We start from the raw sequence: 57671 nt of genomic DNA on the forward strand, positions 1-57671 counted from the left end.
TTGCAGGGTTGGATCAGCAAGTTCAAGACATTAAACAGAGGCTAAGAGAAAGCCTAAAAAATATAAAGGCAAATAGTGTTTTATCTCTTGATCAAATCAAAGAGGAACTTTCAGCACTTAATCAAGATGTAGGCGAATTGCCAAGAAATGAAAGAGAGCTATTGTCAATCAAAAGAGAATTTGAACTCAATAATGAACTTTATACTTTTCTGTTAAAAAAGAAATCTGAATCTGAGATTACCAAAGCTGCAACCCAGCCAAATATCAGAGTACTAAATAAGGCCAGAGCTCTACAGGCTGTTCTTATTGGCCCAATGTCCATTAAAATATATTTGATGGCTATTGCAGCCTCATTTTTAATTGTATTAGCAGGGCTGGCAATTAAGTTTTTCTTCAATAATACTATTTCAGATATAAGTCAGGTAAGAACGCCAGGGGAGAGTACTGTTTTGGCTAGTATACCTCACATGACAAGTAGAGATAAAGGGAAAGTTTCAGTTCTTAAGTCGCCAAAAAGCCCATTGGCTGAGGCGTTCAGAAGTATTAAGCTTAATTTGGATTTTCTAATCCCTAATACACAGGGAGTTAAGGTGGTGGGGATTACATCTGCGGTTAGTGGTGAAGGTAAAACCTTCTGTGCCGTGAATCTTGCTCAGGTTTTGGCTTTATCTAATAAGAAAACTTTACTTATTGGCTTAGACTTACGAAAACCTCGATTGCAAGAAGAGCTTGGGCTTGCGAATATTTCAGGACTGAGTAATTATCTGATTGGTTCTGAAAACTTAGAAGATATTATTCAGAAAGGAGAATTGGATAGTCTTGATGTAATCACTAGCGGGCCCGTTCCTCCGAATCCTGCAGAACTTATAACCAATGGCCGATTGTCAGAAATGATGGAACTGCTAAAGGAGAGGTATGAGTATATTATTATAGATGGGCCTCCAATTGGCCTAGTTACAGATTACGTTTCTTCGTTGCCGTTAATTCATACTACCTTATTTGTAGTTAGAATGAACTATTCTCAGGTAAATTCTACTGATATTTTGAATTATTACCAATCCTTGGGTAATCTAAATAGATGTCATATACTGGTGAATGACTCAAATAATGGAGTGAGTGGCAGGTATGGTTATGGTTACGGAAAAGGTTATGGTTATTATGATCAGGAAGAGAAAGATTCATTCTGGTCAAGAATATTCAAGAGAAAGAAATAAGAACTGTCTAGAAAATTGATACTCAGTAAACGGGACTGAGCGGGCGAAGCTGTACATTTTCTTCAAACATCTTTTGACTTTTTTATATCTAATAATTGAGCTTTGAAACATCATGTCGTTAACTAAAAAGGCAGGAAAAGCTAGTATTTTACTTTTGCTTAGAAGGGTCTGGGGAGGTATTGTAAGCTTTATTGTCATGGCTTACTTAGCTCGTGAGCTCGATGTTAAAGACTTTGGCGTTTTGGCTATTTCATCGGTTTTTATAGATCTTAGTAGGTCTTTAATCGTGAGTGGAATTTCTGAATTTGCCCTTTTTCAGAAAGATGCTAATCAGAAGGATTTATTTAATGCGGTATTTTGGTTTAGTGCACTAGCCTGTTTACTGCTTTGTATTATTGTTATACCTATAGCTCCATTCTGGGCTTCGTATTATGACAATGATAAGATTCAGGGCATCATTTACCTTCTTTTAGTTTCGTCAGTATTGCAAATTATGGGGGAAGTTCCTTCAGCAATTTTTAAGAAGGAAATTAATTTTGCGCCATTAATTAAAACCCAAATGATAATGAATACCATTGCTAATGTTGGTAAGGTGGTATTTGCGTATTTAGGTTTTGGAGTTTATAGTTTGGCTTTGCCTAGTGCTATAGTAGCGCCAATAACCACTTTTTTACTCTTTTATCAGGCTCACTTTATTCCGAGGCGAGTACTTGGTTTAGAGTATTGGAAACGGATTTTCAATTTTACTAGGTATGTAGTTGGCCAAAGAATACTTGGAGCCTTAGTTTATAAAGGAGATCAATTCATTTTAGGTTCTATTTGGGGAATGGAATTATTGGGCGTATACAGTTTAGCGTCTCAATTTGCTCAGTTAATTCCAACTTATCTTACCCCAGTTGTACAAAGTGTTACAGATCCTATTTTGGCTAAAGAAAACGATGACTTAGATAAGCTAAAGGAATACTTTCATAAGGTGATTAGGATGATTTCATTCATCATTATTCCTATGTTGTTCTTAATTCTAATAAATACTGAGTTTTTAATCACGTCTATTTATGGCCAGAAATGGGAAGCCGCGGTAATTCCTGCTCAGTTCATTATGCTCCACCTTTTGGTAAGAACAGTAAGTTCTCCTACTTCTGGATTGTATACCATCGTTAATAAACCTAAAATAGGGTATTATTATAATTTGATATATTCTCCAGTTTTTCTTGCTCTGCTTTTTGTATTGGCTTCTAACCTGGAATTTACTATTGCAATTTTAGCCATTTGTATGGTGAAAATTTTGGGCTCAATGGCGCACTTTTTCATTATACCTCATTATTCTCATGAGAGTAGAACATCAATTCTTAAAGTAGTTTCTCCAATCTATTTTTCTTCACTTATTGCATTGCTATTCGTGATTCCAATTTTTTATTATGAGGGCCTATTATTTATGATACTCAAGAGCTTAATCTTTATTGGAGTATTGATTGGGAGTATGAGGCTATTAAATAAAAAGAATACGGAATTATTTCTGAAAAGTATTAAACCGCTTATTCCAACCAAGTTTCAACGATTTATATGAGTAACCCAGAAAAGTTAACATCAAGAGAGTATTGGGAAGAGTATTACGGAGCAAAAAAGGCTCACAAAGAAAGCATTTCTCGAATGTGCTCATATTATGACAAGTTTTGGGATATGCTTTTTTCCAAAAATGCTAATCCCTTACCTGAATCGCTCATTGAAATTGGTGGATACCCTGGGAGGTACTTGGCATATTTGGCGGATAAGTACAAAGTGAAGCCTACCAATTTGGATTATAATTCTGATGCAGAATTGATTAAAGAAAATATGAAGGCCTTTGAAGTAGAGGACTACGAAATTATCCAAACTGACTTTTTTAAATATGAACCGAAACGACAATGGGATGTGGTGATTTCCAATGGATTTATCGAACATTTCGATGATTTCGGGCAAGTTATGGATCTTCACCTGCCATATGTAAAGCCAGGGGGAACTTTGCTCATTATGATCCCAAACAAGCGGAACTACATTCAATTATATAAGACCATAACCGATAAGGCTAATCTCGATGTGCATAATCTTAATTGTATGAAAATTGAGATTTTTGAAAAGTTTGCAGAAAAGCACGGCCTAAATACACTTCACCTTGATTATTACGGAGGCTTTCCTTATAAAACTCACCAGAGCCTAAATCTATTTCAAAAGATGATTTATCACCCTCATAGGTATGTTTTTAAAAACTATTTGAACAAATGGGTTGAGTTTAACCCTAATAAAAATTTATCATCACTTATTGTAGGTGTTTTCCAGCGACCCTTAAATGGTTAAAATCAATCATTTTAAAAAAGAATTAAAGTGAGAAGAACAAGAGTTGGAATATTAAGTGGCTCAATACCTTCAACCGTTTTTATTGAGCGGCTGATTGAAGGCTTGAGCGCAAATGAGAATATTTCGATTTACGTTTTTGGTAGGGTTAACGCACAATTACCTAAGTACTATAAAAACGCAAAAGCACTTGGCTTTACTTCCAACATTAATCTAATATTGGTCGGATTAAAGTTTCGTTTACTTTTTCTGTTTAAACCCCAGCTTTGGGCTCAACTCAATGGCGTTTGGAAAGCCCAAGGAGGCTTAAAGGCAAAGCTGAAATTATGGGGAAGAACTTTGCCAATTGTTTATAGCGAGATTGATATACTACATATTCAGTGGGTAAAGGATGTTAGAAAGTTTATTTTTTTGGAAGAACTTGGAGTAAAGGTTATTGCGAGTTTAAGAGGAGGGCAAGTGAACTACGAACCATTGGCAAATCCTGCTCTTGCAATGGATTTTTCAAGGCTATTTAAAAAATGTTCTGCATTTCACGGTGTTTCACAAGCCATTGTTGATGAAGCCTGCAAGTATGCCTCTATTGCAGATAGGTCAAAGGTGGTTTATTCAGGTTTGTCATTAGTGAACTATCCTTTTAAAGAGAAAAAACCTTCGTTCAATAGTCCTCTTAAGTTAATTTCTGTAGGTCGGCCTCATTGGAAAAAAGGATATCAGTTTTCCATAGATGCGTGTAAAGTGCTTGCCGAAAACCAAGTTAACTTTGAGTATGTAATTGTTGGAGGAGTTTCCGAAGAATTTCAATTTCAAATTTATGATCTAGGCCTAGAAAGTCAGGTTAAACTGGTAGGCCATAAAACGCATGACGAGGTTAAATCCTTAATGGCAAATAGCGATATCCTTATTTTACCTTCTGTGGAAGAAGGAATTGCCAATGTAGTGCTTGAAGCAATGGCCTTAGGAACAATTGTATTGAGTACAACTTGTGGAGGTATGAAAGAGGTTTTACGCGATGAATATAACGGGTTTCTTGTTCCTACACGATCGAGTGAATCCATTGCTCTGAAAATAAATGACATCTTAAAATTTTCTCCTACTGCAATTGAAAAAATTCGAATCAATGCAAGGAGTACTATTGAGGTTCAGTTTTCAGATGTTAAAATGGTAGAAGATATGTTGGCGCTTTATCAATCTGTTGAGGCTTAAACTCATGAAGAAGAAAGTAATAGGCATTGTAATCCCAGGTACAATTACGTATTCCGAAACCTTTTTTACTAACAAGATTGACGGACTGATAACCAATGGTTTTGAGGTGCTGATTTTTGCCACTTCATCAAAGAGCACCAAAGAAACCAAGAAATATAATTATCGCTTTCAATGGAGATTGTCTGGTTCAAACAAAGTTAGGCTTGTTCAAGTCATGGTGGGAATACTCTACCTGGCACTACGGTCTCCCAACAAAACCTTAAAGTATATTAATTTGGAAAGGCAATCAGGCTCTTCCCTGATTAACTCTTTAAAGGCTGGTTATATTAACGCTCATATTCTGTTAGAAAAAAGAGTAGACCATTTGCATTTTGGTTATGCCACCATGGGGGTTGGGAAGGAACTGTTGGGAAAAACATTGAATTGCAATACCTCTTGTAGCTTTAGAGGTTATGATATAGACTTATATCCACTTACTCAAAAGGAAAATCCTTATTTAAAGCTCTGGAAACACATCTCAAAAGTTCACTCTATTTCAGAATACCTTCTTAGAAAGGCACAGAATGAATATCAGTTACCAAAGAATGTTCCTTCAGCCATTATATCTCCGGCTATTTCAAGCCAAATGTTTAATCAAGGAGAAAGAAGTGGTTTTTTTAAAAGCGGGAAAGTTAGGATTCTTATGGTTGGGAGGCTGACTTGGAAAAAAGGTCACGAATATGCTTTTTTAGCAATCAAGGAATTAAGAGATTTGAATATTGATGTTGAGCTAACCATTGTTGGAAAAGGAGACGATTGGGAAAGGCTTAATTTTGCGAAACATCAGCTCAACTTAGAATCAGCTATTAATTTTGAAGGGGCTTTGGGGCATCATGAGATCATTGAGTTAATGAATTCTCATGACATATTTTTACACCCATCAGTTCAAGAAGGGTTTGGAAACGCGGTACTTGAGGCTCAGGCTTCGGGACTGCTTTGTGTTGTTGGAAATGCTGGCGGGCTAGCTGAAAATGTGATGAATGAAGAAACAGGATGGGTGGTTCCATCCCGTGATCCCAATCTTCTAGCAGAAAAAATAATAGAGATTACTAAGACTCCAATGGATATCTTGATGGAAACTTCTCGAAGAGCTCAAGTTAGGGTTAGAGATAGTTTCGACTTAGGCATTCAGGAAGAAAAATTCAAGAATTTTTTTGAGTGTTGAGTTTCTCTTTTTAAAGGTTTCCTGATTTTTCTAACAGTATTTTCAATGATGAAAACAACATAATGTCAAAGCTGAAATCCCGGTTAACAAGAAAGTTATCGACCCTAATTAGATTCTATTTAGAAGAGAAGGCGAAATGGAAGGCCTCCAATTCCGTTAACAATGTTAGTGATTTAAAGGAGGAGGACGTGTTTTTTTTAACGGGTTTTGATAAATCAGGTACGACATGGCTTAGAGACATGCTGAACGATTGTGATAAAATCGTTTGTAGAGGTTCAGGCCAGTTTTTTAATTTTCATGCTCCAGAAACCCACTTTTTAAATAGTCAGTCTGTTGTTGAAGGACTTTTTGAAAGAATTCAATCGTCAGATGAATTTAACACTCCTAGCTCTAAGGTTTGGCTGAACGAATCTCTACTACATCAGGGGTTTAAAACGTTTTTTCTGACCGCATTTTTAGCTCATAAAAATTCTGGGATTGAAAAAGTGGGAGATAAGAGTACCGTTCAAGGATTGAATGAGATAAATCAATTCTTTCCTAAAAGTAAAAAAGTGGTAATTCTCAGAGACGGTCGTGACATCACCGTTTCTTTTGCTCATCATTTTACAAGAAGAGGTCAAGGAAGCAGGTTCGATGAATCAGGCGATATTAAGTCAGATCATATTGATAGATGTGCTAAAGCTTATTTTGAGTACTATAATCATCTTCTACAATTCAAAAATGATCCGAATGTGTATTTTTTGAAATATGAAAACTTGCTCTCTAATACAGAAGAAGAGTTAGCCAAGGTGGTTGAATTTTTGGGCGTTACAGAATCTGCAGAAAGTGTCGCACGTAGCTCTAAAAAGAACAACTTCCAAAATGTAACTGGAGGTAGAAAGTTGGGAGAAGAAGATGCGAGTTCATTTTTCAGAAAGGGAATTACAGGTGATTACCGAAATTATTTCTCGGCAGAACAACACGATCAATTTATTAACATTGCGGGCAATGCCCTATTAAACTGGGGATATAGCATTGATTTTTAATTTTATTAAATACGTAAATCCTACTTGGTACTTTAATTTAGAACCAAAAGGACCATATAAGTACTTTGTAAATGATGAGTATTTAGAAGGCAATAGGCAAATATTGTTAGATAAAAAATATGAATCTAAAGAAGCTCAAGTAAGGGATTTAGCATATCAAGCTTTTCAGTCAGGGTATATTAAAGCAGGTGACTCACCACATGAGGCTTTGAATATCTGGGTAAAGTCCCATTTGCCTGTTTGTGACGAGTATCGCTTTCTAGCCAAATATTATGGTAGATTATGGATGGTTTATGCCCTTTGTTTGAGAGTGTTTTCGTTTAAAAATCCATTTCGAGAGATCAAAGGCTTTCTAAAGAATGCTAAAGTTAAGAAGGTTAAATTACAACTTGATTATAATGGAGAATCACTCGACCGGTTTGAAAGTGAATTGGTAAAAGAAGAGCCACTTATTTCAGTAATTATTCCAACCTTAAATAGGTATGAATATCTCAAGGACGTTTTTCGAGATTTAGAACTCCAAGATTATAAGAATTTCGAAGTCCTTGTGGTTGATCAGACTGACGACTTTGATGAAAGTGTTTATCAAGGGTGGAAGTTGAATATGAAATATTGGAAGCAAAGTGAGAAGGCTCTTTGGCAAGCTCGAAATGAAGCCATTCGAAGAGCTAAAGGCAAGCTGATTTTGCTGTATGATGATGATTCTTTAGTTGATCCAGATTGGATTAGCCAGCATTTGAAAGCGTTAGATTTTTTTAACTGTGATATCTCGTCTGGTGTTTCTTTGAGCACAAAAGGAGGTGAAATTCCTGCACACTATTCGATTTATAGGTGGAGTGATCAATTGGATACTGGTAATGTACTCATTAAAAGAGAGGTGTTTGAGCAAATTGGGTTGTTCGATCTCCAATTTGAGAAACAAAGAATGGGCGATGGAGAATATGGTTTGAGGGCTTATTTGTCGGGCTTCAGTAATATTTCAAACCCTAAAGCCAAAAGAATACACCTAAAAGCAGGTAAAGGAGGTTTAAGGCAAATGGGTAGTTGGGATGCTTTCAGACCTAAATCTTTTTTTTCGCCAAGACCTATTCCTAGTGTGCTTTATTTATACCGGAAATATCATGGAAACCATCTCGCGATACTGGCTTTATTTAAGAACTTGCCACCTAGTTTGGTTCCTTATAAATTTAAGAAGAACAAAATCTTGTTAGCAATTGGCTCGCTATTTACCCTAATTTTGCTACCCTTTATTTTGGGTCAAGTGATTTGGTCATGGAGAATTTCTACTCAAAAAATGAAATCACCTATGATTGAAAAACTTTCATAATTACAGAGTTAATGCCACGCGTTTTAGTCATATCTTCAGAATTCCCTCCTGGGCCAGGCGGAATAGGCCAGCATACGGCAAGTATGGTTCTAACCCTAAAGTCGCAATTTGATATTGATGTTTTGTGTAATCAAGATTACGCTGACAAATCCGAAATAGACCAATTTAACGATGCCTTGCCGACCAGCGTCAGGGTCATTAATTTTATTGGAAGAGATAAGAGCTTTCATACTTTAAGAAGAATTTTTCAGGCAGTGAGATTGTCTAATGGAGAGTATGGACGGATTATTCTTTCAGGCAGATTGCCATTATGGATTGGCTTTTTCATTAAGCTTTTTTTGAAAAGAGAAACACATGCTTTCATTCATGGATTTGAAGTGAATCAGAGTTCTTTTTTGATTTCAAGATTTACGGAGTTGTCTTATAGGGCGGCTGATTATTTGTATCCGGTTTCCTCCTTTACTGGCACTTTTTTAAACCCTAGTAAAAAGCAAGAAGTGAAAGTAATCCCAAATGGGTTGGATAAGTCCTTTTTTGATTTATGTCAAGAAGTAAAAGGCATCAAGGTAGATGGACTAAAGGGCTACCCATCTATATTAACCGTGGGCAATGTTACAAGAAGAAAGGGCCAACATAGAGTAATCAAGGCTTTGCCTGCTATTCTGGAAAAATTCCCAGAAGCCCATTATCATATCGTGGGTTTGCCAACTCAAAAAGAGGAATTTGTAGGTATAGCAAACGAGTTGGGCGTTTTGGATTCAATTACCTTTCATGGGAGAGTGCCTTCCAAATTGGATCTTATACAAAAATATAAAGGTGCCGATATTTTCATCATGTTATCTGAAAATCAGTCTAACGGAGATGTTGAGGGTTTTGGTATAGCAATTTTGGAAGCTAATGCAGTTGGGGTACCAGCAATTGGTGCCCTTGGTTGCGGAATTGAGGATGCCGTTGGTGATAATAACGGTTTGCTGGTAGATGGTGATAATGCAGGTGAAATAAGTGAGGCAGTTGAGGCAATACTATCCCAAAAAGAAAGATATAGAAAGGGGGCCGTGGCTTGGGCACAAAAGCATAAGTGGCAAGAGCTAGTAAAGGAAATGTTATGAGAATTCTAATTATCTCGCATACTGAACATTATTCTTCCAGTAATGGAGAGATTAGAGGATGGGGTCCCACTATCAGAGAAGTGGACTATTTGGCAGAAAAATATGGAAAGGTTGTCCATGTAGCTTGTCTAAAGAAAAATGAAGCTCCTCCCATGAGCGCGGCAAGCTACTCCTCAAAAAACGTTGAGTTTATCAGCATACCAGATTTTGGAGGAGCGGGAGTTGTTAATAAACTTAAAATTTTTCTTTCCTCTCCACGGATCATTTCCACAGTGTTTAAAGAGCTTAGAAAAGCAGATGTTTTTCAATTTCGTGCTCCTACCTCTATGGGTATGTATTTAATCCCGTTGCTAACATGGTTTACAAAGAAGCCAGGTTGGTTCAAGTATGCTGGTAACTGGAATCAACAAAATATGCCATTTTCATACAGGTTCCAGAAAGTTTTTCTGTCAGATTATCAGAAAAGGCCAGTTACGGTAAATGGTAAGTGGGATTATCAAAAAGATCATATTCATACTTTTGAAAACCCATCTATTTCGGAAGAGGAATTAGAAGTGGGAGCAAAGGCAATTTCTGCCAAGAATTATGCAGCTCCCTTTGTTGGTTGTTTTGTTGGGCGTTTAGAGTTTGCAAAGGGTGTAGATAGGATTTTGGAAAATCTATCTCTATTTAGTCAAAAGGGTATTAAGACAATTCACTTCGTAGGGGAAGGCGTTAATATCGAGAATTATAAACAAACTGCGCAGAACAGTGATGTAGAATGCATTTTTTATGGAGGTTTAGACAAAAAGGATATTTCAGCCATATATGCACAATCTCATTTTCTATTGTTACCCTCTACTGCTTCGGAAGGTTTTCCAAAGGTAATCTCGGAAGGCGCAAACTTTGGTTGTATTCCTATTGTCTCTAATATTTCTAGCATTCCCCATTACATAAACCCTTCAAATGGCTTCCTTTGGGATGTTGAAACCGAATCTTTTTCTGATTTTGTGTCGAAAGTAAAGTTTTCAGGTGATTTAAAAGCGCAAGCTTTAGAAGCATCAAAAATTGCCCCTTTATTTACGTTTCGTTCTTATGCCGATAAGCTGGATGTTACTGTTTTTGATAAAGCGGATTTGTTGAATAAATAGAATAGATAACTTTTGAAATTAAGAGATATACTTCACGTCATAATATTAATAGCCTTGGTTCTCATTGGGAAATTGGCTGTTATTTTATGGTTCTATTTAGCTGTAGGTTATCATTTGTTCAAAAGCCTAAAAGCCGAAGATTTCTCTTATCATGTTGCTGCCATTTTACTCTATTTAATTCCTATTGAACTTCTTGCTCGTGTATTAGGGGCTTCGCCTTTCATTCCTTATGAAGCGGGTAAATATCTTACCTTCCTTATTCTTATGTATGTGGCCTTAAGGGTTAAACTCCGTAAAGGGCAATGGGCGTCTGCTATCATGATTTTACTTTTGCCTGGGTTGCTGATGTCTACAGGATTTAAGGGCATAGTTTTCAATTTGATGGGGATGGTAAATATGGCATTGGGAGCCATCGTTTTTTCTAACATCTATATCGATTCTCGGCAAGTAAAAGGCCTGTTGATCAATTCCATATATCCTGTTTTAGTGTTGTTATTCTATTTGGTTCTTGTCAGTCCAGATTTAGATTCTGTTGACTTTAACTTGGGAGCTGTCAATGATACAACTGGTGATTTTGGATCTAATCAAGCATCTACCGTTTTAGGATATGGAATACTCTTATTTGGCTTTTTGTTTTTGAGAAGATGGAAGTTTTCTCCCTATAAGCTCGTGGATGCAGGGTTCTTACTCATCACCATTTTGTGGTGCTTACTTAGCTTTTCTAGAGGGGGTATGTTAGGTGCGGTTTTGTCGATTGGCTCAATTGTAGCGCTAAATATGTTGGAAAAAAGGAGGGCTAATCAGAGGAAAATAAAGTTTTCCTCGGTAATCATGGTAATAGTGGCTTTAATATTCAGCTTCATTATTGCAAACGAGATTACTGGCGGAAATTTACTTTTAAGATACCAAGGAGAAACTAGGGGGACATTGTTAGGGTCGAAGGACAAAAGTTTGGATCAATTGACCACAGGCCGATTGTCTATTTTCTTAAGGGATATAGATATTTTTCTAGATCATCCAGTGTTTGGTGTTGGGGCAGGTCAGGCGGCAGTCGTGGGAGCTCAAGAATATGGGAATGATAAAATTGCTCACGTAGAACTTTCAAGACTGTTATCAGAACATGGTATTTTGGGTGCTATTATTATTTTTTTAGTCTTTGTTTACCCCTTTCTAATTGCCCTAAAGGAAAAAGGGAGCCTAAAACGGAGTTGGATGATGGCCTTTTTAGTCCTAAGCCTCTTCTCTACAATGCATGCTGCTACCCGAACTATGATCAGTCCTATACTTTTTGGTCTTGCATTTATAAATATCAATGAAGAAAAGTAAGGCCCTTTACATTGGGAATATGCTAGCTATTCATGGGGCAAATCCAACTTCTGTAGATTTGCTTGGAGAGCGTTTGTCGAGTGATTTTAACGTAGTAAGAGCCTCTTCTAAAAGGAATCAATTGGTAAGGCTATTTCATATTTGGTGGGTAATATTCACTAACCGTAAATGTGATTTTCTTCTTATCGATACCTACAGTACCTCGGCTTTTGTGTTCGCATGGACATCAGCTCGTTTAGCCGAGGTTTTGAGAATCAAGTATATTCCTATTTTGCATGGAGGAGATTTGCCAAAAAGAATCGAAACATCGCCTGACAAATTGGAAAGGCTTTTAACCAAAGCGTATAAAGTTGTTTCGCCTTCCTCATACCTTAAATCTGCGATGCAGGGTTTTGTAGAAAGAGAATATGAAGTAATTCCTAATTTTATAGATATAGCGAACTACCCTTTCAAACCAGAAAGAACGGATTTAAGCGATCAGTTTAAAATATTATGGGTGCGATCTTTTCACTCGATTTACAATCCACAACTTGCCGTTCGGCTTTTGAAAAAAATGATTGATTTGGGATTTTATAATACCGAATTATGCATGGTTGGCCCTGATAAAGATGGTTCCTTGAATGAAGTTAAAGGTCTAGCCCGGCAGTTGAAAGTGGAAAATAATCTGAAGATTACAGGAGGGCTTTCAAAGACCGATTGGATTGTGCTTTCAGCGAATTATAATCTTTTCATCAATACAACAAATGTTGATAATGCTCCCGTAAGTGTAGTGGAGGCGGCAGCTTTGGGTATGCCCATCATTACAACGAATGTGGGTGGGCTACCTTTTATAATTACGGATCGGGTAAACGGTATATTGGTGCCGCCCAATGATGAAATCGCATTTTGTAATGCCATCCAAGAACTTGTTGAAAGTGCTGAATTAAGGAGTCAAATTGTTCAAGGTGGAAGAAATTTGGCTTTGACTTGGGATTGGCAAGCTGTAAGAAAACAATGGGTTGAATTATTAAAAAAAATCGACTGAACAATGAAAGCATTAGGAGTTAACATTTGGTATTGGCTCTGTAAATATGTTTTAATCGTATTTCCAGCTTCAACTTTTTCTAAAGTAGCCTTTTATGTCAATTGTAAAAGGTTATCATGCCAATGGTACAAGTTCAATTTGAACCCACCTTCTACCTTCAATGAGAAGCTCAACTATATCAAATTACATGACCGAAATCCGCTTTCTCCCGTTGTGGCAGATAAAGTTAGGGTAAGGGACTATGTTAAAGACACCGTTGGTGAATCTTATTTAATTCCGTGTTTAGGAGTTTACGAAAGAGGAAAGGAGGTTAATGAAAATGAACTTCCACAAAAGTTTGTAATTAAAACCAATCATGGAAGTGGATGGAATTTACTTGTGAACGATAAAGCTCAACATAACTGGCCCAACGAGAAAAGGAAGCTTGATATTTGGTTGGGCAAGAATTCATATTTTCTCAATAGAGAATGGCAATACAAACAAATTAAGCCTCTTTTGATTTGTGAAGAGATGCTGGAATTCGAAATAAAGGATTATAAATTTTTTTGCAGCAATGGAGAGGCAAAGTATGTTCAAGTAGATGCTGACCGATTTTCCAACCACAAAAGAAGTATTTACACAGCCGATACCTGGGAAGATTCTGATATGCAGATTCGATATTCAAAAACGGATGCTCCTATTCCTAGGCCAACCACTTTGGATGAGATGCGAGAAGTGGCCTCAAAGCTTTCCCAACCTTTCGTTTTTTGTAGAGTAGATTTGTACGAACATGCCGGACGAGTTTATTTTGGGGAAATCACGATTCACCCTGGAGGTGGTATTGAACCTTTTACTGACAAACAAATGGACTTGAAGATGGGTGAATTGATTGACCTGTCTCTAATGAAGGAATCCTACCTATAAACGATTTATTAAAGTGAGAATCATATTTTTTTATCAATACTTCGGAACACCTAAAGGCTCATGGAGTACTAGAGTTTATGAATTAACGAGAAGGTGGGTTCAAGCAGGGCATGAAGTTACCGTGGTGACTACGCCATATGACAAGTCGGATATTAAGGCAAAAGGATTTATATCTAGACAAGAAATAGAAGGCATTAAGCTCATTGTTATCAATTCAGGAGATTCCAATCGTCTTTCAGTTCCGGTTAGGGCTTTTCGAGCTCTGCGTTTTGCTTTAGTTTCTATTTATTATGCATTAAGTCAACCATACGATGTCTTAATTTCATCTTCTGGACCAATAACTATTGGTTTACCTCTGATTTTCGCTAAAAAAATCCGTAGGAAAAGGACTGTTTTTGAAGTTCGCGACCTTTGGCCTTCAGGAGGTATTGAGCTTGGATTAATCAAGGCAGGCTGGCAGAAGAAACTTGCACTTTGGTTTGAATCACTATGTTATAGGAATTCAAATTTGGTTGTTCCCTGTAGCCCGGGAATGAATCAGTCGATTATAGATAGATTTCCGAAAACAGAAACCTTGGTTATACCTAATGCTTGTGACCCTGAATTGTTCTCTGGAGTTTTTGAAAAGCCCAAGCTTTTTGTGGACAAACTAAGTGAAACGAAAGTATTCATTTATGCAGGTTCACTTGGCCTAATGGACGATTGTGTTCAAATCGTTAGAGCTATGTCTCTCTTAAAAGCTGAGCCGATTAGCTTAGTATTTATAGGTGACGGAGCTGAGAGAAAAATGCTAGAATCTGAGGCCGAAAAGTCGAACCCAGAAAATATTCATTTCTTGGGCTTAGTGCCTAAGACTGAGGTTGTAAAGTGGTTTTCAGTGGCTACAGCGAGTTTTGTTACATTTAAAGATTACCCGGTACTACACACGAGCTCTCCAAACAAGATGTTCGATTCTTTTGCTGCTGGTGTTCCTATAATTCAGTCAACCAAAGGGTGGATTAAAGAATTGGTAGAGAAGGAACGTTGTGGTTTGAATGTCCCTTCCGATGAACCTTCTCAATTTGCAGAGGCTATAAAAGCCCTGGCATACAATCCTAAATTAAGAGATGAAATGGCTCAAAATGCATTTCAATTGGCAAATTCAGATTTCAGCCGAAATGTGCTAGCCAAGAAATACATTGAAAAGATGCTACAGATTCAATAGTATTGTTTTTCCTCTCCCTAATCAATTGTAAATTTTTCGTTAAGTCTTCATTTTCTTTAGTACAAAAATCTGCGTTCATTGGCTTTAATCGTAGCAAATACAAAAGATTGTGTGCTAACTTTATTCTTTTAGGGGCAAACACCTGATAAGATTTAAAAATCTTAATAAATTTGTTCTGTATGACAGATGTAAATGTCATGCAAACTTGAACCGAACTCTTTTTAAACGGTTAGTTTTTATAATAAGAATAGGTTTGGTTTACCTCAATCGCAACGACATGTCGAAGACTTTTTTAATTACAGGTGGTCATGGCTTCTTGGGAGCAGAGCTTACAAGAGTTTTATCCGAGCGTTTTTCTACTCATACGCTTGGTCGATCTAAGTCAAATGACATTGTTGTCGATTTAGCTAATTCAATCCCTTCTTTTTCTTCTTCATTCGATATTGTTGTTCATAATGCGGGTAAGGCTCATGTGATTCCCCAATCAACAGAGGAAATCAATGACTTTTACAAGGTAAATCATCAGGGTACATTAAATTTATTGAGGGGATTAGAACTGTGCGAGTTTTTACCAAAAGCCCTAGTTTTAATCAGTTCTGTTGCTGTTTATGGCCTGGAATATGGTTCCTTACTTGATGAGGAGACTCCATTACAAGCAAAAGACCCATATGGTGAAAGTAAGATATTCGCAGAAAAATCTGTTTTAGAATGGGGAAAGAAGAATAATGTCCTTGTAAGTATTCTTCGTCTGCCAATCGTGGTTGGCAGTCAGCCGCTTGGCAACCTTCAGGCTATGATTAAGGCTGTTAGAAAAGGATATTATTTTCAAATAGGGAAAGATGATGTGAATAGATCAATGGTTCTTTCTCACGATGTCGCCAAGATTATTCCGGTTGTAGCTGAAAATGGAGGAGTATTTAATCTTACTGATGGTACGCATCCAACTTTTAGGGAGTTAGGGTTGGTTTTAGCTGAAAAGTTTGAGTTGCCAAACCCTAAAAAATTACCCTTATGGTTAGGTAAGTCTTTGGCAAAGACTGGAGATTTGGGTAGTAAGATATCGAATAAGGAAATGCCTTTTAATTCTAGGAAATTACAGAAAATGACGAGTTCACTTACTTTTTCCGATAACAAGGCAAGAAAAGTTCTAGGATGGAATCCAGGTTCTGTGTTAGGGTATTTAACGAATGTTTCTAAAACCGAGCTTGTCAATGTTTGATCAATATTTTTTTATTTTCAATCTGTCTTTCCTGATCCTGTTTGTGGTTCTTCTTTTACTCTATTTTAGAGTGGCTAGGCAGTATAAAATTATAGATAAGCCAAACTCTAGAAGCAGTCATGAGACACCAACTATTCGTGGAGGGGGGGTTGTTTTTGTGTTTTCCCTTCTTGTCTACGGTTTCTATTCAGGGTTCGACTTCGCTCTTTTTCTCATCGGGTTTATCGGGATATCAATCGTTAGTTTCTTAGATGACATTCATGATCTTAAGAAAAGAATTAGACTCGGGGTTCAGATTGTATCGAGTTTACTTCTAATTTATCAGGTGAGCGAAGGTAATTTGCTTTGGTGGCAATGGGTACCTTTGTTGGTTGTGGTTTTAGCTATGATCAATGCTTATAATTTCATGGATGGCATAAACGGAATTACAGGCTTTTATAGTCTAGTTTTCTTTTTGTCGGCTCTATGGCTTGTTTCTGAGAATGAATTTTTGAGTATACCTGTTGAACTCATCCTGTTGCCAATGATGGCTACTTTAGCGTTTTTGTTTTTTAATGCTAGAAAGAAGGCGAAATGTTTTGCTGGAGATGTAGGTAGTGTCTCTTTGGCTTTTTTAATTATTTTTCTCGTTGGTACTTTGTGTTGGCAGTCTGAGAATCCAATGTATTTATGGCTTTTAGGTGTTTACGGACTTGATACTGGTATGACCATTCTTCAGCGGCTTTGGTTGAGAGAGAATATTCTTCAAGGGCATAGAATGCATCTTTATCAGAAAATTGCTAATGAAGGTCAGGTTTCCCATGTGTTGGTTTCTTTGGTTTATGCTGTGTTTCAGCTTACCCTCAACGTGATTTTGGTTTTTTATATTCTGCCTTCTAAAGTAAACCCATGGTTGGCCAGTTTGGCTATAACAGTTTGTCTGGTTGTCATCTACGTTCCTTTGAAGTATGTGTTTAGCAGAACTAGAGAAGAAGAATTAGATGAAAAAAAAACCTATAAAAATGCTTTAGGGTTTAAATAGCATCAAATTTACTCAAAACTGACTATGTCGATCTAGTTAGTTTACATCACAATTTCTTTCGGACTTTTAAAATCTGTGGTATAGGCTAGAGCTAAATAGTGTGCAATTATGTTTTAAAAGTGCACTTCAGTTTTTGGATAAAAACAACAGCGATTCTGCTTCTCCTTTTACAAGGGTGAAAATAGAAAAAGCCACTCATTTGAGTGGCTTTTGATGTGTAGTCCGTAGGGGAATCGAACCCCTGTTACCAGGATGAAAACCTGGCGTCCTAACCCCTAGACGAACGGACCAAATAGTTGCAGAGGAGGAGGGATTCGAACCCCCGGATCCGTGAAGATCAACGGTTTTCAAGACCGCCGCATTCGACCACTCTGCCACTCCTCTGTGTGTGATCTCCCAATTGGGACTGCAAAGATAGAGGTTAATTTTTTAATACAAACAACTCAATGGAAATTTTTTAATCAAAATTTGATTCACGAATGTCCATTCTTGCTTTATCGATTGCGGCATTCATTTCGAAGCCTACCAGAAGAATGAGCGAAATGATAAAAAGCCAGAGCATAAGCACCAAAATGGCTCCAATTGATCCATATAGCTTATTGTATGTGCCAAAGTTGTTTATGTAGAAGGAGAAGCCAAAAGAAGCAATAAGCACTGCTAATGTTGAAAATATAGAGCCTAAACTAAAAAAGTGCCATTTTTCATGGATAGCTGGTGCAAAATAATAGATAGAGGAAATAGCCACCTGAAAGATGATGTAGAGAAGAACAAATCTCAAGATAATTAGGAGGTCGACTGATATAATATCACTCACTAGGGATCTTATTTCAGAGTCACTTAGCATTTGCTGGCCTACGATTAGTAAAGCAACGGCTATTATGAAAGAAAGAGAAAGAATCAAGATTAATCCTGTGGCTGTTATTCTAACGGAAAGAAATCCCCTAGTTTCTTTTGTTTTGTAGCATGCATTGAAAGCGCCCATCAAAGAGGCCATTCCGTTTGTTGAAAGAATTAAGGTCATGATGAAGCCCAATGAAAGCAGGCCACCTCTTTGCTTGCTGATAATATCGTGAATGGTGGTTTCTGCGGCTTCATAGAGATTGTAAGGCATAATGTCTCTCAAAAAGCCGATAATTTCTTCATTGTTTAAGGCGGGGAAGAAATATTGAATGTATGGGGTGAGCGTAAACAGAAAGATGATGGCGGGAAATATTGCCATGGTAAAACTGAATGCTACACCATTCGCTCGATCGAGAATTTCGTCATTTGCCATTTTTCGCATAAAAATGACAATGGCATCGTAAAGACCGATCTTGTCTTTGCCGAGCTTTATTCTTTGCAGAAAAGCTACCAGCCTTAAATAGTGCTTGTTTTCGAAAATAAGATCCAGAATCTTATTTTTCATCGAAATGGGGCTTTAACGTTTCAATAAGTTCTTTTGGAGCTCTGGTAGGGCGGTTGGTTTCCATGTCAATAAAAACTAAAGTGGTATAGCCTTCATTGAGGGTTTTTCCTTCTTCATTATTGATTTTGTATTCAAACCTCATTCTTACACTTGGTATTTCTGGAATAACTACCTGAACCGTGAGTAGTTCGTCATATTTCGCTGGTGCATTGTACTTGCTGTAGTTTTCATACACAGGCATCATTACGCCCTTTTTTTCAAGTTCGCTATAGCTGAAGCCTATTTGCCTTAGGGCTTCCACCCTTCCTACTTCGTAATAAGTAGCATAATTGCCATAATATACATAAGCCATTTGGTCGGTTTCGGCATATCGAACACGAATTTGGGTGGAAGCAGAATACATGCTATCTAAAAATTTTTCTTTTGTTTAATGCTTGTTGAAAGAGACTTGCATTTCTGTTGTGTTCGGCAAGTGTTTTTGCGAACCGGTGATACCCAGAAAAGTCTTCTTTAGCACACATATAAAGATAGTTATGCTTTTCGTAATTCAATACCGCATCTATTGAACGGATAGTCGGTAAGTTGATTGGTCCTGGAGGCAGGCCTCGATTTAAGTAAGTATTGTATGGGCTTTGAACTCTTTTGTGTTCGTTTAAAACCCTTTGAATCGTGAAGTCGCCTAAGGCATAAACCAAGGTTGGGTCTGCCTGAAGAGCAATATTTTTATTTAAGCGATTAAGGTATAGGCCTGCAATTGTGGGACTTTCGTCAGACATAATGCTTTCTGCTTGAACAATTGAGGCTAGAATGGAAACTTCCGTAGGTGTTAAGTTCAATGCTTTTGCTTTCGCAAGCCGGCTTTCGCTCCAGAATTTTTCATGTTCTTTAGCCATTTTATCGAAAAGCTCATCTGCAGAGATTGTCCAGTAAACTTCATAAGTATTGGGGATGAATAGCGTCATTACGTTATCTGAATTCACCCCATACTTTTCTAAGAAGCTGTCATTATTCAATAGCGAGAGAAATTCAGAAGATTGTACTCCCGTGTTCTGAGTTATTTTTTCAGCCAGTTCATTTTTGAGTTGAACATTGTTGAACGTAACGTGGACAGGTTGTTGGTTGCCGGCTCTTAACATTCTAACGGCTTCCAAATTCGACATGCCTGATTTCATTGCATAAACTCCCGGTTTAACCAAGTCTTGGTAACCCAAAACTTTGGCCACAAAGGAGAATGACACAACATCGTTTATGATTTTGGCATCATAAAACTGATTTCTCACCGAATCAAAATCATCATCATGATCGATTAATACAGTTTGATCGGCTTGGTCTATCAAAATGTTCGCTCCGTAAAACACTTGATAGAAATAAAATGAAAATGAGGTCAGCAGCACGGAAAAGACCACCATGGACAGGATGAAAATCTTTCTTTTCTTCATAAGGCCACAAAAATAAGCTTTTTGTCCTAACTTCGATTTGATAAAATAACGGCAATGAAAGCAGAATTGATTAGGCTTTATCCCGAAAATCCAGAACAAGACAAAATTGACCACATCGTATCTGTTTTAAGAGATGGTGGAGTGATAATTTATCCGACTGATACGGTTTATGGCATTGGCTGTGATTTCTCGAATACCCGAGCCGTGGAGCGAATTTGCCAGATTAAAGGAGTAAAACCACAGAACCTTTCATTCATTTGCTACGATTTAAGTGAGATTTCAGAGTATGTGCGTCAGTTGAATACTCCGATTTTTAAGGTGATGAAGAAAGCTTTGCCTGGGCCGTTTACTTTTATTCTGAATTCCAGTAGCAAAGTTCCTAAAGTCCTTAATGCTAAAAAGAAGACCGTGGGTATTCGCGTGCCTGACAACGATATTCCTCGTATGATTGTGAAAGAACTTGGCAATCCAATTATTACCACTTCAATTAGGGATGAAGATGAGGTGATCGAATATTCTACCGACCCTAGTTTGATCTATGAGAAGTTTGAGAATTTGGTAGATATTGTCATCGATGGTGGTTATGGCGGTAATATTCCTTCTACAGTGATTGATTGCTCTAATGATGATTTAGAGGTGATTAGAGAGGGCTTAGGACAAATTGAAGATTACATTTAATGCGTCAACTTCTAATCGATTTACATTACTTTCCTTCTATCGCGTATTTTACTGCACTTTATTATGCCGATGAAGTTTTGATAGACTGCAGCGAAAAGTTTGGTAAGCGCTCATATAGAAATCGCTGTTCCATCATTTCTGCCAATAAACCCCTTGATTTATCGGTTCCCGTTCATGGTGCCAATCGAAAGTTACCAGTTGAACGAATGGAAATCGATTATCATGAAAAATGGGTTAATAATCATTGGCGAGCCATTCAATCGGCCTATGGAAAGGCGCCATTTTTCGATTTTTATTCAGAAATATTTAAAGAAGAGTTGTATGCCGAACCAGCGCGATTGGTCGATTTAAACCGAAGTTTACTGTCAATCTGTCTTAAGTTTTTAAAAATCGGAACAAAGGTCAGTTTTATCCATTCAAAATCTGATTTGCCTCAAGATGGCCTCTGGGACCTCCGGGAGCAAATTCACCCTCGAAACCCTATTGAAAAACTAGACTGGTTTGTGTCAATTCCTTATCAGCAAATCTTTGGCAAAAACTTTGTTCCTAACATGAGCATTCTAGATCTCTTGTTTTGTTGCGGGCCAGAAGCAATAATGGTTTTGAAGCAATCGGGCACTAACCTGGCGAACAATTAGTTTATTGATTACGTTTTGTGTTAGATGGTTTAAGGAAACTTACTATATTGATCTAACTAACACATGTTTAAGAACAAGCCATTCAGAAAGGAATAAATGGAAGCTAAATTTTCAAACAGGGTAAAAGAGGTGATCTCCCTAAGCCGTGAAGAAGCGCTCCGCTTGGGGCACGACTACATCGGCACCGAACATCTCTTGCTCGGCATGATCAGAGAAGGGGAGGGCGTGGCTGTGAATATCCTTAAAAAATTGGGTACTTCATTAGAAGAGTTGCGTGAAGCAGTTGAGCGGGCTACCAAAGGCACCGCTAATCATAATGTTAAAAACCTAGCCAACATACCTCTGACTAGACAGTCGGAGAAAGTGTTGAAAATAACATATCTAGAGGCAAAAATCTTCAAAAGTCAACTTATCGGTACAGAGCATTTGTTGCTTTCTATTTTAAGAGACGAAGACAATATTGCCACTCAGATTTTGGAAAAATTCGATGTTAACTATGAGGTTGTAAAAGAAATGCTCGAATATCAAACTGACAATGATACCCCAATGGCATCTTCAGATACTGATGATCCAGATGATGAGTCTTCAAGAATGTTTGGAGGTTCATCAGGTTCGTCCTCTGACAAGCCAGGGAATAAAGGTGCGGAAAAATCTAGAACTCCTGTTTTAGATAACTTTGGCCGTGACCTAACCAAATATGCCGAAGATGGCAAACTTGATCCTATTGTGGGAAGAGAAAAAGAAATTGAAAGGGTTGCTCAAATTTTGAGTAGAAGAAAGAAAAACAACCCTATTCTTATTGGTGAGCCGGGTGTTGGTAAGTCAGCAATTGCTGAAGGCTTAGCGCTAAGAATTATTCAGAAGAAGGTGTCACGTGTTCTCTTTAATAAAAGAGTGGTAACCCTTGATTTAGCTTCGCTTGTGGCTGGTACAAAATACCGTGGTCAATTCGAAGAAAGAATGAAGGCCGTGATGAATGAGCTTGAAAAATCTCCTGAGGTTATTCTTTTCATCGATGAACTTCACACCATTGTTGGTGCTGGTGGAGCTTCTGGGTCTTTGGATGCTTCCAACATGTTCAAGCCTGCTTTGGCTCGTGGCGAAATTCAATGTATTGGTGCAACAACGCTTGACGAATACAGGCAATATATTGAGAAGGATGGCGCTTTAGCCAGACGTTTCCAACAAGTAATGGTAGATCCTACAACCGTAGAAGAAACCATTCAGATTTTGGAAAATGTGAAGGAGAAGTACGAAGAGCATCACCACGTGAACTATACGCCTGAGGCAATCAATGCATGTGTAGCTCTTTCCGATAGATATATTTCTGACAGATTTTTGCCAGATAAGGCTATTGATGTTTTGGATGAAGCTGGTGCTCGCGTCCACATCAATAATATTCATGTGCCAGACGATATCGTAAAATTGGAGGAATCCATTGAGGATATTAAGAAGGAGAAGAATAGAGTTGTTAAAAGCCAGAAATATGAAGAGGCAGCACAACTTAGAGATAAAGAGAAAAAATTAATCGATCAGCTGGATAGAGCAAAAGCCAAGTGGGAAGAAGAAAGCAAGGCAAAACGCTATAAAGTTGACGAAGAAAATGTGGCTGAAGTAATTGCCATGATGACGGGTATTCCAACCAAGAGAATTGCTCAAAAGGAGCAGTCTAAATTGGTGGGAATGGGCGCTGAGCTTAAAAAACGCGTTATCGGTCAAGATGAAGCCATCGATAAACTTACAAAGGCCATTCAAAGAACAAGAGTTGGCTTAAAAGATCCTTCAAAACCAATCGGAACCTTTGTTTTCCTAGGCCCAACTGGGGTGGGTAAAACTGAGATGGCCAAAGTGCTTTCTACATATTTATTCGATAAGGAAGATTCTTTGGTGAGAATAGATATGAGTGAATATATGGAGAAATTCTCCGTATCAAGACTTGTAGGAGCGCCTCCGGGTTATGTAGGTTACGAAGAAGGTGGTCAGCTCACAGAAAAAGTAAGAAGAAAGCCTTATTCAGTAGTACTGCTTGATGAAATAGAGAAAGCTCACCCAGATGTATTCAACATCCTTCTTCAGGTATTGGACGATGGTATTTTAACTGATGGTTTGGGCAGAAGAGTTGATTTCAGAAACACAATCATAATCATGACATCTAATATCGGTGTTAGGGATTTGAAGGATTTTGGAACTGGAATTGGTTTCAGTACTCAGGCCAGAAAGGAAAGTGAAGATTCTGCTATTAAGGATACGATCCAGAGAGCGTTGAAGAAAACCTTCAGCCCAGAATTCTTGAATAGATTGGATGACGTGATTATTTTCAATTCCCTTGGAAGAGAGGATATTCATAAAATCATCGACATCACTTTGCGAAAATTGTTATCTCGTATTGAAGAAATGGGATACAAAGTGGAACTTACCGAAAAAGGCAAAGACTTTCTTGCAGAGAAGGGATTTGATCCGCAATATGGTGCTCGTCCGTTGAACAGGGCTATTCAAAAGTATTTGGAAGACCAAATCGCAGAGGAAATCTTGAAAGGTACGGTGAACGAAGGCGATACTTTATTGGCCGATCATGATGGCTCTTCGGATCACTTAACTTTAAAAGTGAAGAAAAAGAGAACCAAGAAAAAAGAAGAAGATTCTAAAGAGTAATCTTGATTAATAATAATGGAAGCTCCAACTGAAAAGTTGGAGCTTTTTTCGTTTTTAGACTTCGAGATTTAACCTATTTATAATCCACCAAAATTTATAGCCCGCTATTTTTTCATTTGTTTTGGTTGTCGCATTATCCTAAAAATGAAAGGCAATCTTAACCAATTATCGAACGAGGAACTTGTGCTAGCTTTAACCAAAGGGAATAGGCACGCCTTCAACGAAATCTACAATCGATACTGGAAAAGGATGTTTGTTTATGCCTTCAAAATATTTGAAGATGAACATGTGTGTGAAGACATTGTTCAGGAGGTTTTTATCAAACTATGGCAAAATGCAGAGTCCAAAAGTATTGGTAATCTGGAGGCTTATTTGATTCAAGCAGTGAAATATCGGGTTTCAAATGCTATTCGCGACCTTAAATTCAATGTTCGGCACGAAGAGGCTTTGGCCGATTCTGTTGATGTGGCTCCGGCCTACGACCCATTTTTAGTTCGAGAATTGAATGATGAGATTGAACGCTCTATTGCCCAGCTGCCAGAAAAGTGCAGAGAAGTTTTTTTGTTAAGTAGAAAGGAAAATTTGACGAATAAGGAAATTGCCGAAAATCTCAACCTTTCAATAAGAACAGTAGAAACTCATATCTACAACGCTCTAAAGCTTATCAGGCAAAATGTGCAGAAAGTTGCATGTTTGATTTTGCTGCTCAACATCATGTGATTATTAATAAAATTAAGTAATTGTTAAACCTGATTTTTCCTCTACGTAAGCCATAGCTCTTGAGTGACTTCCTTATAAAACCGCATTAGTGACAAAGGAAGAATTTCAAATACTAGCTCAAAAACACGCTCAAGGTCAGTGTTCTCCAGAAGAAAAAGATCGATTGCTCGCTTTTTACGATCGTCTTCAGAAAACAGGAAAAACGCCTCAATGGACTTTGGAGAAGGAGGAGCAAATCCGAGTTAGAATTCTTCAAAATATATCTTCTCAGTTAAATGCTCCAAAACAAACAATCAGGATTTCATTTAGTAAAGTGGCAGCTGGCATTGTTTTGCTCATGGTTGCAGGGTTAGCTTTTTACTTAAGCCGGCAGCAAGTTGATAATATTCCTGAAGTAAAATATGCTTCAGTCGAAACCGACTTGGTTCACAGAAGAACGGTAACTCTTACCGATGGCACCGTGGTGAGGCTCAATGCCAATTCAAAATTGACATATCCAGAAAGTTTTTCCGATACACTCCGACAGGTTTTGTTAGAAGGCGAAGCGTTTTTTGAAGTGAGAAGAGATACAGCTGCTCCATTCATTGTGAAAACTGCCGATTTAACCACGACTGTATTGGGTACCTCATTTAATGTTCGAGCTTTCAGGGGGCAAAATGAAGATGTCACTGTGGTGGAAGGTAAGGTAAGTGTGGCCGATGAAAGAAAATCTGTAGTGATCACCAAGGGAGAACAGGCGTATTTCAACAATTCAGTTTTAACTCAGCGCGGAGTAGACCTTAATTTTTATGCAGGGTGGTTCTCTAAAAAAATCAACTTCAACTTAACACAATTTGATAAAGTGCTGGAGCAGCTTAGCCGCTGGTATAATGTGGAATTTAGTTATAGCGAAGGAACCTCTTTCTCAAAGGACTGTGCAGTAAGGGCTCAATACAGTAATGAAGGCTTAGTGAAGGTACTCGATGGCCTCAAAAATATCATTGCTTTCGACTACAAGATTAATGACGATAAAACTATAACCATAACAAACACAGGATGCTTCAACTGAGACATATGCTAAAGAACTTCTAACGCAACGCCACTTTCTGAAGCCTACTAGGTAGGAAAAAGAAACCCGAAACTGTTGCAGCAGATTCGGGCCAATTGAGATCAATTGTAATATTTAAAATTTCAAATATGTATTCAAAATTACTGAAAATCTTGATGTTCGCATCAAAATATACACTCTATCTGTTCATTTTTCAGGTGTTGGCAATTCAGCTTATTGCAGCTAACACCTTGAATAGCCAAAGCCTCAACGAGGTGGAGGTGGCTCTGCATGTGTCTAATGCAAAGCCTGTTTCGGTATTGGATTTAATCGAAGAACAAACGGATTTCCGTTTTGCTTATGCAGCTAAAGTTGCCAAAGATGAAACCCTCATTTCTTTAAATATAAATGAGGATTTGAAATCCACTTTAGAAAGTATTGCACAGCAAACTACTTATAACTTCAAAAGGGTAAACAATACCATCTATGTGATTCCTCGACATAAAAAGGACCTGGAGCATAAAATTGAAGAGGTATTAGAGAAAACAATAACTGGAGTAATTACGGATACCGAAACGGGTGAGCCGTTACCCGGAGCAAGTGTTTCCGTAAGAGGTTATTCAACCATTGGATCCATTTCCGATGCTGATGGAAAGTATAGTGTAGTTATTCCTGACGATGCCGAAACTTTGATCTTCACTTTCTCAGGGTTTAGAACGAAAGAAGAAGCTATTTCTGGAAGAGGTGAAATCAATGTGCAATTGATGACTAGCATAACTTTGCTTAATGAAATTGTAGTCATTGGTTATGGTCAGCAAGAGGCTCAAGATGTAACTGGGGCTGTAAAAGAAGTTACAGAGAAGGATTTCAACAGTGGAATTATGAACAATCCTGGCCAAATGTTACAGGGTAAAATTGCTGGTGTAAATATTATTTCAGGAACTGGTGAGCCAGGCAGTAGTGTACAAATTAATATTCGTGGAGTAAACTCTATTGGTACGGGCAGTAATCCGTTGTTTGTGATTGATGGTATTCCGATTGATGCAGCTGAAGCTACAGGAAGCGGTTTTGGTGGTGTTGAACCAACTCGGCCAAAAAGCCCATTGAACTTTTTGAACCCTCAGGATATCGAATCTATCACTGTGTTGAAAGACGCCTCTGCTACAGCCATTTATGGAACGAGAGGAGCGAACGGTGTTGTAATTATCCAGACTAAGAAAGGAGCCGCTGGCACATCTCACGTTTCTTATAACTCTTATTTTGGTGTTTCTTCCTTGGCTAAAAAAATTGAGGTTCTGAATGCAGAAGAATTCAGAACACAAACCGCACGCTTGGCTGAAATCTTGGGTAGAGATCCAAACATCTTTATTGAGAACCCGAATGTAAATACTGACTGGCAAGATAGAATGTTCTCTTCAGCCACTACTACCAATCATTCCCTTTCGTTCAATGGAGGCAGTGATAAAACGCAGTACAACGTGTCCTTGGGTTATTTGAACCAAAATGGTTTGATTAAAAATACCAGCCACGAGAAGTTTACAGGTCGTATTAACATTGGTACTTCTGCCATTAACGATAAGCTGAAAATGCAGTTGAATTTAACGGCTGCTGACATAACAGATGAAAGTCAAGCTACCAATGGAGGTACAATTGCCAATTTGTTGACTTCTATTTTAAGGGCTAATCCTACCGCTACTCCTTTCGATGAAAATGGAAACCTAAATGCCAAGGCAGGTTCAGCAGATAATCCAGAATCTTACTTCGATTTATACAGAGACCGAACACTTTCAAAAACGGTTTTAGCCAGTTTCAGTGCTACCTATAATATTCTGAAAGGTTTGGATTATAAGATCAATTTGGGTTATGAAAACAACGATGCTGATAGGAGAATCAGAGTTTTTCAAAACACTGAAATTGGTGGGGATATTGAAGATAATGGGGTTTCGAGCACTTCCAATGAAGCCACAAATACTTTGGTCGAGAACTATTTAACCTACAATGGTAAAGGCGGAAGTTTGAATTACGATGTGCTTTTAGGGCACTCTTACCAAAGGTTTGTAAGAAGAGGTCAGTTTATCAGAAGATCTAATTTCAGTACAACAGAAATTGACCCAATCGATAATATTGGTGTTGCGGAAACTACAGAAGGTGTTGGGTCAAGTCTGAACGAAAGAAAACTTCAGTCTTTCTTTGGTCGGGTTAACCTTAATCTTCAAGATAAATATTTATTGACAGGTTCTTTGAGGGCAGATGGTTCTTCAGTTTTTGGAGAAAATAACCGATATGGTTACTTCCCTTCTGTGGCAGCGGGCTGGAGAATTAGCGAAGAGAACTTTATGGCTGGTTCTGGTATTTTCGATAACCTGAAATTGAGATTAGGCTGGGGACAAACAGGTAATCAAGCAGTACCTGTTAAAGTAACGCGAGCTTCGTTTACAAGTAGCGAAGGCTTGGGCTATGTATTCAATGGTAGAGATTTGGTAAACGGAATTGCCGTGGCAAGAACTGCAAATCCAGACCTTAAATGGGAGGTGACCACACAATCAAATATTGGATTAGATTGGAGTATTTTGGATGGAAGATTTTTTGGTAGTATCGATTACTTCAACAAAAACACAACTGATTTATTCTTACAAGTAGCAGCTCCTGCTCCTGCAGTTGTGAATTCAATCTATATCAATGCCGATACAGAAATTATCAATAAAGGTCTTGAGTTTGAATTAAATGCTAATGTTGTGAACCGCGATGAGTTCAGCTTAGATTTTGGTGGAAACATTTCTTTCTTGAACAACGAAGTCAAAGGTTTATCAAATGAAGTTCGTGTAGGAAGCGTAAATGCTTTAGGAGCTTCTGGAGAGCAACCTAGCATTTATAAAAGCGGATATCCAGCTGCCTCATTCTACTTGCCTGTTTTCTCAGGTTTCGATGAAAATGGTTTCGAAATTCTTTCTGATCAACCACAGATTATTGGCGATGCTCTTCCGGATGTGATTTTCGGAATGAACATTTTGGCCGAATACAAAGCTTTCGACTTTGCTGTGAGCTTTAATGGAGTAAGTGGAGTAAGCATTTTCAACAATACTGCTCGTGCCTTCTCAAATGCGTCCTCTTTGGGCCAGAATGGCAACAACATTATGAAGGCTTATTTCGACCCTAAAGAAAGTCCAACACGCGCTGTGGTTACTTCTTCTCGCTATATCGAAAATGGAGATTATATCCGTTTGAATAATGCTACCATTGGTTACACAGTGAACGTGTCCAAAGTAGATTGGATGGATAAATTGAGATTCTATGTTACAGGGCAAAACCTGTTTGTGATTACTGATTATTCGGGTTACGACCCAGAGGTGAACACCACTGGCAATAATGTTTATGGCATTGATTACGCGGCTTATCCAAAGTCGAGAACGTTCCTTTTCGGCCTTAACGTAACCTTCTAACTCAAGATTTTAACCATACAATAGCTATGAAAAAATATTCTTTCATTTTAATGATGTCAGCGCTTTTGTGCATTCAATCGTGCGACATTGAAGAAGAAATTTATGATGAAGCCCTTGGTACAGATTTGTTTGAAACGGCTTCTGTAGAAAATTTGATTGCTCCTGCTTACAATTCATTGAGAGTGATTTACGGACACAGATCTTATTTTGGTTTGCAGGAATACTCTTCGGATGAAGCGATGCTTCCCACCCGTCAAAATGACTGGTTTGATGGTGGGGTATTTCAAGAATTGCAGCGTCACGATTGGACAGCTACTCATGCCTATACATCTTCTACTTGGGATAAATTGAATTCAGGAATTGCGAATGCTACTCAAGCGATTTCCTTGTTGAAAGATGGGACTCAGGAGAAAGCTGAAATGCTTGGTTTGCTTTCACTTTATATGTACATCACTTTAGATATGTACGATCAGGTGCCGTATAGAGGTATTGAAGACGTAAGTTTTATTGAAGATGCAGAAATTCTTTCCGCAACTGAAGCCATAGCTGTAATTGAACAGAACTTAGCTTTGGCGATGCCAAATCTTCCGAATGGACAAAATTCAGTGCGTTTCACAAAAGATGCCGCTAAAGCTCTTTTGGCTCGAATCGCTTTGAACAAAGCTGTTTACAACAATCGTTATGCTTCTTCTTTCAGCTTCAGCAATGAAGATATGCAGAAGGTGATTGATTTGACAACCGAGCTAATCAACTCAGGTACGTATTCACTGGAAACAGAAGATTACTTCTCCATGTTCGACAACGATAATGAAAACCATCAGGAGATTATTTTCGCGATTAAAAATGAAGTGACTTCTCCTGGAATTGGTGGCGAAAGTGTAACGCGTCATACTACAAATGGAATTTCTCGTGGTTATTTCATGACTCCAAGTAGAAGTATCCGTGGTTCTGATGCGGGTTGTACGCTACCTGATTTCTTGGATACTTGGGATATGGAAAACGACCCTCGATTCTTCAAAGAGAATTATCCTCGCGAAGTTGGTTTCATTCCTTTGGAGCAGTATAGAATCAATAGAGGTTTCTTAATAGGGCAACAATATGGAGCCAAAATTACAGATGGTCAATTCACTTTTAATGGAGATGGTTTATTGGCAATCGATGAGTTAAGAAGTACCAGAGATAACACATTGGCTAACCATACCAGAGGGGTTAATTTGATTGCGCTGAACCAATCAACTGGGGTGAGAGTAACCAAATGGGACATCGATCTGGAAAATGACAACAGAGATGATTCGGGAGTTGATATTCCAATTTTCCGTTTGGCCGATATATATTTAATGAGAGCTGAAGCAAGATTAAGAATGAATTCTGGAGATGCCTTGGCCGACATTAATGCAGTAAGAGAGGCAAGAGGTGGTGCCGACTTTAAACTTGCTAGCGTAAGTTTAACGGATGTATATAACGAAAGGGGTTTTGAGTTTTACTGGGAATATCACAGAAGAACAGACCAGATTCGTTTTGGTACTTGGGAAGACAATTGGCAAGATAAAAGTGACGCCAATCCAGATCATAGAGTTTACCCAATTCCTCCAGCTTCAATTCAAGTTACCCCAGGTTTGAAGCAGAATAAAGGCTATTAATTTAATCTAGAGTTGTTTTGGCGGCTTGCCTGTCAAAACAACTCTTCTCAATAGAAATCATGAAAAGAATCTTAGGCTTTGTGTTCGCTGCTCTGATTGGTTTATTCTCAATGTCTTGTAGCCAAGATAAACCGCCTGAACTCCTTCGTTTCCCGTATCTACAGTCTGCTATGGCCGATAGTTTGACCGTACTTTGGCGATCAGATGTAGGTCAGAATAGCATGGTGAAATTCAAGCCTAGAAGTGGATCGGAATGGCAAGAACAGAAAGGTACGGTTAAGGTAACAAACACAGGCTGGATTGAAAATGAAGTAACTCTGCATAGTCTCATTTCTAACACACCATATGAATATCAGGTTTTTACCGATGGTGCTCAGTTGGGCTCAACCTATAGTTTCAATTCTCCCAAAATAAAGACCGATAGTAGTTTTACTTTTTTTGCTGTTGGTGATATTGGCGAACCTGTGGAAGAAGAAGGTCAACCTGATATTTTGGGCAAGGCTTTGGCAAAGTCAGCAGGGAAATATGATTTAGGGCTTCTTCTCGGAGATATTATTTATCCCGATGGAAGAAGTGAAGTCTACGATCAAAATCTATTTCAGTATTTCAATCAAGTGTTTCCTTATGTGCCTGTTTACCCTGTTTTGGGCAATCACGATTGGCATAACCCAGAGGATAATTACATGCAAGAATGGAAACTGCCTAATAATGAGCATTACTATAGCTTCGATTATGGCAATGTTCATTTTGTAGCACTCGATAGTAAAAATGGCGAATTCCACGATTTTGAAAAACAGGTGGAATGGCTGGAAGCAGATTTGCAAATTGCTCAAAATCAATATGATTGGCTGGTCGTTTTTCTTCACCATAATGGAAAATCGTGCACTTATAAAGAAGATTACCCTGCCGTGGTAAGTCTTTATCCGCTATTTGAAGAATATAATGTCGATTTGGTGTTGAATGGGCATGCCCATACCTATGAGCGTTTGAATCCTATGAATGGCAAAGGCGAGGTGTTGAAAGAATATCTAAATAATACTTCAGAATATGATTCTCCTGCAGGATTTCTAAGCATAACCGTTGGCAGTGGAGGTAAATTGAGAGGTGTAGGAACCGACCCCACACCCTTTATCCCTGATGCAGAAAACTGCCGCCATCCTGAATTAATGGCCAAGGCGGTTCACGATTGGGCTTATTTGGAATTGTCCGTTAGTGGTAAGGAAATTAGGGCAAAAGCATTGACCACAAATACTTTGGAAGTGGTGGACGAGTTTGTGATTCGTAAAAAATAGAAAATCGATTAGGTTAGTTCTGCATTGAGCAGGTTTTTAGGGGAGGCTGTTTCGAATATGAGTTTGGCTCATGTTGGAGACAGCCTTTCTTTAAAAAAAGAAAAGGAGTTCCGTCTGAACTCCTCCTTCAACCTAAACACCAAGTGTGTCATAATACCGTTTGTCAACAGTAGTAGTGTGTTTGGATTTAATAACGCTTGGTTCGTTAATCTTGTGTATTGGCTAAGGTCTATTTAGCGATTCCTTCTAGGAGGAGGCCGATTTTCTCTTTGACCTTGCAATGGCGGCCTTCTTCCGTTTGGTCCTTGCTGGCCTTGTCCTAGTCTCAATACTTCATCTATAATTTTATCAAATGTCTTTTTCTGATCTTCAGTACATATCTCTCTAATTTGAGAGAAGTGTTCGAAGGTGGCAATTTCTAGCTGGCTTTGTAATTGGCCAATTTCGTGCGCTAGAGAGTCAACTTTTGGCTTGCTATCGCTGTCGCTCCACAGCTCGTGCAGTGCAGCTCTAGCTTCATGTGATTTCCTTTTTAAGCTTTCCATGCGTTTAAAATGCTCTTCTCTTAAAATTTCGAGCTTTGCTTTTTGATCATCAGAAAGCTTGAGTTGTTCTTCCAAATATTCCCCGCCCTTAGGGTTGGGTAGAAATCTATGTGGATTTCGGCCAAGCCAAAGAAAAATGAGCAGAGTCAGGTTCATTCCTATCAGAATGATCACTCCAATGCCCAAAGCTTTATTCTTTCTTAAAGTCTCCATTTCAGTAGCTATTTAAATAAGAATAATTGTCTGAAGGAGTAAAATAATCGCTGGAAAGAGCTTCAATGCCATTGATTTCTGAGGGCTGACTTTGGCCATTGTTCAGCAAGAAATAACTGAAGATGTTGACGATAAGCGCAACCATGAGCACTGCAAAATTGAGCTTCATATTGGCTAAAAAGGCAAAAGGAGTATTTCTGCCTAAAACATGATCTTCCAGTTTCGCTTCCAGCCGTGTAAAGAAGAACGGATTGGGCTGGGCTCTTTCGATTCCCTCCAAGCTATCCATGCTCTCTCGGATTTTCTGCGATATATCTTTAGGTGCTTTCATGCTTTCAATGGTTTAGATGCTTTTCAATTCTAAAACTTGCGCTAGTCTTTTAAATTTTTTTCGTAGTAAGACTTCAGGCTTTTCTGGAGGTTTTTGCGAGCTCGAAACATTAAGGATTCTATGGAAGAAAGGCTCATGTCCATGATTTCGCAGATTTCTTGATAAGGTAATCCTTCAACTTTATGAAGGGTAAAGGCTACTTTTTGGTTTTCGGGCAACTCCGAAATGGCACCAAATAAAGCTTTTGCATTCTCTTTTTGTTCCAGCAAAATGCCTGGATGTTCAAAGCTTGCTTGTCGCGAATCTTCAAAATCTTGATGGCTGAGCGATTTTAGAAATGCAAATCGCTTTTGCCTCTTCTTTTTGCGAATAAGCTCCAATGATTTTGTAGTCGCAATTCGGTAGAGCCAAGTAGAAAGTTTGGCTTCTCCGCGGAAATCTGAAACGGATTTATAAACCTCAATAAATGTGTCTTGAGCCATTTCTTCAGCTTCTTCTTGATTCTGAAGCAAACCTAAACAAGTGTTGTAAACCTTGCTTTGGTACATTTCAACCAAATGCTGAAAGGCCTCTCGCGAGCCCGATTTTAATTCCGATATCAGCTGTTGTTCTGTCAATGTTTTGCCTAAAAAATGGTCAGGAAACAGCAATGCTTCCCGACCCCTGAACTAATCTAACACTATTATCTCAATCTCTTTTCTGGAAATGGGCCATGCTCAACCAGCTGCTTGTTGAAGAAGGTCAGTTGTTCTTCGTTCAAAATGCTTTTGATTTTTTGAGTATTGGACGCTTTGAGTTTGGCAAGCTTTGTCTTCAAACTACCAATTTCTTCAATAGTCTTGTCCACTGCTTTTGAATCATACTTTTCGGCAATTAGTAAACTGGAAAATTGAGCTTCCTTTTGCTTCAAATCAGAAATAATAGGAAGCGATTCTTTTTCCATGGCCACATGAAATGCTCTTATCTCAGTTTTTTGTTCTTCCGAAAGGTTAGGAATCATTGGGCCTTCAGGCTTATGGTTAGGTGCGTTTCTCTCATCCATTTTTGGAGGTGATGGATGCATTTGTGGGCGAAATCCTTGAGCGTTCAAATTGAATTGGGCTGTCAGAAAGAGAACTAGTGCAATGAGCCCGATCGGTTTAAGTTTTAACTGCTTCATGTTTTTTCCTTTTGAATTTTGAAAGATTAGATGCTGAAGCCGTTCACTTTCTTGCGCAGTATTTCGTTAAGAAGCGTTAATTTTTTCGCTGTGCATTTCTTTCAGAAAGCTTGAGGAAAAGAAATTTTTCTACAAAACCTGCCTCTTTCATAAAACATCAAGCGCAATTATTAACTTTCTTAAATATGAAAGAGATACAAAAGATTGAGCTTAGACACCTCGAAATGAGTGATTTTCAGAATTTGGAAGCCTCTATGAAGGCTGCGTACGAGAATTGGTCTGGAGGTTTCTGGGAAGAAAAACATATACAAAAGCTTATTGATATTTTTCCTGAAGGCCAGTTGGTTATAGAGGCCGATGGAGAAATAGCGGGCTGTGCGCTCAGCCTTGTTGTGGACTACGATAAGTTTGGAGATAATCACACGTACAAAAAAATTACGGGCAACTACACCTTCTCTACGCACGACCCAAATGGCGATGTGTTATATGGAATTGAAGTGTTTATAAAGCCTGATTATCGCGGTTTAAGATTGGGTCGTAGACTTTATGATGCCCGAAAGGAACTTTGCGAAAACCTTAATTTAGAAGCTGTGGTTTTCGGAGGTCGAATCCCGAGTTATCATAAGTACGCGGATAAAATGACTCCGCGTGAATACATCGACAAAGTGAAATTGAAGGAGCTTTACGATCCTACATTAAGTTTTCAATTGAGCAATGATTTCCACGTAAACAGAGTATTGCAAGGCTATATGCCAGGCGACAAGGAATCTAAAGATTACGCGGTATTGCTAGAGTGGAACAACATTTATTATACAGAAGAAGAACCTGCACTCAGCGATCAAAAAACCGTGGTGAGGCTGGGTTTGATTCAATGGCAAATGAGGCCTTACAATGGAATCGATGAACTTTTTGAGCAGGTTGAGTTTTTCGTAGATGCCGTTTCTGGCTATAAAAGTGACTTCGCTTTGTTTCCTGAGTTCTTCAATGCGCCTTTAATGGCTGCCTATAATCACCTTTCTGAAGCAGAAGCCATTCGGAAATTGGCTGAATACACCGATGAAATCCGTGAGCGTTTTTCTCAATTGGCCATTAGTTACAACGTAAATATCATAACGGGTAGCATGCCAAAAATGGAAGGTTCCAAACTTTATAATGTGGGTTTTTTATGTAGAAGGGATGGTACTTTTGAGCAATACACTAAAATTCACGTTACGCCAGACGAAGCCAAGTATTGGGGACTGACAGGTGGCGATAGCATCAAAGTTTTCCAAACAGATTGTGGCCCTGTGGGTGTTTTGATTTGTTATGATGTGGAATTCCCTGAGCTGCCCCGCATTTTGGCTAAAGATGGAATGAATCTTCTTTTCGTACCATTTTTAACCGATACTCAGAATGGTTATTCTCGGGTGCGCTATTGTGCGAGGGCAAGAGCCATTGAAAATGAATGTTATGTGGCAATTGCGGGTTCTGTGGGTAACTTGCCAAAAGTGGAAAACATGGATATTCAGTTTGCTCAATCTGTGGTTTTCACTCCTTGCGATTTCGCTTTTCCAACTACAGGTATAAAGGCAGAGGCTACGCCAAATACAGAAATGATTTTGGTGGCAGATGTCGATCTGGATTTACTTTGGACATTACATAATAAAGGCGCAGTTCGCAATTTAAAAGATAGAAGAACCGATATTTACGATATCGAACTGAAAACAAAGTAGCATATTGAAAGTACCTTTAATCATTAGCGGAAGAACAATACTTCCTGGCGAAGAAGCGAAAATCAACGTCAACATTGCCAAGCTTCCCTCGCATTCGCCTATCGATCTGCATATTACTGTGGCACGAAGCGAAATTGATGGACCTACACTTTTATTGAGTGGAGGAATGCACGGGGACGAAATTAACGGCACTGAGATTGTCAGGCGGATTATTGAAAAGGATCAGCATATTCCTAAAATCGGAACGGTGATTTGTATTCCGATTATCAATATGTACGGTTTTATTCATTTTAGTCGCTATGTGCCCGATGGAAAGGATGTTAATCGTTCTTTTCCTGGTAATAAAAACGGATCGTTGGCAGCGCGAGTGGCGTATTATCTAACGCACAACATTATTCCGAAAATTGATGTTGGACTGGATTTTCATACGGGAGGAGCTGATAGAACCAACTATCCGCAGATTCGCTGTGCATTAAAGGAACCTAAAAACAAGGTGATTGCTCAAGCCTTCGAGCCTTCATTTATTCTAAATAGCCCTTTTCGACCTAAATCTATGAGACAAACGGCTGCAAGAATGGGCAAGCAAATTTTGGTTTACGAAGGAGGCGAGTCTGCTCGGTTCGATGAGTTTGCCATTCAGCAAGGAATTAACGGAGCTTTGAGAGTGATGAAGCATTTAGGAATGCGCGAAAGGGCTCCCGATGCGCCTCATGTTACCCAAGTTATCAATCATTCATCTTGGGTTAGGGCAAAGGCTTCTGGCGTTTTCTTAACTACCATAAAGTATGGTCAAATGGTTGAAAAGAATGAAATCATTGGTCATATCAACGATCCGTTTGGCGGTTCTAAAATTAAAATAAAAAGCCCAGCAACAGGCTTTGTTATAGGTTTGAATAATAATCCAATCGTGCATCAGGGCGATGCGTTAATGCATATTGGAGTGAAGAAATAGGAGTAGAAAGCAATGACGCTTTTAGAAGAATTATCATCGTTTATTAGCCAAGGGAATGCTGAGCGTATTCATGAATTGATCGATAGTATCAAAACTGAAGACCTGGTTTATACCTATAACCGCCTTTCAAAAACGGAACAAGTAGCTTTGGTCGGACTTTTAAGTCCGGAAGATGCGGCTACACTGTTGGAGAGAATTCCTCAAAATCAAGCCATTGAAGCGATTGAAAATGCGGAAGTAGAAACAGCTGCTTCCATTCTTAATGAGCTTTATAGTGACGATCAGGTAGACATTCTCGCAGAATTAGATAGTTCAGATGCCGAGGCCATTCTTGATGAAATGCATCCTGCAGAAGCCGAAAACGTCAGGCGACTGATTCAGTATGATTCGGATTCTGCGGGTGGTTTAATGGTAACGGAATACTTAGCTTTTGAAGCAGATTGGACCGTTGGCCAAACGGTGAAGGAGCTGCAAGAGAAAGCCGAACAGTACGAAGATTATCATGTGCAATACATTTATGTAACCAATGAAACCCGTTTTGTAGGGGTGTTGCAAATGAGGGATTTGCTTTTGTCTCGCCCAAATACAAAGCTGAGCTCCATTGTGATCAAAAATGCTTTTAGCATGCCTCCAGAAGCTTCTTTGGAAGATTTGATTGGCTTTTTCGATAAATACGACTTTTATGGAGTGCCCATTGTAGATGGTGAAGAGCAGCTATTGGGTATTGTGTTGAGAAAGGATTTGAGAGAGGCCGAATCGGAAAGGTCTAATCTGGAATTACTCGAAACCCAAGGTATTGTAGGTGGTGAAGAGCTGCGCTCGATGCCGCTTTTGTTAAGATCCAAAAGAAGGCTGTCTTGGCTTTCTGTAAATATCGTTCTAAACATTATTGCCGCCAGCGTTATCGCTATTTATCAAGAAACTTTAGAAGAAGTGATTGCCCTCGCGGTTTTTCTTCCTGTGATTTCAGATATGAGTGGTTGCTCGGGAAATCAGGCCGTGGCGGTGAGTTTACGTGAGCTTTCGTTGGGTGTGGTTAAACCCTATGAATTGGCAAGGGTGCTTTGGCAAGAAATAAAGGTTGGGCTTATCAACGGAGTGGTTTTAGGTATTCTTATCGGCCTGGCCGCCTATATTTATCAAGGGAATGCCTATCTCGGTTTGGTTGTAGGCGGAGCTTTGGCCATTAACACCGTTGTGGCGGTAAGTATTGGCGGTACAATTCCCCTTTTCCTTAAGAAAATGAATACCGACCCAGCTTTAGCTTCCGGCCCTATTCTGACCACTGTAACCGATATGTTAGGTTTCTTCCTGGCACTTACTTTTGCAGGAGTAGCGATGAATTATTTGGTGTGAGTAAAGTATTTTGTCTGTGTTCGTAATGAACTGTTGAAGAGGGGTTAAATCTGGAAGTATTGTTCCTGAATATGTGACAAATCAATTGGAGTACTAAAATCGAAACCTTCAACTTACTATCTTGAAAAGGTGAACCCTATTGATTTAGAAAGCGAAATAAGAAAACGGTTAGAGCTCTTCTATCCATTTCGTTCAGCAGAGAAGACAGAAATTTTCTGGAAGATGCCGGAAGTTCAAGAATTGGAAAATCGTATTGTTGAGACAGTTCATGAAAATGGAGATGAATATGTGGAGTGGAAAGAATGGCTGGAAACTGTTTCGGAATCTCTCGGTGTAGAACTTAAAGATTTAACCAATGGGCAATCTCCCTGTTTTAAAGCAGTGGTTTCTGTGAATTCATTACAAAAGGAGATTCAAAATTTAGAATACAAAAAGGAAATATGGCTGTTCTACTCGCTTATTGGGAATTACTTTTCAATAATAGGAACTAATTGGTTGTCATTTGAAAATGCAAAAGGTACCAACGTTTTTATTCAGCTTGAAAACTGTATTTCGCCATGCGATTGGAGTTCGGATATTTACAATGAGCTTTTTAAGAGGCTGAATGCTTTTCATAATGACAGCAAGTTTATAAACTACCAGATCGGGCAGATGCCTTTAGGGAATATATTACTGCCGCACATTGATAGAGCTGAAGTTAAAATCTTCGATGCACTATTTGAGGACTTTTACCTCAGCGAAAAGGTATTGATAGGAAATGTTGAATATCATAATGATTTCGATTCAAGTCAGAATTTCTGGCGTTCGTTCTAGTGATTAATTATGTTTGAAACATAGTTTTGATCTAGCAATCAATTATGGCAAGAACACCTTCTAATATGTTACCCTTGGGCACGCAAGCCCCTGATTTTAAATTACTCGATACTATTTCTGGAGAAATGCTGAGTTTAGAGAATTTAAAATCTGACAAGGCAACGGTGATAATGTTTATCTGTAATCATTGCCCATTTGTAAAACATGTCGATGCTGGTATTGTAAACTTAGCAAGGGATTATCAAGGCAAAGGCGTTTCGTTTATTGCCATCAGTTCCAACGATGTGGAGAACTACCCGCAAGATGCTCCCGATTTAATGAAGCAAGAAGCTGAAAAAGTGGGTTATACTTTTCCGTATTTGTACGATGAAACTCAAGCCGTAGCCAAAGCTTATGATGCCGCCTGCACTCCCGATTTCTACATTTTCGATGCTGATATGAAATGCGCCTATCGCGGTCAACTGGATGATTCTCGACCGGGAAATGGAAAGCCTGTTACAGGAAGTGATATGCGTGCTGCCCTGGATCAAATCTTTGAAGGAAAGAATGTTTCCGCACCTCAAATCCCTAGTCTCGGCTGTAATATTAAGTGGAAGTAAAGGCTCATCAATATTTGGTAGCCTTTGTAGGTCTGTTTTTTGCTAAAATTTTTTGTATATACAAGATGTATCTGCTATAAGATTCATTCTGAGTATTTTTTGGTTGGTAAAAATCTAAATAAATTAGTAAGCTAAAATATTTAGATTTTATTTGTGTTTTGAGTTAGCCTTAGAGTGGTTTATTCCCCCTTTCTGTGGATGTTTTTTTATCCTTAGGTAAATAGCGGCTTGAATTGGGGGAGCTATTCATAGGGTTGAAAATCATTCGCACAAAGCCATGTATCTCAATTCTCATTCATATTACAGCTTTAAATACGGTACTCTCAATACCAAGTCGCTGCTTGAGATTATGCAACAGACTGGGGTGAAAACCTTTGCCCTAACGGATATCAATAGTACGGCCGCGTCTATCAATTTTGTCAGAATGGCTCCAAAATATGGAGTTAAACCAGTGTTGGGGATCGATTTTAGAAATGGTGCAGAACCACTTTTTATAGCTGTCGCTCGTAATAATGAAGGCTTTAAAGAACTGAATGATTATCTCTCAAAACATCTCCATAATAAAGAATTGATACCAAAGCGTGCTCCTGAATTTCAGCATGCTTTTGTCGTCTACCCTTTTGGCAAATACACCGGTTTTGAACTGAACGATTCAGAGTTTGTTGGTGTGAAACCGAAAGATTTGCCCCGATTGATTTATCCACCTCATCAGATAGATAAAAACAAACTGGTGGCAATGCCTACCGCTACTTTCAGAAGTAAAATTGATGGTGAAACTGGGGGAAGGGTAGTACTCAAGCGTGATTTCAATGCGCATCGCTTGTTACGAGCTATTGATAATAACACATTGCTAAGTAAACTTCCAAAATCCGAAGAGGCTGATTCTGGAGATTTTGTCTATCCTGTCGAGCAGTTGCGCGAACTGTATGCAAACCATGTTTATTTGATTGAGAATGCAGAAAAGCTTCTCCGCCAATGTCATATACATTTTGATTTTGAGGGAGAAAACCTCAATAAAAACCTTAAGACTTACAGTGGTAGTTTAGACGGTGACTATAAACTATTAGAGAAACTTTGTAAAAATGGACTCCCCTATCGTTATCCCAACCCTTCTGAAAAAATAAAAAACCGCATTAAAACTGAGCTAGATGTTATAAAGCAGCAAGGTTTTATGTCTTATTTTCTAATTAACTGGAAAATATGTGAGTATGCCCGTAAAATGGATTATTACTATGTAGGCAGAGGTAGTGGAGCCAATAGTATTGTGGCTTATTTACTTAGAATTACCGATGTGGACCCCATAGAGCTGGATTTGTATTTTGAACGCTTTATTAATCTTTATCGTCAAAATCCGCCAGATTTTGACATTGATTTTTCCTGGAAAGACAGGGAGGATATTACACGGTTTATTTTCGAAGAGTTCAGCGAGGGAATGGGCAAGCGTAATAATGTAGCGCTACTTGCCACTTACAGTACTTTTCAGTTTCGTGCAGTAATCAGAGAGTTAGGTAAAGTGCTTGGACTCCCTCCTCATGAAATTAAACATATTCAAAACGCAAGTTTTCAAGAATTAGATCAAACACAAAGGCTTGTGCTCAGGTATGGAAAGCACATTGAAGGTTTTCCTAGCCATTTAAGCATCCATGCAGGGGGAATTCTGATTTCTGAAAAACCTATGCAGTACTATACGGCTACCGAACTTCCGCCTAAAGATTTCCCCACAACTCATTTTGATATGGTAATTGCTGAAGATTTGGGACTTTTTAAGTTCGATATTCTAAGTCAGCGTGGATTGGGTAAAATCAAAGATTGCTTGGAGGTGGCGGCCAAAAATCATCCAGAACACAGCCCTGTGGATATTCATGATATTCAAAGATTTAAAAAAGATGAGAGAATAAAAGCGATGCTGCGAGAAGGCCAAGCTATTGGCTGTTTTTATGTAGAATCACCAGCCATGCGCATGCTACTGAAAAAACTTAGGGTAGATGAATATTTAGGCTTAGTAGCCGCTAGTTCCGTTATAAGGCCTGGTGTGGCCAAATCGGGAATGATGCGGCAATATATTCTTCGGTTTCGTGAACCTGAAAAAAGAGAAGAAGCTCATCCAAAACTACTTGAAATCATGCCTGAAACCTATGGCGTAATGGTTTATCAGGAAGATGTAATTAAAGTGGCTCACTATTTCGCCCAACTGACATTAGCCGAAGCAGATGTATTGAGAAGAGGGATGTCGGGAAAGTATAGATCCAGGGAAGAGTTTCAAAAAGTAAGAGACAAGTACTTTCAGAACTGTCAGGAAATCGGTCATTCTCATGAGCTTGCAACGGACATATGGAGACAAATAGAAAGCTTTGCGGGCTATGCTTTTGCCAAAGGGCACTCGGCTAGTTATGCTGTAGAAAGTTACCAGAGTTTATTTCTCAAGGCTTATTATCCGTTGGAATACATGGTAGCCACTATGAATAATGGTGGCGGATTTTACAGCGTAGAACTCTATGCTCATGAAGCATTTATGCACGGAGGAGATGTTCAAGCTCCTTGTATAAACCAAAGTGAGAACCTCTGCTCTATTTATGGAAATACCATTTACATGGGCTTGGGTTTTATTGGAGAACTAGAGCAGGGTACAGTTGAAGAAATTCTTAGAGAGAGAATTGAAAACGGAGTTTTTATGAGTTTCGATAACTTTCTAAAGCGAGTTTCCATTTCGCTAGATCAGCTTAGCCTTTTAATTAGGATTAACGCTTTTCGTTTTACGGGAATAGGTAAAAAGGAATTGCTTTGGGAAGCACATTTTAGGCTTGGCGATAACAAAAAATCCAGACCAGAAAAATTACTTTTTGAGCCAGAAGCTAAGCAGTTTATTATTCCAAAACTCAGTTATGATTTTCTGGAAGATGCTTTCGACCAGATCGACATGTTAGGGTTTCCGCTTTGTAATCCTTTCGATTTGTTGAAAAACAGACCTGAGGAGGAAGTGATGGTAAGGGAAATGGAAAGGTATGTTGATAAAGAAGTAACCATGATTGGTTATCTTATTCATATCAAAAACACAAATACTTCGCGTGGCGATAAAATGCAGTTTGGGACTTGGCTCGACAGGGAAGGACATTTTATCAACTCAACTCATTTTCCGCCTATGGCTGCCAAATATCCCTTTAGGGGAAAGGGAATTTATGAACTGAAGGGGAAGGTAGTAGAAGAATTTGACTTCTTAAGTCTTGAAATGATTTCTATGCACAAACTTCAATATATTCATGATCCTAGATTAGCAGAAGAACCAAGGCACGCTGCTATGGGGATTACTAAATAGAAAAGAGAAACCTCATTGGTTATTGTGATTTTTTAATCCAGTTTTTCAAAATTGAATTGGCAAGATGAACTAAATTGTAGTGCTGATGTTCACATTTTTTCAATAATTGTAATTAAGGGATAGCAATTTATGACTGGAGCGGGTGGAAGTTCGGGAGTCAACCTTTCGAACGGACAAGAAGTAATTGAGCGGATCCGCAAAGGAGACCAGTCGGTAATTGCCGCAATATACAGGCAACTTCGCCCGGAATTTTTAAGCTGGGCGGCCATTCGATTTAAGGTAGATCAGGAACAGATTATCGATATCTTTCAAGAGGCGGTGATCGTTTTCTACCGGAATGTGGCCAAGGGTAAGCTTACTGAATTGAACATTTCTGTAAAAACCTACCTTTTCGCCATTGGTAAAAACCTGTTGCTGAAAACGCTTCGCGATGAAAAACAACAGGTAGATATAGATGAATTGCCTGCTGAAATTCTGGAAGATTGGAATTTGGAAAAGGCATACGAACAAAGTCACCAAAAGGAGATTTTATCAAATGCTTTGGAGAATCTGGGAGAACCTTGTAAGCAGATTATCATGATGTTCTACTACAGGGATTTTTCCATGGAAGCCATTCAAGAGCAGTTGGGTTACAAAAGTGAGGGAGTTGCCAGAACGCAGAAAAAGCGTTGTATGCAGTATTTAAGAGATATTCTCAACCATTCAAAAGACACAAAATAGTGGACGAAAAGGACTACATTTTGATTGAAGATTACTTCAACGGAGGCTTAAGCGAGGCCAGTATGGCTGAAGTAGAAAAGCGCGTGCTTGAAGATGAAGCCTTTGCCGAAGCCTTTGTTGCGCATCGCGATCTTTTGGATGTAGTAGACGAGAAAACGGAAGTCGAACTCAGAAATCTTTTGGCTGACGAAGAAGCTTTGCTTACTCATGAAACCACTCCAAATGTGGAAAAAACTGCTTTTTCTATCCGAAGATGGTTGAGCGCAGCAGCAGCTTTAGTGGTGTTTCTAGTGGCGGGTTGGTTGTTAATTAATGGCGATTCTACCGTCAGTTATCAAAAGCTTTATGCCGATAACTTCACTCCATACACTAATATCATTGCTCCCAATAGAAGGGGTGAAAACGATGAAAGCCGATTGAGTTTGGCTTTTCTGGCTTACGATAATAAGCAATATCAAAAAGCTATTACTGAGTTTGAATTGCTCAAAAGTGACACACTTCAGCATGAACTGACTTTCTATATTGGAGTGAGTTATTTGGCTTTAAATGAACCTGAAAAAGCCATTTTAACTTTTGACGATGTTGCTGAGGAAAGCCGTTTTGCCATGGAAAAACAATGGTATTTGACGCTGGCATATTTAAAGAAGAATGAAGTTGATTCAGCCAAGAAAGCCTTAAATGAAGCGCTTGAACTTTCTACTGATCCAATCTTGGTAAGAAAGGTAACCGAGCTTTTGGAGAAGATTAAGAATGCTGATTAAGCATAGTTTTCTTTCTTCTCTTCAAAAATAGGATGCCCAAAACAAGCCCCAAAATACCTAAGCCAGCAAATAATTCTTTGTAGTCTTTAGGTTGTACAATGGCCTTCTCATTTCCCGACAAAACAAAGCCAGCCCAATAAAACGGATGCGCCATTCGGTCGTTTGTAGCTTCTTTTAAGTAGTCGATTTTGGCCATGTGCAGTGCCTGAGATTTGGATTCTTCTGCCTTAATTCCCTGATAGAAATGATTCATCAGCACCTTAGTTTCTTGGTCGGGCACCATCCACAAGCTCATAAGAGTTGAAGGGCAACCCGCAGCCGTGAATGCTTGCGACAGACTCAGTACACCCTCTCCAGGAAGCAGGCGACCATAACCCGTATTGCATGCGCTAAGTACCACCAATTCCGAATTCAAATCCTGATGAAAAAGCTCTGAAATACTGAGTTGCTCAGCGTCATCTTCCAAATTGGGAGTGAAAAGAAAACTTGAATACATCGGCTGATCACTGTTAATGGTGCTGTGCATGGCCAAATGAAGCACTTTGTAATCTTTTCCTGCTTTCAAAAGTGCAGATTTATTGGCCGATTCTCCAGAGAAAAGGGTTCCATTCATCAGTTCGGAGAGCTCTTCTACTTCCTTCTGCGCTCCGGGCAAAATCGAAATCCATTCATTTTTGGAAGAAGAATAATTCGTTGAAATCAACTCATTGGTATCATAATCTGGAGCGAAACCTGCCCAAAATTCTCTGGCTTTATTGTCTTTTTCATGAAGCTGTTTGTGCCACAAAGTAGCTGAATACGCATAATGAATTTCGAACTGATGCAGTAGATAAGACAAGTTGGAAAAGCCATTTTCTGCTTGCTGGCTGGTAACAAAGGTTTCAAAAGGAACTGTGCTGATTTCCTTATCAGGAATAATAAGCAGATTTTTGGTCGATTTTATTTTTGCAGAAACCGGAGAAATAAGTGCTTGATAAAGCGCGTAAGCAGAAGCGGAGAATTCCAAAGGCGAAACCGAAGGATTCAATAAATGACCTCTGTATGTTTCGATTTGATTTTTGAGTACAGCCGCTGTCTCAAACTGCTGAGCAGAAATGCCTTGTTGGGTTATGGTATAAATGAAAAGAAAACTCTCATGCAATGAATAGGCCAAGGCAGTGGTTTCGTTATCCAGTTGTTGCTGAATTTCTCGAAAGTCAACAGGCGCTATGTTATGTTTGAGTTCAAAGTATTTGGGGAATTTTTCGCGAAGCTGATTTTCGAAGTTCTCATAATCACGTTTCAATTGAAAAAGTTGATTGTAAGCCGATCGTAGAGAAGTACTGTCTGCTTCTAAACCCAGCTGGCTTTCTTTGAAGATTGAACGTTCTACCTCGGCAATTTCTCCCTTCAATTTCCTGTCTCTATCGAATACATCTTCTGGCAATTCTGCCAAAGCCCGAACTTCTTGGTCATTAAAATATAGTAGCGTTTTGTTGATTTTAGCTTGTTCAGAAACCCTAAAAGCATCATTAACAAACTGCTTATTTTGAGTGATTTCGAATAAAGCTAGCAAAATGGACTGCTGAGTTTCTAAGGCTTTGTCGAACCCTCTTTTGTAAAAAAGCGATGCGTATTCCGATTCTCCTACTTCTTCGAAATGAGCAACGGCTTGTTCAATATTGCTTAATGCTACTTTTAGAATCTCTTCTTTTTCTTCTGGCTTTTGACCTGCTAGTTTCTTCAGAAACAAAGCATGATTAGCCAATAATATGGCCGCATTACTTTGAAGCGAAAGTTCATTTCTGTTGAAGATGCGAATGGTAAAGTCTGGGGCCAGGCTTTTGCTGCCATGAGCATCGTATCGCAATGAGAACAGATTGTAAAGCAAGGCATTTTCAAAATCGCCTTGAACTTCAAAAACCTTCGAAAGCGAATAGGTTACATAGCCAAACATATAATTGTCTGGATTGCTCGTTTGGGGCAATATTCTCAACAAGTCCGTAATGGATTTGTCATTATCTCCCATATAGCGATAAAGGTTGGCTTGAGCTGTGAGGTAGCGCGTTTGCAGGCTAGGATCGTTGGCTATGGTTGGAACCTCATAAGCCAACTGATAATAATATCTGGCCGAATCGTACTGTTCAAGTCCTTCGTGCGCCTGTGCTACCAGCGAATATGTTATGGCTAAATCGTATTGAAAGTTGAAGCCTGTTTCTTTTTGATTATCCGCTAAGGGTTTCAAAAGCTTGAGACCGATATGATAATAACGCAGCGATTCAGAGTAATTTTCAAAGGTGGAATGCTTGCCGGCAATTTCTATGTACGACCTAAATGGGTTAGCGCCTTGGCTAATTTTCAAGTCCAATGCCTTTTGCAAGTAGCTTAAGCTTTCGTCCGTATCTAGATAGGCTCCAAGATTTTCGTAGCCAATAATCAGATAATCGGTTCTTTCTTCTGCAACCTTCTCCCAATTTTCAACTGCCTTTCTAAAGTGAATAATTGCCTTTCTGTAGAATTCTCGGTTTCGATAATTGGCAGCCAAATTATTGTGAACCAGGCCAATGTCAGCGTATTCTTCCGGTGTGTGTCGATAATATAACTCCAGAGACTTTTCAAGATAAAAGAAGAGGCTGTCGTAATTTCCAGTTCCGCCATGAAGCTCACCGAGGTTGTACAGCGCATCAATAGTTTGCTTTTTTTGCTCCCCAAAATGCTTTTGATATAAGGCTACTGCGTGGTGCCCTCGTTCAAGTGCCTTTTCAAATTCGCCTTTGTAGCCCAAGGTCATGCTGTATTGATTTTCGAGCATAGCAAGGAGCGTATCGGGCATGCTCAACTCCAGAGTTTCGGAGATTAGCTTTTCAGCTTCATCGTAAGCTTCAACTTCTATGAGCTCACTTGCCCTTTTTGCATTGCTTACCACTATTTCCAAATTGCCAGTTTGGGCGAAAATTTTTGAGCAGAGTAAGCCAAAAATCACTGCGGATAGGAAGACTTTTCGAAGCGAAAAAAAATGCGAAATGTTCATTGATTTGGTTTGAAACCCTATTTCATAAACAATATAAAAGGCAAAAATCAGAGCTGAATCAATTTTTTAAAAAAGTTTTATCACTGTTCACATCTCTTTTTCTCATGGTATTAACCCCTGATTCATTGGGTTCAAATAGAATGCTATGAATTGAAATTCTAGGAAAAAAATTGAAAGTCTATGAGAAAAAAACTACTCATTTTATTGCTGTTGAGCTTTAGCACTTTCGCTTGGGCACAGCAGTTTACACAAACCATATCGTTTCTCGGTACAAAGGAAGATAGCCGTTTAAAGCGCTTTGGAACCGAGCTTTCTATGTACGGAGATTATTTGGTAGCAAGCTCACCAGAGTACATCAACGATCGTGGATTGAGAAGGTATGACGACATTTTCTATGTCTTCAAACATACCAATGGAAGCTGGGCAGAAGTAAGTCAATTGGAGCCACCGACAGGCCATACTTTTGATGAAGCTACTGGAAAGGTCGTTATCGGGAAAGATTTTATAGTGGTTGGAAGGGAACCAAATGGGGGAGACACAGACACTTCTTTGGCCTTTTTGTACCAAAAGCAAACTGATGGAAGTTGGCAGTTTCATAGCATGTTACCAGAAATTGGTAGAACAGGCATTCGGAATGTGTCGATGGATTTCACTGGGAACTATTTGGCAATGTTCGTGAACAGTGATGATGGCTATGAACTGATTGTGTTTGATGTCTACGGAGTAGATGGCACCATTGATTGGGGCATCAGGGCAACTCTGGATTTAGGAACCGCCACTACTATCAAAAATGAAGATGGCGGCCCACTGGGAAAAGGTGAAGTGTTCAAGTTTAAGAATGAATTTGATGATAGCGATTTCGTTGGCCCAGCCATAGCCATGGCTGATGAAACCATCGTGATTGGCTGGGATAAGTCTTCAACAGAATATAGCTATGTTACCTACAATGTGAATATATATACCTACACAAGCTATGAGCCACGCAAAACTCAAGCTGGAAAACTGGATGTATTTAAGCTGAAAGGAACGTCTGAAATAGAGCACAAACAAACCTTGCTAATTACCGATTATGATGATTACTACAGGCTTGGGCATCAGGTAGACATCTCTGGAAATGCCATTGTTGCTTCCAGAAGAGGACTTTCTGGAGTGGATAATAAGGCCTATATCTTTGAAATTGAAGCAGATGGAATTTGGTCTCAGGCTAAGGAATTAGCTCCTGATGGCCTTGATAATAGCGATGCCTTTGGCGAAAAGGTCTTGATTGATGGCAATAGAGCTTTTGTTGCTGCTCCTAATTTCGATTATGTAGAAAGTTCAGTAAATGCATCTGGGGTTGTATATGCCTATGAGCGCAGTGAGCAAGGCGATTGGCAGGAAGTTCAGACCATCAAAGCAGAGGTGATTCCTCCCAAAAATGGTTACGCGGGCGTTGCTGCTGCGGCTTTTGGAACGGGTTTGGCCTATACCGAAAACCTACTTTTAGTAGGAGCTCCAGGAACTAGCAATAGCTATTTTAATGATTCCGGAAGAGGTGAAGTTTATGCCTTTGCTTCTTGTGAATCGAAAACTTATGAAGTGGCTGAGTCGGTGTGTTTGGATGATGGCAACTATGAATTTGGGGGTCAATATTATGCTGAATCAGGCACTTACACCCATACTTTTCAGTCAGTTTTGGGCTGCGATAGTACTGTAGTGCTTAGTTTGACGGTAAACCCATCAGATTACGTGGTGTTGGATGATATCAAATTGAGGAATGGAAGCTCGATGGAATTTGGCGGACAAACCATAACCGAAACAGGAGAATATCAGATTGTGCTTCAAAATCAATATGGATGTGACTCCACAGTTGTTCAGCCCGTAACCATTACAAACGATGATTTGGTTGGATTAGGCGATGTGGAAATCTGCGAGGGAACGGAATACACTTTTGGAGATCAAACTTTAACGGAGTCAGGTTCTTACCAACTCGATTTGAAAAATGAAATAGGCGGTGATTCAACGGTTACGGTCAACTTGATTGTTCATGAAACCAACCTCGTAGAACTCGCTGCGGTAGAGCTTTGCCAGGGTTCAACTTATCAATTTGGGAGTCAAATCATTACAGAATCAGGTGATTATGAGCAATTGCTTACGAATCAATTTGGCTGCGATTCGCTTGTAACGGTAAGTGTTAAAGTAAATATTCCGGATTTTGTAACACTGGACGATGAAGATATTTGTGAGGGTTCGGTTTACCATTTTGGTGAAATGGAAATTACCCAATCAGGTATGTATCAACTCTTTCTGGAAAATCAGGCGGGTTGCGATTCAACCGTTCAGGTTCAAGTAAATTTTCATGCTCCTGATGTGGTAGATCTCGATGCGGTTGAAATTTGTGAAGGTGAAACTTTCACTTTAGGGACCCAAACCTTGAGTGCTTCTGGCGATTATCAGGAAATCCTAGTGAATCAATACGGTTGCGATTCTACTGTGAATGTCTCGCTTGCGGTAATCCCTAAACCAAACCCAAGCATTACATTAGATGAGTCGAACAAGGATGAACCTACTTTAAGGGCTGAACCTGAAAATGCCACTTATCAGTGGATTGATTGTGCTACAGGCCAAGCCATTGCTGGAGAAACTGGAATAACTTTCAAGCCCACAGTTTTTGGCGAATATGCGGTTGATGTTACAGTGAATGGCTGCACTCAGAGATCAGCATGCTTCAGTATGCAAGTTCTCAGTGCGGAAAATCCAGAAATCAGTCAGCGCGTTTCGCTCTATCCAAATCCCGCCACTGAAGTCTTTAAGGTAGAAATGCCAAAGGTTTATCAGAAAATTCAAACTACGATATACGATAGTCAAGGCACTGCCCATGGTACTGCTTTATTCCAAAACCGAAAGGAGTTTGAATTGAGCATTGCTGCTTTACCAACGGGGATTTACACCCTGCAAATTCTGGCCGATGGAGCGTGGGCAACCAAACGAATTGTTAAAAACTAGGTGGGGAATCGGGGTGGATCGAAAGTGAAACTCCGATTTATTATTCACGAGTAAAAAGAAATCAAAATGAAATCGATTAGAATAAAATATATGCTTTTGCTTTCGGCCTTTCTGCTTTTCTCCTGTGGAGGTGGAGGTGATACGGAACCTACTGAAGAGGATTTGATTGTTGAGGCGTTGGCGAAAACCTGGGGAGTTTCTGAAGGGAACCGCGCTGTGGTTTATCAAGGGTTAGATGCTTCCAGATTTTGGCAAAATTTTCAATTAAACTTCACCAGCAATAGAAGTTTTACAGCTTCAAATGTGCCTTCAGGATATGAAGATGTTTGGCCTGTTTCGGGCACATTCACCTTCCCAGACCCAGATAATGCCAACCTTATCGAAAGGAATGATGGCATATTGGTTACCATCAAAGTGGTATCAGAAACTTTGGTAGAGCTTTCTTTTAGTGTAAACGATCAAGGCGGAAGTGTAGCAGGAACTTCAGGCTCCTATGTTTTTGCTCTGGCAACAGGTAACTAGTCAGGAGAATCACAAATTGTCATCCTGAACTTGTTTCTGTATCAAAGGAAGAACGATATATGGTTGATTAATAATTGAGTAGTCGAGAGCCCGGGTGATTTGGTGTATAGCCAACCCCGGGCTTTAATTTTTTGAAGTTTGCTGTTCACATCTGTTCGCGCAACGGAATAAAGTCATGAAAAATCAATTTCATGAGAAAACTACTCTTACTCAGTGCGCTACTTGGCTGCTTTATGTTAAATGCTCAGGAAGAAAAGGATCATCCCCTTTTTCCTGCATTCGAAGGTTCCAAAATTTATCAATATGAAGAAACCTCATTCGAGCCTTATCAACTTGTTACGGGTGCGGTAAATAGTGCTTATTCTGCATCAAAGAATAAAAAAGCAGAGGGCCGAATCTTTCGAATCTTCTACACAATGCCTACTGATAAAGCATCGGTTTACGAGGTGTTCACCAATTTTAAGAAGGCGCTTCAAGCCAGTGAGGCCGAAACCATTTTCAGCTGTTATGGCGATGAATGCGGAGATATTGGCTTGTTCTGGAAAGCGCTGGAACCCGCTAGGTTTCAAATTCCGGTTTATTATGGCGAACGCTTCGCCTATCACGCAGCCAGCTTCAGTAAAGACGGGAAATTATACAATGTAGCCATGGTTTTCGGTTACGGATTAGGAGAACAAGGCTACGAAATTCATGTAGTAGAAGCCGAAGAAATGGAGCAAAAAGTAGATTTACATACCCTTGAATCAGCATTAAATGATAAGGGAATGATCTCCGTTTACGGCATCACTTTCGATACGGGAAGTTCCCAAATCAAACCAGAATCTGATGGGGTTTTACAAGAAATTGCGAGTTATCTGAAAGCCAATCCTGCTGTGAATCTCTATGTGGTTGGCCATACCGATGATGTCGGTTCGGTGGCTTCAAACCTTACGCTTTCAAAAAATAGAGCAGCGGCTGTAGTCCAAAAACTCACCACCGATTTTGCGGTGAATGCCAAGCAATTAGAGAGTTCCGGAGTTGGACCTTATGCGCCTGTCAGCAACAATGCTACAGAAGATGGAAGGGCGAAAAATCGCAGGGTTGAACTGGTGAGACGATTGAAATAGAACAATTAAAATTTATAAGTATGAGAAAGATTTTATGCCTCCTGTTGGCGGTGCTCATCAGCACGGTCGCCCTGGCGCAGGAAAAGAAGAAAGATCAGGTCAAACGGAAAGCAAAGGAGAAATCTGAAAAGCGTTTGGACGATAAAATTGATAAAACCATTGATGGCAGTCTTGATAAGTTGGAAGGTCTTTTCAAGAGAAAAAAGAAGAAGAAAAAAGGTGAAGATGAAGTTTCTGAAGAAATGGATTTGTCTGGAATGATGAACCTTGGTAGTACTAACGAGGAAATCCAACTGAAACCGAGTTATCAGTTTACCAGCAGCATGAAAAGTCAATTCAAGTTCTTCGACCTAAAGAAGAATAAGGAAGTAGGTACCATTTTCTATGAATACTTTTTCAGCCCTAATGACTACATCGGAATGAAGTTTATGGACGAAGAAGGAAACCTCGGAGAAGCTTTCAATTTGATGATCATCGATGGAGAAAACAGCATCAATTTTATGGAGAATGAAGGTTCGAAAGTGGCGACAAGCTTCAACATGAATTCGACCCTAAATCTTGATGAAAAAGAAGAGGATTGGACCAAAACAGCTGAGTTAAAGGAGACCGGCAATACGAAAGAAATTGCAGGTTATGAATGCAAAGAATATGTGCTCAAGGACACAGAAAAGGACAGAACCATGACTTTCTGGGTGGCTCCTGAACTAAGCAATCTGGCCGATGAAATGAGTGGAATGTTCATGGGATTACAGGGCAAAGGAGCAAGTATGGGCGCTAACCCATTTGCACGAGCTGAAGGAGGTATGGTGTTGGAAATGCACATGATAGACAAGGTTGAAAACATGGCGATGTCTATGTCAACAAACGAAGTCAACCCTTCAATTTCTTACACTTTTATCACAGAAGGTTATCAAGTGCTCAACATGTCTCAATATATGCCAAACGGAAATTAATCATGATTAAAGCATTGCAACTAGCTATACTTTTGGTGGCCGCTGGCTGTGGAGGTTCAGCAGAAAATGGAACTCCAATGGCCACAGAAGCCAGCGTTTCAAACTCTAAATGTTTGGAGCAAAACATCAATTTCCCCAGCAAACTTCTGACAGAAGAAATGGTGCTTGAACTGGTTGATACTGGCGGAAAATCGCTCGAAACCAATGGCAGCGATAACAACAAACGCACAGAATGGAACAGCCGAGATTACCAATGGGATACTGGCAGAATGGGAGAATTTCAGGGAATGAAACTGCCTTTAATGAACACCATTGCGCTCAATAGCATGGAAATTGTGAAAGCTGAAGATCCAATTGAAAACTTCAAATCGGTTTACAAAACTCCAACCCCAGAAGAACGTGAGCGACTCACTGCTCAGATGAAAGAACAGTTAAAGGCTAAGTTAGATGCTGGAGAAATTACTGAAGAGCAGTACAACATGTCACAAGGCTTCACAGGAGTTTTCGCCAAACTCAATTACGTGGCTATTAATGAAAAAGTGGGGGATATCGCCATTTGGGATGCCTCCAGAACTAAGCTTTCTCCTCCTTCTCTTGGAGCTTTGGTGGTGCAATATGGCAAAGTTCGTTTTCGGGTGAATGTAGATGTTGGCGGAGAAAACGACCAAGCCAGTAAAGCACTAGCCATTCAGGTAGCTAAAAAGATTATTGCTTCTTGCAACTAAATTATCAGAGAGGTGAGAAGATCAATCTCTTTTCACCTCTTCTAGTGTAAAACCGCCAAGCTCATTCCCCCAGCTATTCCCAACAAAAGTCAATATTTCAACCACTTCTAGGTCAGTCAATTTTGGGTTGGCGGGCATCGGCTGATTAAAATCGGTTCCATTGACAGTTATTGGCCCATTCAGCCCAAATTTGAGAATGATGGGAAGATCACTTCTGTGATTTTTCAAGTAATCGGATTTAGCCAATGGCGGAATAAGCTTTCCAAGTCCTTTTCCATCGTCCATATGGCAGTTTGAACAATAGCTCTCGTAAAGCCTTTTGCCGTTCGAGAAGTACTGAGTTTCCTTTTGAGAAAGCTTTGTGACTGCCGTGTTGGTTGTTTCGGACTCCCCTTTGCTGTTGTCGCTTCCGCAAGCAGAAAGTACAGCTAGAATAAGGAGTATGGGAAGAAGTTTACGCATGACTTAGTGATATTCTTTCAGCAGTCGATCAATATCGTTCATCAGAATATCTACTTCCGCAGGTTTAGTTCCGTCATAAAAACCTCTAATTCGCTTGTCTTTATCTACAAGGATAAAAGCTCCGCTGTGAATATAGCCGCCTGGTGATTCACTGTCTTCACCTACCGGAACCATATAGCCGGTTGCACTACCGAGCTCGTAAATTTCAGCTTTATCGCCAGTGGCAAAGTGCCAAACCTTGTTATCTTCAATACCCAGTCTTTCGGAATAATCCTTTAAATAAGCCACCGTGTCGTGGTCAGGGTCAATGGTGTGAGAAAGAATAGCAAACTCTGGATTGGTGTTAAATCTGTCGTAAATCCGTATCATTTGCTGTTTCATAATAGGACAAATAGTAGGGCAAGTACCAAAGAAGAAGTCTGCAACGTAGATTTTTCCTTCGAAAGTCTCAGGAGTAACTGACATGCTGTCCTGATCTACCAAGTTATAATCGGGAATAGTATGATAAACCGTATCAATTGTGTTTCCGGTTTCTACATATTCGGTTCTTCCCATTATAGGAAGTCTTTTGTTTTCATTAGAGCCGCAAGCACTTAAAACCAAAGTGGCGGTAATCATTATAAGTCCCAATTGCTTTTTCATAAGCTTACTTTTCTCCTTTCTGTCTTATCTTCTTATAAATTCTGATGCCTATCATTAAAAGAATGGCAACGAGTATAAAGCCCACCGTTCCTTTTATCCAGCTCAGTTCATTTTTCAGAACAATGATGAATACTACTGAAATCAGTATAAGCGTGGCCACCTCATTGAATATTCTAAGCTGAGTAGAGCTGTATTTTATAATGTCGGTTTGAAGCTGTTTGTAAATTTTATGGCAGAAGAAATGATAAATGTAGAGCGATAAAACAAAGCCCAGTTTGATCTGCATAAAAGGTAATGAAAGCATCTGAGGAAACCTGATAATCATTAAGCTTCCCATTATGAGAGTTAAAACAGCCGATGGCCAAGTGATGATGTACCAAAGGCGGTTGGCCATTATTTTAAGTTGGTTGCCTAAAATCGTTTTTTCAGGCTCTGGTTTTTCAGCCGCTTCCACTTGGTAAATAAACAGCCTGACAATATAAAATAGCCCTGCAAACCAAGTTACAATAAAGATTATATGAAGCGATTTGATGTAAGGATCAGCCATATCAATGCTTTGTGCAAAGGTAATCCGAAATCATATGCTACCTAAAAAAATGAGGCTGAATCCACGAGGCAAGCACGTTTTATTTTTAAGAAGCAACCCTTGTTCAAAAATGGTCGTCTTTGGTATTATTTATTAAAGGAAGAAAACATGAAAAGTATCATCAAAATCACAACAACAATGGTGTTTCTGCTGCTCACAACGGCAGCTTTTGCTCAAAGAACAGAAACGCGAGATTTAAGAGTTTTTAGAGGTGTAAAAGTTTCTCAGGGAATTGAGTTGGTCGCTCAAAAAGGTAATGAGAACAAAGTGGAAATTGAAGCTTCTGGAATAGATTTGGAAGATGTGGTAACTGAGGTGAGAGGAGATGGCCTAACCCTAAAAATTGAGGGAATTCACAAAAGGAGCAAGGTAAGAATGACACTGACTTATACTGAAGATCCGGATGAAATTGTCGTAAATACCGGTGCCGATGTAAAGTATAAGAATGAAATCAAAGTGGACCGATTGAGATTGAGTGCCAATACTTCTGGCAGTCTAAAATTGGAAGCTTATTCCGAAACGGTTGATATTTCAGCAGCAACTGCTGGGCATATTGAGCTTTCTGGTGAAATTAAAAATGTTGAAGTTGGTGCTAACACGGGTGCGTCTGTAGATGCTTATGAAGTGGAGGCGCAAGAGGCTTATGTTAAAGCTAATACTGGAGCCGATATTCGAGTTTCGGCAGATGATTATATTTCAGGAAGAGCTTCAACAGGAGGTTCTATTTATTACAAAGGTAGGCCGAAGGTAGATATGAGAACCAACACAGGAGGCTCTGTTAGAGCTGGTAGATAGTTAATAAAATAAAAGGGATTACCTATCTTGATGTTTTATTAAGCTATGAAAAGATTTTTGATATTAATTCTATTGATCTGCAGTGTTTCTGTTAAGGCACAATCGGATGAAGCCGAAATAAAGAAAACCATCATGAGGCTTTTTGACGGAATGCGTAAAGGCGATAGCACGATGGTTCATTCAGCTTTTGCGGATAAAGCAATTATGCAAACGCTCTCCGAGAATAGAGAAGGAAAAACCGTTGTTTCTGGAGAAGGAATTGAAGGTTTTCTGAAAGCTGTGGGTACACCTCACGATCAGGTTTGGGACGAAAGAATAGAGTTTGCGGATATAAAAATTGATGGCTCATTAGCAGCCGTATGGACTCCTTATCAATTCTATTTGGGAGGAAAATTCTCTCATTGCGGAGTCAATTCTTTTCAGCTTTATAAAGGCGAAAAGGGCTGGCAAATCATATATATTGTTGATACACGAAGAAAGGATCAGTGTAAATGAAAAAGAGCCCCAATTGGGGCTCTTTTTTACTTACCTCTTCGGTAATGATCCTCAATAATTTCCCTCACTGAAACGCGCTGGTGATTGAAGTCTTGCGGACCTTGTGAATTGGCGTAGTTCTGCGAATGTGCTTTAACCTTTTCTCCATTAGATTCATTCGCTACACGACTAGTGCTGAAATTCTCCATTTAGTTTACTTTACTTATTGTTCAAAATCAAACTCCTTAATGCCTTAGTCGATCTCTGCTTCAAAATTATGCAATCGTTTGCATTATCCAAACTATAAACCAAAAAATACTTCACTTGGTTCGAAAATTTTTTGAATAACAGAAAAGGGTCTGAATTCGATTCTAGAAAGGGTTTATAGAGCTAATTTCCCTTTCAAGTCTATTTCTTCAATAAGGTCTAGATCAAATTCATTGAAAGGCTCAATCACAAATTTTTTATCGAACAGCTCATTCAGTATGTAATAGCTGACCCAGAATTCATTATGAAAAGAAAATACTTCAGGGCTGATGGCCTCTACTTTGGCCACACTTTGCTCTTCAACCTTTTCAATCAGGTGTCTTAGGGTCGAAGTTTTTCGTCCAGAACCATCCTTATCTTCATAGCCTTTAGATACGATCATCACATTTTCTAAAGCAATCAGGTTCTTATTGACCAGATAAACATTCCATTCACTTTCTCCCATTTGATTAATGTTTTTAGCAATGGCAATTTTAACGCCTGCCACTTCTGGGAA

The 57671-nt window shown here is 39.1% G+C and carries 51 protein-coding genes and 2 tRNA genes (2 of these 53 cut by a window edge); 38 read left to right on the plus strand and 15 right to left on the minus strand.

The genetic code is table 11. The features are described from left to right. The 15 genes from ACXACJ_RS22245 to ACXACJ_RS22315 form a co-directional block, all read left to right on the plus strand. A protein-coding gene (locus ACXACJ_RS22245) for a GumC family protein (RefSeq protein ID WP_475136641.1) crosses the window boundary here: on the plus strand, nt 1-1214 show its 3' portion. 1183 nt of this gene lie to the left of the window's left edge; 1214 of the gene's 2397 nt are visible here — the last part of the coding sequence; its start codon lies off the left edge, out of view; the stop codon is at nt 1212-1214. A 112-nt stretch (nt 1215-1326) separates the two neighbouring features. Then, nucleotides 1327-2781 carry an oligosaccharide flippase family protein gene (locus ACXACJ_RS22250; protein WP_475136642.1) on the plus strand — a complete coding sequence of 485 codons (1455 nt, stop codon included), beginning with the start codon at nt 1327-1329 and terminating at the stop codon, nt 2779-2781. Further along, on the plus strand, nt 2778-3548 hold the full coding sequence (locus tag ACXACJ_RS22255; RefSeq protein ID WP_475136643.1) for a class I SAM-dependent methyltransferase: 771 nt from the start codon (nt 2778-2780) through the stop codon (nt 3546-3548). The genes ACXACJ_RS22250 and ACXACJ_RS22255 overlap by 4 nt, the downstream gene beginning before the upstream one ends. Before the next feature lie 27 nt (nt 3549-3575). Further along, nucleotides 3576-4751: a glycosyltransferase family 4 protein gene (locus ACXACJ_RS22260; RefSeq protein ID WP_475136644.1), complete on the plus strand. Its 1176-nt coding sequence runs from the start codon at nt 3576-3578 to the stop codon at nt 4749-4751. A 4-nt stretch (nt 4752-4755) separates the two neighbouring features. Further along, the gene (locus tag ACXACJ_RS22265; protein ID WP_475136645.1) at nt 4756-5955 is read left to right on the plus strand and encodes a glycosyltransferase family 4 protein; all 1200 of its coding nucleotides are present in this window, start codon (nt 4756-4758) and stop codon (nt 5953-5955) included. A 62-nt stretch (nt 5956-6017) separates the two neighbouring features. Further along, the gene (locus ACXACJ_RS22270; RefSeq protein WP_475136646.1) at nt 6018-6980 is read left to right on the plus strand and encodes a sulfotransferase domain-containing protein; all 963 of its coding nucleotides are present in this window, start codon (nt 6018-6020) and stop codon (nt 6978-6980) included. Beyond that, the gene (locus ACXACJ_RS22275) at nt 6970-8307 is read left to right on the plus strand and encodes a glycosyltransferase (RefSeq protein ID WP_475136647.1); all 1338 of its coding nucleotides are present in this window, start codon (nt 6970-6972) and stop codon (nt 8305-8307) included. Before ACXACJ_RS22270 ends, ACXACJ_RS22275 begins: the two co-directional genes overlap by 11 nt. 11 nt (nt 8308-8318) lie before the next feature. After that, nucleotides 8319-9416 carry a glycosyltransferase family 4 protein gene (locus ACXACJ_RS22280; protein ID WP_475136648.1) on the plus strand — a complete coding sequence of 366 codons (1098 nt, stop codon included), beginning with the start codon at nt 8319-8321 and terminating at the stop codon, nt 9414-9416. Further along, on the plus strand, nt 9413-10546 hold the full coding sequence (locus ACXACJ_RS22285; protein WP_475136649.1) for a glycosyltransferase: 1134 nt from the start codon (nt 9413-9415) through the stop codon (nt 10544-10546). The genes ACXACJ_RS22280 and ACXACJ_RS22285 overlap by 4 nt, the downstream gene beginning before the upstream one ends. A gap of 12 nt (nt 10547-10558) precedes the next feature. Further along, nucleotides 10559-11872 carry an O-antigen ligase family protein gene (locus tag ACXACJ_RS22290; protein ID WP_475136650.1) on the plus strand — a complete coding sequence of 438 codons (1314 nt, stop codon included), beginning with the start codon at nt 10559-10561 and terminating at the stop codon, nt 11870-11872. Beyond that, the gene (locus ACXACJ_RS22295) at nt 11859-12896 is read left to right on the plus strand and encodes a glycosyltransferase family 4 protein (protein ID WP_475136651.1); all 1038 of its coding nucleotides are present in this window, start codon (nt 11859-11861) and stop codon (nt 12894-12896) included. The genes ACXACJ_RS22290 and ACXACJ_RS22295 overlap by 14 nt, the downstream gene beginning before the upstream one ends. Nucleotides 12897-12899: 3 nt before the next feature. Continuing rightward, nucleotides 12900-13799 (plus strand): ATP-grasp fold amidoligase family protein, encoded by a 900-nt coding sequence (locus tag ACXACJ_RS22300; protein WP_475136652.1) that lies wholly within the window; start codon nt 12900-12902, stop codon nt 13797-13799. Nucleotides 13800-13812: 13 nt separating this feature from the next. Next, entirely contained in the window at nt 13813-15003 is a 1191-nt protein-coding gene (locus ACXACJ_RS22305; protein ID WP_475136653.1) for a glycosyltransferase family 4 protein, read from the plus strand. Between the two features lie 277 nt (nt 15004-15280). After that, nucleotides 15281-16222: an NAD-dependent epimerase/dehydratase family protein gene (locus tag ACXACJ_RS22310; protein WP_475136654.1), complete on the plus strand. Its 942-nt coding sequence runs from the start codon at nt 15281-15283 to the stop codon at nt 16220-16222. Beyond that, nucleotides 16215-17243, plus strand: a complete 1029-nt coding sequence (locus ACXACJ_RS22315) for an MraY family glycosyltransferase (protein ID WP_475136655.1) — start codon at nt 16215-16217, stop codon at nt 17241-17243. Before ACXACJ_RS22310 ends, ACXACJ_RS22315 begins: the two co-directional genes overlap by 8 nt. A 218-nt stretch (nt 17244-17461) precedes the next feature. Here the strand turns inward: ACXACJ_RS22315 and ACXACJ_RS22320 are convergent. The 5 genes from ACXACJ_RS22320 to mltG form a co-directional block, all read right to left on the minus strand. Further along, nucleotides 17462-17533 (minus strand) — tRNA-Glu (locus tag ACXACJ_RS22320). A 9-nt stretch (nt 17534-17542) separates the two neighbouring features. Beyond that, a tRNA-Ser gene (locus tag ACXACJ_RS22325) sits at nt 17543-17627 on the minus strand. A 73-nt stretch (nt 17628-17700) separates the two neighbouring features. Continuing rightward, nucleotides 17701-18648 (minus strand): YihY/virulence factor BrkB family protein, encoded by a 948-nt coding sequence (locus ACXACJ_RS22330; protein WP_475136656.1) that lies wholly within the window; start codon nt 18646-18648, stop codon nt 17701-17703. Then, nucleotides 18638-19051: an acyl-CoA thioesterase gene (locus ACXACJ_RS22335; protein WP_475136657.1), complete on the minus strand. Its 414-nt coding sequence runs from the start codon at nt 19049-19051 to the stop codon at nt 18638-18640. The genes ACXACJ_RS22330 and ACXACJ_RS22335 overlap by 11 nt, the downstream gene beginning before the upstream one ends. A gap of 1 nt (nt 19052) precedes the next feature. After that, on the minus strand, nt 19053-20087 hold the full coding sequence (gene mltG / locus ACXACJ_RS22340; RefSeq protein ID WP_475136658.1) for an endolytic transglycosylase MltG: 1035 nt from the start codon (nt 20085-20087) through the stop codon (nt 19053-19055). A gap of 54 nt (nt 20088-20141) precedes the next feature. Here mltG and ACXACJ_RS22345 point away from each other — a divergent pair, with 54 nt between their 5' ends. From ACXACJ_RS22345 to ACXACJ_RS22380, 8 genes are all read left to right on the plus strand, one after another. Continuing rightward, nucleotides 20142-20765 (plus strand): L-threonylcarbamoyladenylate synthase, encoded by a 624-nt coding sequence (locus ACXACJ_RS22345; protein WP_475136659.1) that lies wholly within the window; start codon nt 20142-20144, stop codon nt 20763-20765. Further along, nucleotides 20765-21403: a WbqC family protein gene (locus tag ACXACJ_RS22350; RefSeq protein WP_475136660.1), complete on the plus strand. Its 639-nt coding sequence runs from the start codon at nt 20765-20767 to the stop codon at nt 21401-21403. Before ACXACJ_RS22345 ends, ACXACJ_RS22350 begins: the two co-directional genes overlap by 1 nt. Nucleotides 21404-21499: 96 nt before the next feature. Continuing rightward, a complete protein-coding gene (locus ACXACJ_RS22355) occupies nt 21500-24055 on the plus strand; it encodes an ATP-dependent Clp protease ATP-binding subunit (RefSeq protein ID WP_475136661.1) in 2556 nt (851 codons plus the stop codon). Between the two features lie 144 nt (nt 24056-24199). Beyond that, entirely contained in the window at nt 24200-24775 is a 576-nt protein-coding gene (locus tag ACXACJ_RS22360; protein ID WP_475136662.1) for an RNA polymerase sigma-70 factor, read from the plus strand. Nucleotides 24776-24863: 88 nt separating this feature from the next. Beyond that, nucleotides 24864-25823, plus strand: a complete 960-nt coding sequence (locus ACXACJ_RS22365; RefSeq protein ID WP_475136663.1) for a FecR family protein — start codon at nt 24864-24866, stop codon at nt 25821-25823. A gap of 128 nt (nt 25824-25951) precedes the next feature. Further along, entirely contained in the window at nt 25952-29242 is a 3291-nt protein-coding gene (locus ACXACJ_RS22370) for a SusC/RagA family TonB-linked outer membrane protein (protein ID WP_475136664.1), read from the plus strand. Between the two features lie 26 nt (nt 29243-29268). Beyond that, nucleotides 29269-30882, plus strand: coding sequence for a RagB/SusD family nutrient uptake outer membrane protein (locus tag ACXACJ_RS22375; protein ID WP_475136665.1), 1614 nt, complete (start codon nt 29269-29271; stop codon nt 30880-30882). A 59-nt stretch (nt 30883-30941) separates the two neighbouring features. Next, complete coding sequence (locus ACXACJ_RS22380; protein WP_475136666.1) at nt 30942-32174, plus strand: purple acid phosphatase family protein; 1233 nt, start codon at nt 30942-30944, stop codon at nt 32172-32174. 233 nt (nt 32175-32407) lie between these two features. Here the strand turns inward: ACXACJ_RS22380 and ACXACJ_RS22385 are convergent, their stop codons facing one another. The 4 genes from ACXACJ_RS22385 to ACXACJ_RS22400 all read right to left on the minus strand — a co-directional run bounded on the left by ACXACJ_RS22385 (nt 32408) and on the right by ACXACJ_RS22400 (nt 34422). Further along, nucleotides 32408-32932 carry a Spy/CpxP family protein refolding chaperone gene (locus tag ACXACJ_RS22385; RefSeq protein WP_475136667.1) on the minus strand — a complete coding sequence of 175 codons (525 nt, stop codon included), beginning with the start codon at nt 32930-32932 and terminating at the stop codon, nt 32408-32410. 1 nt (nt 32933) lies between these two features. Then, nucleotides 32934-33263, minus strand: a complete 330-nt coding sequence (locus ACXACJ_RS22390) for a hypothetical protein (protein ID WP_475136668.1) — start codon at nt 33261-33263, stop codon at nt 32934-32936. A 41-nt stretch (nt 33264-33304) separates the two neighbouring features. After that, nucleotides 33305-33880: an RNA polymerase sigma factor gene (locus tag ACXACJ_RS22395; protein ID WP_475136669.1), complete on the minus strand. Its 576-nt coding sequence runs from the start codon at nt 33878-33880 to the stop codon at nt 33305-33307. Nucleotides 33881-33945: 65 nt separating this feature from the next. Then, nucleotides 33946-34422 carry a Spy/CpxP family protein refolding chaperone gene (locus tag ACXACJ_RS22400; protein WP_475136670.1) on the minus strand — a complete coding sequence of 159 codons (477 nt, stop codon included), beginning with the start codon at nt 34420-34422 and terminating at the stop codon, nt 33946-33948. 185 nt (nt 34423-34607) lie between these two features. On the opposite strand from ACXACJ_RS22400, the gene ACXACJ_RS22405 reads away from it, so the two are divergent. The 8 genes from ACXACJ_RS22405 (at nt 34608) to ACXACJ_RS22440 (ending at nt 44648) form a co-directional block, all read left to right on the plus strand. Further along, the gene (locus ACXACJ_RS22405) at nt 34608-36134 is read left to right on the plus strand and encodes a GNAT family N-acetyltransferase (protein ID WP_475136671.1); all 1527 of its coding nucleotides are present in this window, start codon (nt 34608-34610) and stop codon (nt 36132-36134) included. Between the two features lie 4 nt (nt 36135-36138). Further along, nucleotides 36139-37086 (plus strand): succinylglutamate desuccinylase/aspartoacylase family protein, encoded by a 948-nt coding sequence (locus ACXACJ_RS22410; RefSeq protein ID WP_475136672.1) that lies wholly within the window; start codon nt 36139-36141, stop codon nt 37084-37086. A 12-nt stretch (nt 37087-37098) separates the two neighbouring features. After that, a complete protein-coding gene (gene mgtE, locus ACXACJ_RS22415) occupies nt 37099-38442 on the plus strand; it encodes a magnesium transporter (RefSeq protein WP_475136673.1) in 1344 nt (447 codons plus the stop codon). Between the two features lie 222 nt (nt 38443-38664). Then, the gene (locus ACXACJ_RS22420; RefSeq protein ID WP_475136674.1) at nt 38665-39255 is read left to right on the plus strand and encodes a hypothetical protein; all 591 of its coding nucleotides are present in this window, start codon (nt 38665-38667) and stop codon (nt 39253-39255) included. 44 nt (nt 39256-39299) lie between these two features. After that, a complete protein-coding gene (locus tag ACXACJ_RS22425; protein WP_475136675.1) occupies nt 39300-39854 on the plus strand; it encodes a thioredoxin family protein in 555 nt (184 codons plus the stop codon). A gap of 277 nt (nt 39855-40131) precedes the next feature. Then, nucleotides 40132-43167, plus strand: a complete 3036-nt coding sequence (locus tag ACXACJ_RS22430) for a DNA polymerase III subunit alpha (RefSeq protein ID WP_475136676.1) — start codon at nt 40132-40134, stop codon at nt 43165-43167. Nucleotides 43168-43296: 129 nt separating this feature from the next. Continuing rightward, nucleotides 43297-43887 carry an RNA polymerase sigma factor gene (locus ACXACJ_RS22435; RefSeq protein ID WP_475136677.1) on the plus strand — a complete coding sequence of 197 codons (591 nt, stop codon included), beginning with the start codon at nt 43297-43299 and terminating at the stop codon, nt 43885-43887. Further along, complete coding sequence (locus ACXACJ_RS22440) at nt 43887-44648, plus strand: hypothetical protein (RefSeq protein WP_475136678.1); 762 nt, start codon at nt 43887-43889, stop codon at nt 44646-44648. Before ACXACJ_RS22435 ends, ACXACJ_RS22440 begins: the two co-directional genes overlap by 1 nt. Here the strand turns inward: ACXACJ_RS22440 and ACXACJ_RS22445 are convergent. Next, on the minus strand, nt 44632-47658 hold the full coding sequence (locus tag ACXACJ_RS22445) for a CHAT domain-containing protein (RefSeq protein ID WP_475136679.1): 3027 nt from the start codon (nt 47656-47658) through the stop codon (nt 44632-44634). The genes ACXACJ_RS22440 and ACXACJ_RS22445 overlap by 17 nt on opposite strands. Before the next feature lie 180 nt (nt 47659-47838). On the opposite strand from ACXACJ_RS22445, the gene ACXACJ_RS22450 reads away from it, so the two are divergent. From ACXACJ_RS22450 to ACXACJ_RS22470, 5 genes are all read left to right on the plus strand, one after another. Further along, a complete protein-coding gene (locus ACXACJ_RS22450; RefSeq protein WP_475136680.1) occupies nt 47839-50643 on the plus strand; it encodes a T9SS type A sorting domain-containing protein in 2805 nt (934 codons plus the stop codon). 66 nt (nt 50644-50709) lie between these two features. Beyond that, nucleotides 50710-51165 carry a hypothetical protein gene (locus ACXACJ_RS22455; RefSeq protein ID WP_475136681.1) on the plus strand — a complete coding sequence of 152 codons (456 nt, stop codon included), beginning with the start codon at nt 50710-50712 and terminating at the stop codon, nt 51163-51165. Between the two features lie 191 nt (nt 51166-51356). Beyond that, nucleotides 51357-52271, plus strand: coding sequence for an OmpA family protein (locus ACXACJ_RS22460; RefSeq protein ID WP_475136682.1), 915 nt, complete (start codon nt 51357-51359; stop codon nt 52269-52271). A gap of 20 nt (nt 52272-52291) precedes the next feature. Continuing rightward, entirely contained in the window at nt 52292-53224 is a 933-nt protein-coding gene (locus ACXACJ_RS22465; RefSeq protein WP_475136683.1) for a hypothetical protein, read from the plus strand. 2 nt (nt 53225-53226) lie between these two features. Continuing rightward, nucleotides 53227-53949 (plus strand): hypothetical protein, encoded by a 723-nt coding sequence (locus tag ACXACJ_RS22470; protein ID WP_475136684.1) that lies wholly within the window; start codon nt 53227-53229, stop codon nt 53947-53949. Nucleotides 53950-53970: 21 nt separating this feature from the next. Here ACXACJ_RS22470 and ACXACJ_RS22475 read toward each other — a convergent pair whose 3' ends face one another. From ACXACJ_RS22475 to ACXACJ_RS22485, 3 genes are read right to left on the minus strand one after another with little or no spacing between them, the layout of a single operon-like run. Beyond that, on the minus strand, nt 53971-54411 hold the full coding sequence (locus tag ACXACJ_RS22475; protein WP_475136685.1) for a c-type cytochrome: 441 nt from the start codon (nt 54409-54411) through the stop codon (nt 53971-53973). A gap of 3 nt (nt 54412-54414) precedes the next feature. After that, nucleotides 54415-55053: an SCO family protein gene (locus tag ACXACJ_RS22480; protein ID WP_475136686.1), complete on the minus strand. Its 639-nt coding sequence runs from the start codon at nt 55051-55053 to the stop codon at nt 54415-54417. 4 nt (nt 55054-55057) lie between these two features. Continuing rightward, on the minus strand, nt 55058-55600 hold the full coding sequence (locus tag ACXACJ_RS22485) for a CopD family protein (RefSeq protein ID WP_475136687.1): 543 nt from the start codon (nt 55598-55600) through the stop codon (nt 55058-55060). A 147-nt stretch (nt 55601-55747) separates the two neighbouring features. On the opposite strand from ACXACJ_RS22485, the gene ACXACJ_RS22490 reads away from it, so the two are divergent. Next, nucleotides 55748-56434 carry a head GIN domain-containing protein gene (locus ACXACJ_RS22490; RefSeq protein WP_475136688.1) on the plus strand — a complete coding sequence of 229 codons (687 nt, stop codon included), beginning with the start codon at nt 55748-55750 and terminating at the stop codon, nt 56432-56434. A gap of 45 nt (nt 56435-56479) precedes the next feature. Further along, complete coding sequence (locus tag ACXACJ_RS22495) at nt 56480-56929, plus strand: nuclear transport factor 2 family protein (protein ID WP_475136689.1); 450 nt, start codon at nt 56480-56482, stop codon at nt 56927-56929. A 26-nt stretch (nt 56930-56955) separates the two neighbouring features. Here ACXACJ_RS22495 and ACXACJ_RS22500 read toward each other — a convergent pair whose 3' ends face one another. Both ACXACJ_RS22500 and ACXACJ_RS22505 read right to left on the minus strand, forming a co-directional pair. Beyond that, on the minus strand, nt 56956-57117 hold the full coding sequence (locus ACXACJ_RS22500; protein WP_475136690.1) for a hypothetical protein: 162 nt from the start codon (nt 57115-57117) through the stop codon (nt 56956-56958). Between the two features lie 173 nt (nt 57118-57290). Continuing rightward, a protein-coding gene (locus tag ACXACJ_RS22505; RefSeq protein WP_475136691.1) for a hypothetical protein crosses the window boundary here: on the minus strand, nt 57291-57671 show its 3' portion. 18 nt of this gene lie beyond the right edge of the window; 381 of the gene's 399 nt are visible here — the last part of the coding sequence; the start codon falls outside the window, past its right edge — the gene reads right to left on this strand; its stop codon occupies nt 57291-57293.

The sequence above is a fragment of the Roseivirga sp. AWQ4_251 genome (assembly GCF_056158225.1).

Bases quoted from the DNA above. Each gene is read 5' to 3' on its own strand.
- ACXACJ_RS22455 (WP_475136681.1), top strand. From the start codon at position 50,710: ATGAAATCGATTAGAATAAAATATATGCTTTTGCTTTCGGCCTTTCTG.
- ACXACJ_RS22250 (WP_475136642.1), top strand. From the start codon at position 1,327: ATGTCGTTAACTAAAAAGGCAGGAAAAGCTAGTATTTTACTTTTGCTT.
- ACXACJ_RS22330 (WP_475136656.1), bottom strand. From the start codon at position 18,648: ATGAAAAATAAGATTCTGGATCTTATTTTCGAAAACAAGCACTATTTA.
- mltG (WP_475136658.1), bottom strand. From the start codon at position 20,087: ATGAAGAAAAGAAAGATTTTCATCCTGTCCATGGTGGTCTTTTCCGTG.
- ACXACJ_RS22315 (WP_475136655.1), top strand. From the start codon at position 16,215: ATGTTTGATCAATATTTTTTTATTTTCAATCTGTCTTTCCTGATCCTG.
- ACXACJ_RS22430 (WP_475136676.1), top strand. From the start codon at position 40,132: ATGTATCTCAATTCTCATTCATATTACAGCTTTAAATACGGTACTCTC.
- ACXACJ_RS22485 (WP_475136687.1), bottom strand. From the start codon at position 55,600: ATGGCTGATCCTTACATCAAATCGCTTCATATAATCTTTATTGTAACT.
- ACXACJ_RS22420 (WP_475136674.1), top strand. From the start codon at position 38,665: ATGCCGGAAGTTCAAGAATTGGAAAATCGTATTGTTGAGACAGTTCAT.
- ACXACJ_RS22285 (WP_475136649.1), top strand. From the start codon at position 9,413: ATGAGAATTCTAATTATCTCGCATACTGAACATTATTCTTCCAGTAAT.
- ACXACJ_RS22405 (WP_475136671.1), top strand. From the start codon at position 34,608: ATGAAAGAGATACAAAAGATTGAGCTTAGACACCTCGAAATGAGTGAT.
- ACXACJ_RS22460 (WP_475136682.1), top strand. From the start codon at position 51,357: ATGAGAAAACTACTCTTACTCAGTGCGCTACTTGGCTGCTTTATGTTA.
- ACXACJ_RS22465 (WP_475136683.1), top strand. From the start codon at position 52,292: ATGAGAAAGATTTTATGCCTCCTGTTGGCGGTGCTCATCAGCACGGTC.
- ACXACJ_RS22480 (WP_475136686.1), bottom strand. From the start codon at position 55,053: ATGAAAAAGCAATTGGGACTTATAATGATTACCGCCACTTTGGTTTTA.
- ACXACJ_RS22360 (WP_475136662.1), top strand. From the start codon at position 24,200: ATGAAAGGCAATCTTAACCAATTATCGAACGAGGAACTTGTGCTAGCT.
- ACXACJ_RS22335 (WP_475136657.1), bottom strand. From the start codon at position 19,051: ATGTATTCTGCTTCCACCCAAATTCGTGTTCGATATGCCGAAACCGAC.
- ACXACJ_RS22345 (WP_475136659.1), top strand. From the start codon at position 20,142: ATGAAAGCAGAATTGATTAGGCTTTATCCCGAAAATCCAGAACAAGAC.
- ACXACJ_RS22425 (WP_475136675.1), top strand. From the start codon at position 39,300: ATGGCAAGAACACCTTCTAATATGTTACCCTTGGGCACGCAAGCCCCT.
- ACXACJ_RS22280 (WP_475136648.1), top strand. From the start codon at position 8,319: ATGCCACGCGTTTTAGTCATATCTTCAGAATTCCCTCCTGGGCCAGGC.
- ACXACJ_RS22445 (WP_475136679.1), bottom strand. From the start codon at position 47,658: ATGAACATTTCGCATTTTTTTTCGCTTCGAAAAGTCTTCCTATCCGCA.
- ACXACJ_RS22475 (WP_475136685.1), bottom strand. From the start codon at position 54,411: ATGCGTAAACTTCTTCCCATACTCCTTATTCTAGCTGTACTTTCTGCT.
- ACXACJ_RS22490 (WP_475136688.1), top strand. From the start codon at position 55,748: ATGAAAAGTATCATCAAAATCACAACAACAATGGTGTTTCTGCTGCTC.
- ACXACJ_RS22355 (WP_475136661.1), top strand. From the start codon at position 21,500: ATGGAAGCTAAATTTTCAAACAGGGTAAAAGAGGTGATCTCCCTAAGC.
- ACXACJ_RS22435 (WP_475136677.1), top strand. From the start codon at position 43,297: ATGACTGGAGCGGGTGGAAGTTCGGGAGTCAACCTTTCGAACGGACAA.
- ACXACJ_RS22500 (WP_475136690.1), bottom strand. From the start codon at position 57,117: ATGGAGAATTTCAGCACTAGTCGTGTAGCGAATGAATCTAATGGAGAA.
- ACXACJ_RS22385 (WP_475136667.1), bottom strand. From the start codon at position 32,932: ATGGAGACTTTAAGAAAGAATAAAGCTTTGGGCATTGGAGTGATCATT.
- ACXACJ_RS22270 (WP_475136646.1), top strand. From the start codon at position 6,018: ATGTCAAAGCTGAAATCCCGGTTAACAAGAAAGTTATCGACCCTAATT.
- ACXACJ_RS22255 (WP_475136643.1), top strand. From the start codon at position 2,778: ATGAGTAACCCAGAAAAGTTAACATCAAGAGAGTATTGGGAAGAGTAT.
- ACXACJ_RS22400 (WP_475136670.1), bottom strand. From the start codon at position 34,422: ATGAAGCAGTTAAAACTTAAACCGATCGGGCTCATTGCACTAGTTCTC.
- ACXACJ_RS22375 (WP_475136665.1), top strand. From the start codon at position 29,269: ATGAAAAAATATTCTTTCATTTTAATGATGTCAGCGCTTTTGTGCATT.
- ACXACJ_RS22495 (WP_475136689.1), top strand. From the start codon at position 56,480: ATGAAAAGATTTTTGATATTAATTCTATTGATCTGCAGTGTTTCTGTT.
- mgtE (WP_475136673.1), top strand. From the start codon at position 37,099: ATGACGCTTTTAGAAGAATTATCATCGTTTATTAGCCAAGGGAATGCT.
- ACXACJ_RS22300 (WP_475136652.1), top strand. From the start codon at position 12,900: ATGAAAGCATTAGGAGTTAACATTTGGTATTGGCTCTGTAAATATGTT.
- ACXACJ_RS22370 (WP_475136664.1), top strand. From the start codon at position 25,952: ATGTATTCAAAATTACTGAAAATCTTGATGTTCGCATCAAAATATACA.
- ACXACJ_RS22350 (WP_475136660.1), top strand. From the start codon at position 20,765: ATGCGTCAACTTCTAATCGATTTACATTACTTTCCTTCTATCGCGTAT.
- ACXACJ_RS22265 (WP_475136645.1), top strand. From the start codon at position 4,756: ATGAAGAAGAAAGTAATAGGCATTGTAATCCCAGGTACAATTACGTAT.
- ACXACJ_RS22380 (WP_475136666.1), top strand. From the start codon at position 30,942: ATGAAAAGAATCTTAGGCTTTGTGTTCGCTGCTCTGATTGGTTTATTC.
- ACXACJ_RS22470 (WP_475136684.1), top strand. From the start codon at position 53,227: ATGATTAAAGCATTGCAACTAGCTATACTTTTGGTGGCCGCTGGCTGT.
- ACXACJ_RS22450 (WP_475136680.1), top strand. From the start codon at position 47,839: ATGAGAAAAAAACTACTCATTTTATTGCTGTTGAGCTTTAGCACTTTC.
- ACXACJ_RS22390 (WP_475136668.1), bottom strand. From the start codon at position 33,263: ATGAAAGCACCTAAAGATATATCGCAGAAAATCCGAGAGAGCATGGAT.
- ACXACJ_RS22295 (WP_475136651.1), top strand. From the start codon at position 11,859: ATGAAGAAAAGTAAGGCCCTTTACATTGGGAATATGCTAGCTATTCAT.
- ACXACJ_RS22310 (WP_475136654.1), top strand. From the start codon at position 15,281: ATGTCGAAGACTTTTTTAATTACAGGTGGTCATGGCTTCTTGGGAGCA.